Raw genomic sequence first — 54,655 nt, forward strand, 5'->3', positions numbered from 1 at the left:
GCAGGCAGCGCCACGCCGGTGTAGTTCTCTGGCTGGTCGGTAACGACCACCACTTTCTTCGCGCCTTCGCTTACCACCTGCTGCACGATCTGCGGCACGGACAGCGTGCCGTCCACCGGCTGGCCGCCTGTCATGGCCACCGCGTCGTTGTACAGGATCTTGTAGGTGATGTTGGTGCGCGCGGCGATCGCCTGGCGGATGGCCAGCGAGCCCGAATGGTAGTAGGTGCCGTCGCCCAGGTTCTGGAACACGTGCTTCTCGCCCACGAAGCGCGAGGAACCCACCCAGCTGATGCCCTCGCCGCCCATCTGGGCAAGGTAGTTGGTGTCGCGCTTCATCCACGTGGCCATGAAGTGGCATCCTATGCCGGCCATGGCGCGGCTGCCTTCCGGCACGCGGGTGGAGGTGTTGTGCGGGCAGCCGGAGCAGAAGTACGGCGTGCGCTTGATGCCGTCCGCGCTGTTGGACAGCAGCTCGGCGGCGCAGAAGTCGGGCAGCATGCGCTGCAGGTCCAGCGCCGGGAAGCGCGGCGCCAGCCACTGCACGATGGCGGGCGCGATGCGCGACGGGCGCAGCTCGCCCAGCGCGGACAGCAGCGCGTGGCCATGCTTGTCGGTCTTGCCGATAACGGCGGGCCGTTCGGACTGCGGCAGGTTGTAGAACAGGTTTTTCACCTGCTGCTCGATCACGGCGCCCTTCTCTTCCACCACCAGGATTTCCTGCAGCCCGTCCGCAAACGCGGCCAGGCGAGTGCGCTCCAGCGGGAAGGTCAGGCCCGGCTTGTACAGGCGCACGCCCAGTTCCTCCAGGCGGTCCAACGGCAGGCCCAGGCGCTCCAGCGCCTCCACCAGATCAAGATAAGCCTTGCCTGCGCTGATAATGCCGATGCTGGCGCGCGGCGCGGCCACCACCATGCGGTCGATCGAATTGGCGCGGGCGAAGGCTTGCACGGCTTCCAGCTTTTCCGCCGCGCGCACTTCCAGCGCCAGACCCGGCAAGTCGGGCCAGCGGTTATGCAGGCCGTCCGGCGGCGCGGTGTAGCCGGTGGGGGTAACGTACTTCGGCAGCGGCGGCAGTTCCACCACGGCGCCGCCTTCCACCGTTTCGGAGATGGCCTTGAAGCCGGACCACGCACCCGAGTAGCGCGACAGCGCCCAGCCATACAAGCCGAACTCCAGGTATTCCTGGATGTTGGCCGGATTAATCACGGGCATATTCCAGGCAATCAGCGCCTGCTCGCTCTGGTGCGGCATGGACGAGGACACGCAGCCGTGGTCATCGCCCAGGATCACCAGTACGCCGCCGCGCGGCGAGGAGCCGTACACGTGGCCGTGCTTGAGCGCGTCGCCCGCGCGGTCCACGCCCGGGCCCTTGCCGTACCACATGGCGAACACGCCATCGACCTTGCGGGTGGGGTCGGCTTCCACCTGCTGCGAACCCAGTACCGCCGTGGCGCCCAGTTCCTCGTTAATCGCAGGCAGGAACTCCACGTTGTGCTTGGCCAGCAGGGTGGACGCGCGCCACAGTTCCTGGTCCACCGCGCCCAGCGGCGAACCACGGTAGCCGCTCACGAAGCCGCCCGTGTTCAGGCCCTGCGCGTCGTCGCAGATCTTCTGCATGCACAGCAGGCGAACCAGCGCCTGGGTGCCGGTCAGGAAGACGCGGCCCTGGGTACGGGTGAGGTTGTCGGAGAGAGCGTAATCGGGGTCCGCAAGCGCGGGCTGGATGGAGGCCGGCAAGGTCATCGAATTCATTTTTCTTGTCTCGCATTAAGGACTTATAGTGCGAGAAATGATATGGCGCACAGACCGAAATATTACTCCTATTCTCACTCCCGGAAGCATTAGAATAGGTTTTTTCTTTCTTAAAACCACTGAAAAATGAAAAACGATTCCCTGGATGCGGCCTCGCTCAAGATCTTGTCTGAACTACAAAAGAACGCGCGGATCTCGTCCAATGAGCTGGCCGAGAAGATCGGCATGTCGGCGAGCCCGTGCTGGCGGCGCCAGAAGGAGCTGGAGGACAACGGCTACATCATCCGCTACACGGCGCTGGTGGACCGGCGCAAGCTGGGGCTCTCGGTGGTCTGCATGGCCAACATCACGCTGGCGCGCCACGAGGAAGGCGCGGTGAAAAACTTCGAGGAGGCGATGCGATTGCGGCCAGAGGTCGTGGAGTGCTACGAGACCACCGGCAATGCGGACTACCTGGTGAAGATCGTGGTGGCGGACATGGACGGCTACCACGACTTCCTGCACAACGTGCTGGTGAAGCTCAACGGCGTCTCGCAGGTGAACACCAGCGTGGCCCTGCGCGAAGTGAAGTACGAGACCGCATTACCGTTGTGAGCGAACGGCCGCTCACGTTCCGCGGTTGATCTTCCAGGGTACGCCAAACCTATCGATCACGATGGCATAGCGGGAAGACCAGAAAGTCTGCTGCGGCGCCAGGATCACCTGCCCATTGGTCTGTAGCGCACTGAAACAAGAATCGACCTTGTCTTCCGAATCGACACCGAGCAAGACATAGAAGCCCGTTGGTCTTTTGTAGTTGTGTGCTTCAACATCGGCACCGGCCAGCTCAACCCCATCGATGCAGATATTTGCATGAACAATGTGATGTCCCGGACGCGTTGCCGATGCCGGGATCGGTGAGTCTGCGATCTTGAGCATCGTACCAATCCTCCCTCCGAGGCACGCTGCATAGAAGTTGAATGCCTCTTCGCACTCGCCGTTGTAGTCAATGTGAAATGACAAGCTCATCGTCTAATGTGCTTTCGTTGTGGTCCTGCTGTGACTGGGCAAGCACAAGTCTCCACTTTTTTTAGGCGCCCTCAAGGACGCGTCCGGGCGCGCCGGCGCCGTAGCTTAGCATAGCAGCTCGCCCGCCGTGCACGGCAACCCGTGCGGCCGGGTTGGCAAATTTTCATCGTTCACGGCTTCAACTGGGACAATTTGTCCCGATGTATGGAAATTGCCTTGAGGTAGCATTCCTGCGACACCACATAGCCTGGAAATACTCAAAATGATGGATTGGATCCCTGTAGTCTTAGTTGCGTTCAAGGTTATCGTGCTCGGCACGGGCATGTTCTTCGCCATCAAGTGGCATTACGATCAAGGCAAGAAGGAAAAGGACAAGCAGAAGGAGATGCGCGCGGTGCTACGAGCAAGCGGCAAGGCGGTGGCAGTCTTTGTGCCATTGCTCCTGGGCCTGGGGCTCCTCACCTTCGTCCTTGGCAGGATGTTCGGCCTGGACTTGCCCCTCCCGTGAATTAAGGACTGCCGCCGCTTCGGGCGAGGCGAAAACCGAGATCGTCGATGGCGAAGGTAGGATGGCTGCGGCGCCGGTTAGCGGCCAGGCAGCCGCGCTCCAGGTCGGCCCAGCCGCCGCCGCGGAACACGCGGTAGTCGCCGTAGACTTCCGCGTCATACAGGTCCGTGCACCATTCCCACACACTACCCAGCATGTCGTGCAAGCCCCAGGCGTTGGGCTGCTTGGCGCCGACGTCGTGCGTGCCACCGCCGGAATTGGATGCGTACCAGGCAATGGCATCAAGTTCGCCATAGCGCGTGGCGCCGGTGTCGTCTGCGCTCAGCGCGTAGCAGGCGGTCAGTCCCTCGGCCTGCGAAAGCTGGTTACAGTAATGTACCGCGTCCAGCCATGTGACGCCGACCACGGGGTTCTGCCCGGCCCGCACCGGCGAAGGCCACGCGCCCGTCACGGCAGCGTATTGCGATTGGGTGACCGGGTAGCATGCAATTTGAAAGGATTCCAGCGTCACCGCCCAGGCACGGCATGTTCTGTCGTCGCGCATGGAAATTGCTCCCTGCTAGATGGCGATCAAGTCTTGTTCGGGCATGAATTCAGGAAGGTTACTGGAATTAGGATTATGGCACGGCTGCAGCGGAGAAGCGGCCGACGGGCCGCTGCAAGGCAGGTTTACACCTGCACTTAGGCAATATATAGTTTGGCAACAACCCAGCCGGACCCACCCAAGGAGCCCGAGTATGAACTTTGCCCCAGACCCGCCCGCCAAGCCCATCCTTCTGGTGGTGGACGACACTCCAGATAACCTGCTGCTAATGGCTAACCTGCTGAAGGATCTATACACAGTGAAGGCTGCCAACAACGGCGAGAAGGCAATCAGCATTGCCCGAACCGTGCCGCAGCCGGACCTGATCCTGCTCGACATCATGATGCCCGGCATGACAGGCCACGAGGTGGCGCGCATCCTGCAATCCGAACCCGGCACGCGCGACATCCCTATTATCTTCCTCACCGCCATGGCCTCCAGCGCGGACGAGACGGCCGGCCTGGAAATGGGCGCGGCCGACTACATCACCAAGCCGATCAGCCCGCCCGTGGTGCTGGCACGGGTGCGCACGCAACTCAAAGTCAAGGCGGCGGCCGAATTCCTGCGCGACAAGAACGACTACCTGGAGCAGGAAGTGCAGCGCCGCACCCGCGAGTTGGGCGCGATCCAGGACGTGACCATCCACGCCATGGCCTCGCTGGCCGAGACGCGCGACAACGAAACGGGCAACCATATCCGCCGCACGCAGCATTATGTGAAGGTGCTGGCCGAGCACTTGCGCGACCACCCGCGCTTCCGCCACTTCCTCGACGACGCCACCATCAAGCTCCTGTTCAAATCGGCGCCGCTGCACGACATCGGCAAGATCGGCATCCCGGACCGCATCCTGCTCAAGCCGGGCCGTTTCACGCCGGAAGAATTCGACATCATGAAGACCCACACCACGCTTGGCCGCGACGCCATCGCGCACGCCGAGCAACAGCTGGGCATGGACGTGGGATTCCTCAGCCTGGCCAAGGAAATCGCCTACAGCCACCAGGAAAAATGGGATGGCAGCGGCTACCCGCAGGGCTTGGCCGGCGACGCTATCCCGATCTCAGCGCGCTTGATGGCGGTGGCCGATGTGTATGATGCCTTAATCAGCCGCCGTGTCTACAAGGAAGGCATGCCGCATGAAAAGGCCGTCCAGATCATCGTGGAAGGCCGCGGCTCGCACTTCGATCCCGACGTCTGCGACGCCTTCCAGGCCTGCCTGCCGGTATTCCAGCAAATCGCCGCGCGCTTTGCAGATAGCGATGCGGACATGGCCAGGCAAGCGGAGGCCATCGCTCATGTGGCGCCGGATCTGGGCGCAGCGCCGTGAAGTCGCCCATCGCTTACCTGGAACAGTGGCCGCTGCGCCGCAAGCTGATACTCGGCTTCTGCTCGCTGCTGCTGCTGTCGCTCGCCCTTGGCGTCCAGAGCCTGAGCACGCAGGACCAGCTGGGCCGCGATATGCAGCGCATGCTGCGCGAAGGCCTGATCGGCATTGTGCAGGTCAAGGAGGCGCGCATCCAGCTGACCCGAATGGAACTGGCGCTGCACCGCATTGCCGGCGCGCGCGACCCCGCCGCGCGCGACCTGGCGCAGCAGGAACTGGAAGCAGCGCGAGAACACCTGCGCTTCGCCTCCGAAGAGGCGCGCACTACTCTGCTGCGTGCCGACAACCAGCAGCGCCTGGCCGCCTTCGAGGCACTGTTGGCTCGCATTGAACGCAGCAACGAGGACGCGCTCGACCTGGTCAAGCAAAACCGCCAGGCGGAAGCACGCGCCCTGCTGGACGATCCACGCTATGTGAAAGCCCTGCACGACGCCGACCACAACCTGGCCGAAATCGCCGCAATCAAGGACGCCAACGTGCGTTCCACCATTTACGACATCCGCCAATTCGCACTAACTAGCAGCACGCTGACATACACGCTGCTGGTGGGCGGCCTGGGGCTGGCCTTCCTGCTGGCATGGTCAATCAGTCTGTCGATCCGCCGCCCCATCAATCAGGTACGCCAGGCAGTCGACGAACTGGCCGCCGGCAAGCTCGACAGCGCCATTCCGCATACCGACTACCGCAACGAAACCGGCGACCTGGCGCGCGCCATCGTCAAGCTGCAGATTGAGGCGCGCCAGCTGGAAGCCCAGCGCTGGATCAAGGCGCAGGAGGCCGCCATCCAGGCCGAGCTGCAGCACGCCACCGCGCTGGACGAACTGGCGCAGCGCTTCCTGGCGCTGGTGGCGCCGCTGCTGCGGGTTGGGCGGGGCGTCCTGTACACCCCGGACGACAGCGGCCAGGTGCTGCGCCTGCGCGGTGGGTATGCGGTGGACGCGGCGCAGCCGCCGGCTGCCGAGCTGCCGTTCGGCAGCGGCCTGCTGGGCCAATGCGCGCAGGACCGCCAGCGGCGCCGCCTGGACGCGCTGCCGGAGCAATACACCCCCATCCAGTCGCAGCTGGGCCAAGCCCAGCCGCGCCACTTGCTGGTTCTGCCGCTGCTGCATGGGGACCGCCTGATGGGAGTGCTGGAGCTGGCCAGCTTCGAAGCGCCCGGTCCGGCCGAAGCCGAACTGCTGGACGGCTTGCTGCCGCAGCTGGCCATGGCCATAGAAATCAAGCTCCGCAACCAGGCGGTGCGCACGCTGCTTGAGCGCACCGAACGCCAGTCGGCCGAACTGGCACAGCAGCAGGTGGCGCTGAAGGCCACGGAAGCCTGGTACCGCGGCATCATCGAGGCCGCGCCGGACGGCATGCTGGTGGTGGACGCCGGCGGCAATATAGTCATGACCAACCCGCAGCTCGACAAGCTGTTCGGCTACGCCGCCGGCGAATTGCACGGCCTGCCGATCGAAACCCTGGTGCCGCAGACGGTGCGCGGCCGCCACGTGGGCGAACGGGACGGCTTTATCGGCCACGGCACGGCGCGCCAGATGGGCAATGCCGGCGCCGACCTGCACGGCTTGCGCAAGGACGGCAGCGAGTTCTCTGTGGAGATTGGCCTGTCGCGGCTGCCGGCGATCGCCGACCGCGGCGTGTGCGTATGCGCCTCGGTGCGCGATATCAGCGACCGCAAGCAGGCCGAGGCCGAGGTGGTGCGCGCCAAAGAGATCGCCGAGGACGCCACCCGCGCCAAGAGCGACTTCCTGGCCAATATGAGCCACGAAATCCGGACGCCGATGAACGCCATCATCGGCATGAGCCACCTGGCGCTGCGCACGCAGCTCGACAAGAAGCAGCGCAACTACATCGAGAAAGTGCACCGCTCGGCCGAAAACCTGCTGGGTATCATCAACGACATCCTCGATTTTTCCAAGATCGAAGCGGGCAAAATGGGCATCGAGGACATCCCGTTCCGGCTCGAGGACGTGCTGCAGAATTTCGCCAGCATGATAGGTTTGAAGGCCGAGGACAAGGGGCTGGAGCTGCTGTTCGCGCCCGCGCCCGGCCTGCCCACCGCGCTGGTGGGCGACCCGCTGCGGCTGGGGCAAATCCTGATCAACCTGGGCAACAACGCGGCCAAGTTTACCGAACAGGGCGAAATCGTCGTGGGCGCCGAGCTAGCGGACGAGGCGGACGGCCGGGTCGAGCTGCACTTCTGGGTCAGGGACAGCGGCATCGGCATGACGCAGGAACAGTGTGCGCGGCTGTTCCAGTCCTTCAGCCAGGCCGACAGCTCCATCACCCGCAAATACGGCGGCACCGGGCTGGGGCTGGCGATTTCGCGCAAGCTGGTGGAACTGATGGATGGCCGCATCTGGGCCGACAGCACCCCGGGCCAGGGCTCCACTTTCCACTTCCACGCCTGGTTCGGCCAGCATGTAGAAGGCCAGCCGCGCCGCATGTTCCACGCGGACGAGCTGCTCGGCCTGCGCGTGCTGGTGGTGGACGACAATGCCAGCGCGCGCGAAATCCTGTCCACCATGGCCCGCAGCTTCGGCCTGGAAGTGGACGTGGCGGACAACGGCCAGAGCGCACTGCGCGCGCTGGTGGAAGCCGAGAGCAAGTCCCTGCCCTACGACCTGGTGCTGATGGACTGGCGCATGCCGGTGATGGACGGCGTGGAGGCGCTGCGCCGCATGCAGGCCGGCGCGGTCGCCCAAGTGCCGTCGGTGATCATGGTCACGGCCTTCGGGCGCGACGAGGCACACGACGAAGCGGTGCGCCAGCAAGTGGCGCTGCCGGCGGTGCTGACCAAGCCGGTTACCCCGTCCACGCTGCTGGAGGCGATCGGCGAGGTGCTGGGCAAGGGCGTAGTGGCCGAGACCAGGCGCGCCGAGCGCGAAGACCGCAGCGCCGCCGACATGGCCGGCCTGGCCGGCGCGCGCCTGCTGCTGGCCGAGGACAACGACTTGAACCAAGAACTGGCGCGCGAGTTGCTCGAGAGCGCGGGCATCGACTTGACCATCGTCGGCGACGGCAAGCAAGCGCTGGACCGCCTGTCCGCCGATCCGGATTTCGACGGCGTGCTGATGGATTGCCAGATGCCCGTCGTAGACGGCTACAGCGCCGCCCGCTGCCTGCGCGAGCTGCCGCAGTTCGCGGCGCTGCCCATCATCGCCATGACCGCCAACGCGATGTCTGGCGACCGCGACCTGGCGCTGGAAGCCGGCATGAATGACCACATTTCCAAGCCGCTTAACGTCGCCGCCATGTTCGCCACCATGGCAAGGTGGATCAAACCGGCGCCGCACCGGCTGGCCACGCCGGTCCCTGCAGCGCCCGGCGGAGCTGCCGTGCCGCCCTTGTCCGGCCAGCTTCCCGGCATCGACGTGGACGCCGGTCTGGCGACCAGCATGGGACGGACGGCGCTGTACACGCGCATGCTGCGCCGCTTCCGCGAGAGCCACGGCCGGTTCCGGGCCGATTTCGACGCGGCGCTGCACGGCGGCGACGCCAGCGCACCGGCCCGCACTGCCCATACGCTGCGCGGCACCGCCGGCAATATCGGCGCCAGGGCGCTGGCCTCCGCCGCCGCGGCGCTGGAATCGGCCTGCAAAGCGGGGGCCGGCGCCGATGACATCGCGCCCCTGCTGGCAGTGGTGGAGCAGGAATTGACGACCGTGCTGGCAGGGCTTGCCAAGCTCGACGGCGCCGCAACGCAAGCCGTCGCGGAAGATGCGGCAGCGCAGGCGTCGGCGCCGTTGTCCCCGCAGGTGTCTGCCATGCTGGTGCGGCTACGCCTGCTGCTGGCCGACAGCGACACGGGCGCGATGGACCTGCTGGAGGCGCTGGAGACGCTGGCGGACGGCCAGCCGCTGGCACGCCAGCTGCGCAAAGTCAGCCAGCAACTCGAGCGTTTCGACTTCGACGCCGCACTGGCCGAGCTGGAGGGCCTCACGCTGCCGGCTTGAGCCGGGGGCTCGCGCCACAGCCGGCACCAGCGGCTTGGCCGGCACCGGCGGCTTGGCCGGCAGCGGTCAGCAGCGGTCAGCAGCGGTCGGCAGGGCGCTATGCCGGCAGCACCGGCGGCGCGGCCGGCAAAGTCACGATCAGCGTCGTCGTCTGGGCCTCGTCATCCACCGCAAAGGCCACGTCGCCGTGCTGCGCGCGCGCCAGCAAGCGCGCCGAATAGGTTCCCAGCCCGGTTCCCCCTGCCCTGCCGCCCGTGACGAACTTGTCGAAAAAGCGCGGCCGTATCTGCTCCGGGATCACGCTCTTGTTAATTATCTCGATGCGCAGCGGGCTGCCGGCGTACAGCGTGGCGCTGACCCGGCTGCGCTCAGGCGCGGCCTCGCAGGCATTCTTGATCAGGTTGTTGAGCAGCGAATACGTCAGCATGGCATCGCCCAGCCCCACCGGCGGATCGGTGCCGACATCGAAATCGGTGTCGACCGCGATCACCAGCTGCTTGCCGGCGTAGCTGGCGCGCGCCGTTTCAACGACCCGACGAAGCACGTCGCTGATCGGCAGCGGTTCCGGCCGCAGCAGGTATTTTCCGGTCTCGATCTTGTACAACTCGGTCGACAAGTTGACCATGTCCGTCACTTGCAGCATCGCCTGTTCTGCGAGGCGCAATTGCTCGCCCTGGCGGCGATCCAGGTCACCTGCGTCGATCAGCGCCTGCAGGATGCCAATGGCGCCGGCCAGCGGGCCTTTCAGGTCGTGGCGAGTCATGGCTTCCACGTCGTCGCGCAGGCGCGCCATGGCCAACATATTGTCGTAGTCGGCCTGCAATTGGCGACGCAGCTCAACGTAACGCATGAAATTGGCCACGCGTAGCTTGAGCTGGAAAGGGTCGATCGGCTTGGTAACGAAATCGACCGCGCCCAGCGTCATTCCCTCGGTGCGGGCGGCGTCGCTGGTCAGGGCCGTGACAAAGATGATAGGCACGTTCTCGGCATTCGGATGCTGGCGCATGCGGCGGGCCACCTCGAAGCCGTCCATATCGGGCATCATCACGTCCAGCAGCACCAGGTCGGGCGGCGTGTCGGAACAGCACAGCGCCAGCGCCTTTTCGCCGTTGTGCGCCGCCTTGATGCGGTAGACGCCTTTGAACACGTTTGCCAGCACATGCAGATTGTCGGCCGTGTCGTCAACCAGCAGCAGGGTCGGCGGCGGCGGCGCCAGCGGCGGCAGGTGGACCGGGCCGGCCGCCGCGGCATGCGGCGGCGCCGGCATCGCAGCGGACTGGGCGCCCGGCGCCGGTTCGGGAGCCCGGTGGGAGATGGCGCGCTGCACGCTGGTTGCCAGCCGCCCCGCCGTGTAAGGCTTCACCAGCAGGTCGCTAACGCCGCTGGCGATGGCCGCCTCGATGCGGGTGCGCTCCGCCTCGGCGGTGATCATGATGAACGGCGTGTGGATATGGCGCGGACTGGCGCGCATTTGCTGCAACAGCGCAATGCCGGTCATGGCGGGCATATTCCAGTCGGAGATCACGAGGTCGTAGCGCTTGCGCTCCAGCATGCGCCAGGCTTCGGCTCCGTCGCCGGCCATGTCGATCGGGCCGTAGCCCAACGACGCCAGCTGCCCCGCCGTCACCTTGCGCATCGTTTCAACGTCGTCCACCACCAGCACCTTCAACACCTGCGCCATACGCCCTCCGGGGTAAGCTCAACCGCTGCGTACGGCGGTCGCACACATTATCAGGCAAATTTTCTGTCCCCGCATCTATTTGTCGCTGGCGGCGGGACATTCAGCCCACGACGGCCTGCAGATAGATGGCGCTGAATTCGGGTGGGAGGCGGCGCGGGCGGCCGGCGCTGATGTCGACGCACACCAGTTCCCAGCGGCCGCGCAGCACAGTGGCCTGGTCACTGTTGCGGATCAGCTGGAAGCGGCGCTCCATGGTCATCTTGCCGTCGCTGGCGGTGAGCCAGGTGGCCAGCGTGAGCGGCTCGCCGAGGCGCGTGGCCAGCAGGTAGTCATAGGTGGCGCTGCGGATGGCCATGGCGCGGTCCAGGCGGTGGTAGTCGGCCAGCGCCAGCCCCAGTGCTTCGGAGTGGGACCAGCCTATCGCTTCGCACCAGCGCACGTAGACCGCGTTGTTGGTGTGCTGCAGGCCGTCGATGTCCTGTGCCTGCGGCTGCAGCGGCATGGTATAGGCTTGCGGGTAGTCCCAGGGCATGGCGTCTCAGTGTGGTCCGTGAGCCGCCATTATAGGGCAGCGCTCAGGCCAGCGCGGGCCGCGCGTAGACGTGCTGCGCCGCCGCCGTGACGACGCGGCCCAGCGGCACTTCCACCCAGCGGTGGAAGGCGGCACCGGCGGCCAGGCTGGCGCTCCAGGCGATCAGCATGCCCGCTGCCTGCCAGTACGGTTCGGCCGGCGCGTAGCGGGTGAAGGCTGCGTTCACGATCAGGCAGACCGGGAAGTGGATCAGGAAGACCGCGTAGGACGTGCGCGCCAGCGCATTGACGGCTTGCCAGGCGCACCCGGCGTCGGCGGCCAGCCTGGCGCGGCCGAAGGCGAACAGCATGCAGGCCACCGCCAGCGCCACGGCGATGCGGAGGCGGAACTCCAGCACCAGCGCGGCCAGCGTGGGCAGCACCAGCATTGCCAGCAGCAAGGCCACCGCGCCGGGCTTGCGCTTGGCGTCGCTGGCCCACCAGGCCAGCACGCCGAGGCCGTAGCTGCCGAAGAAGTATGGCGCCCAGTTGTCCCAGCCGCTGTCCAGGTTGAAGTACAGCAGGGAGCTGGCGACAGCGGCCAGCATCACGGCGGGCATCAGCCAGGTGCGCAGGCTGTCGCCGGCCAGGCGGCCGGAAAGCCACAGCAGCAGCACCATGGAGACGTAGAGCTGGAAGTCGATGGCCACGTACCAGGCGCCGGCCGACAGCGATTCGTAGCCCAGCACACTGTGCAGCAGCAGCGCGTGCGCACTGAGCTGGCCGAACGTGGCGGCGGCGGAGATGGAGTCGTGCGACATCCAGGCGCCGGCCAGGGCGTTGGCGCCCACCGCCAGCAGCGTGGCGGCCATGAAGGGCGGCGCCAGTTTGGCGTAGCGGCGCCAGATGGTGTGCAGCGGCGCGGCCACGCCGGGCCGGCCGGCGGGCGACAGGGACTTCGCGGCCAGGAAGCCGCCAGCGACGAGGAAGACCTGCACGGCGATGCGTGCATGGCCGGTGAGCCAGTCCATCAGCTCGGGCATCAGGGCGCGCACGTGGTCGGACATGGGACCATAGAAGGCCAGGTGGTGCAGCACGATCAGCTGTGCAGCACCCGCCTTCAACAGGTTGATCAAGCCAAATTGTGCCGGGGCGGCGGCCTGCCCCGTACGTGCTGCTACTGCGTTCATTCCCATCCCTTGCTTGCGTTTCCATTCTCCGACAATGCCTACGCGCAAGACTCGCTGGCTTTGATATTGCGGACCGGGCGGTATGATAGCCGAAGTTTACGGTTGGGGTCGCCCTGCAGGTGGGGCGCGGGGGCGCGCGCCCTCGGCGCGCGGCGCTTCCCGCGCAGCGGGAAGCAGATGGGCGATTCGGAGAGGGTTTGCGCGGCACGCGCAAACCCTTCGAATCCCACCGTTCCGTCCAGAGCAACGAAAAAAGCCTCCCGCAGGGGAGGCTTGGATTCGAACCCACGATACAGGTATAAGCCGTATGCATCCTTAGCAGGGATGTGCCTTCGGCCACTCGGCCACGTCTCCTAGCTGATTACTCAACTATGCCTTCCCCTTCACGTTGCCGTGCCGGAGTCGACGAGCGCTATAGTAATGGCAGCTTCCCGATTGGTCAAGGGACCGCGTTTTCCTTTAGTGCTTGCGCTGCTGCTTGGCGCCGCCGCCCTTGCCTTTGTCGCTGCCGGCCTTGGTGTGGCTGGCCGCGTCCTTGCCCGCTTTGGGCTCCTCCTGGACCGCCGACTGCTTGGATCCCGAACCGGCCGACGATTGCTTGCTGCCGCTGCCCGATTTTTGCTTCGCCATGACGCCCTCCCTTGGTTGATTGTGGCTGTGCCTAGCTTGCGCGCGCCCGCTCCACCGCTCTGTGCACCAGCTAACAATCAGGCCACTTTCCCGCACCGTCCTCTCCCTATGTGGGGAACATAACTGTCGAAAGCATGAGCTCAGCGTAGGCTGTGTGAAACAGAGGAGACGCCATGACCGCCAGCGAGAAGTTGCGCATTGAAGAAAGCGGCCCTGCTGCCAGTTCGCCCGCGTCAGGCGGCTGGTTCGGCAAGCTCGGACCCGGCCTGGTGGCCGGGGCGGCCGATGATGACCCCAGCGGCATCGCCACCTATTCCCAGGCCGGAGCCCATTTCGGCTACAACATGGCCTGGACCATGGTGCTGACGTTCCCGCTCATGGTGGGCATACAGTTGATCAGCGCGCAGATCGGCCGGGTCAGCGGCCATGGCCTGGCCACCAATATCCGCCGCCACTACCCGCCCTGGCTGCTGTACTCGATTGTGTTCCTGCTGCTGGTGGCTAATATCATCAATATCGCCGCCGACGTTGCCGCCATGGGCGACGCGGTGCGCCTGATCGCGGGCGGCCAGGCGCACTGGTACGCGGCAGGCGCCGGCCTGCTGTCGGTATTTTTACAGGTGACGATGCCCTACCAGCGCTATGTGAAAGTGCTGAAGTGGCTTACGCTGGCCTTGCTGGCCTACGTGGCGACTGCCCTGATGCTGAACCTTCCGTGGCTGCACATCGCCAAGGCTATGGCGATGCCGCAGCTAAGCTGGGACAAGTCCTACATCACCACCCTGGTGGCCATCTTCGGCACCACCATCAGCCCCTATCTGTTCTTCTGGCAGGCCTCGCAGGAGGTTGAGGATTTGCGCGCCGATCCGGAGGCGCAGGCGCTCAAGCACGCCCGCGCGCAGGCGCCGGAGCAGCTGCGCCGCATCCGCATCGACACCGTGGTGGGGATGGGCTTTTCCAATCTGGTGGCGTTGTTCATCATGCTCACCACAGCCGCCACGCTGGGTGCGCACGGCATCACGCACATTGAAACGTCGGCACAGGCGGCGTCCGCGCTGCGGCCGATAGCGGGCGAGTTCGCCTTCACCCTGTTTGCCGTCGGGATTATCGGCACCGGACTGCTGGCCGTGCCCGTGCTGGCGGGGTCCGCAGCCTATGCCATTGCCGGTGCCATGCAGTGGAAGAACAGTCTGGAGCTGCCCTACCCCGACGCAAAGAAGTTCTACGCGATTATCATCGCCGCCACCGTGGGCGGTACGGCGCTGTGCTTCACCAAGATCGATCCGATGCGGGCGCTGTACTGGAGCGCCGTCATCAACGGCGTGATCGCCGTGCCGGTGATGGCGGTGGTGATGCTGCTGGCCGGGCGCAAGGGCGTGATGGGGCCACTGGTCATTTCGCGCCGCCTGCGCTTCCTGGGCTGGACCTGCACCGCCGTCATGGCGGCGGCGGTGGCCGCCATGGCGCTCACTTCGCTCCGCTAGCGTCCATGACCTCCAGTGGCACGCCGCCGCGCGCGGTGCGCAGGTTCACCAGCCGGACCGGCTCCAGCGCGTTCTCCGCCTTGCCGTCGGTGGTCACCGCCAGCGCGATGGTGTTCTGGCCGTTCGGGTTCAGGATGCCCGGCGGGATGACGAAGGTGCGCTGCGGGCCGATGTTGGCGGCAAACTGGCCCATGTTCCAGCCGTTTACGAAAATCAGCGCGCGGTTGCTGCGCTCCGAGCGCGGCTTGCCCGTGTCGCCGAAGGCCAGGCCGAGCTGCACGTCGTGGCCCTTGGGCAGGTCCAGCGCAAAGCTGGTGCGCAGCCAGTAGGTGCCGGGCGCCGGCGGCGCGTCACCCGGTCCGGCGGCCTGCCAGCCGTCCTGCCGGCCCGGCAGGTGCCAGCCCTGGCGCTCGCCATTCAGGCCGCCGTTGTTCATCGGACCGCGCACCACGTCGGCTATCTGCTCGCCACCCTGGTTGCCCTGGATGCGCCATTCGATCGGCACAGCGAAACGGTTGCCGCCGCGCGAGGTGAGCGAGGCCGAGATCAGGCCGCGCGCTTCGCGGTGGTAGTCGTCCGCCATCAGGTTCCAGTTGTGCGAGTTGTTGCGCACCATGACGGAGATCAGGTGCTCGCCCGGCGCCAGATCGCCCAGCGCGAACTTCACGCTGTCGGTGGTTTCAGGGAACTGGCGGCCGGTGTCCATTTCATCCTGTCCCAGGAACTTCCCGTCCACCCACACCTGGATCATGCCGGCACCGCCTGCGCCGTAGAACAGCTCGAGCTGGTTGGCTTTCTGGCCGCCCACCGTGGCGCGGCCGCGATACCACACGTCGCCGTGGTGGAAGCCGTAGTCGCTCATGCTCAGCGTGGGCTGGCCGCGCTCGGGCGTGGTCCAGGTCTGCGCGGCGGAGGCGCGGCTGTCGGCTTTGACCCACTGGCTGTCATCGAAGGCGGGCTGCGCTTCCGGGCTGTCCATGCGGCGCGTCCATGGCTGCGCGGCGAGGTCCGGCAAGGCCACGGGCGCCGGCCCCTTGACGGTGCCGGTCTTGATGCTGCCGTCCGGCTGCACGCTCGCCGCCAGCGCCTCGCCGTTGAAGGTGACGGCCGACGCGGCCGGCGCCCCCCAGATTTCCAGCGCCGCATCCTGGCTGGTGTCGCCGGTGAGCGCCAGCTTGCCGCCTGCCAGTGTTGCGGAGCGCACCAGCGCCGGGGTCAGTTCCAGCATCGCGCCGCTGGCCGTGTCCTGGCGCCACATCTGGAAGCTGGTTTTTTCGTCGGCCAGCAACAGCAGCATGGGCGCGCGGCCGCCGCCGCTGATGCGCACGCGCGCCAGGCCGTCGTGCACGTAGCTCAGTTTCAGGTCGCCACGGGCGGCGTCGAAGCTGGAGGCCACCTTGCCGGACAGGACTTCCACCTTGGGTGCGGAAACGTAGCGCAGCACGGTCTCGCCCTCCTCCCTGTCGCGGCCATGCAGCAGCACGACGTCGCGCTCGCCGTTACGGAAATGGGTCTGGATCTCCGAACTGGAATACACCAGGTGCTGGCGTTCCATGGGGTAGGAGGCCAGCAGCAGCTTACCGTCCTGGCCGTTCACGCGCACCGGGATCTGGTACGTGCCGTCCCTGGTGGCCAGGGAAAAGGTGGCGCGGTCGTCGCTCAGCGCGTCGGACGGGTTATGCACCGCGAACAGGATGTGGGTGCCCAGCCTGGAATTGATGTTGTGGTAGACCTTGATCTTGCCGTTGCTGGGTTTGAGCTCGGGCCCCTTGTCCATCTCGGCCAGTGCCTGCTCCGCCGCCTGCACGAACATGCCTTGCTGCTTGAGCGCGTAGGCTTTGTCGCGCAAGCCCCGGTCTTCGGCAATGGCTGCGCCGTAGTCGTAGGAGGTGTACACCACCGGCCCGGCCAGCCAGCCCCACGAGGTGCCGCCGAAGGTCATGTAGATGTTGTGGATGGTGATGCGGTTGATCAGGTTGGTGCCGTAGAACACGCGCTGGTAACCCTTGCCCTGGCGCTGCGCGGTGCAGTTGTAGGTGCCGTTCGACCCCCAGTAGTCGAACCAGCCGCCGCCCAGTTCTGCGGCGAAGCCGGGCGTCTTGGGCGAGGTGAGGCCGCCGGATTTCGGCCCGGGCTGGCCGTGGATGCCCCAGTCGGGCGCCTTGTTGGGACCGGACGGATCGGCGAACACATTGCAGGTGCCGCCCGGGTAGCCGTCGAAGGCATACAGGTCGGTGGGGCCCTGGTTGGCCCAGGGGGCGGCGGAATGCTTCGGCGCCCAGTCGGGCAGGCGGCCGGCGGCGTTGTGGAAGAACGGCACCGTGATGCCGTCGGCGCGCGCCTTGGCCGCCAGGTGCTCCATGTGGCGCACGTGCTTGGGCTCTACCTTGCCCAGCTCATTTTCCAGCTGGTAGGCGATGACGTTGCCGCCGCCCGTGGTGGCCTGGTGGCGGGCGATGATGGCGTTAATCTGCGTCATCCACTCGTCGGTGGCGGCGGTGTAGACCGGGTCGTCGGTGCGCGCCTCGGCGCGGTTGCGGAACATCCAGCCGGGGTAGCCGCCGCCGGTCAGCTCGGCGTTCACGTAAGGGCCGGTGCGGGCGATGATGTACATGCCCTCTTCCTCGGCGATCTGCAGCGCGCGCTCCACGTTGCGCACGCCGGAGAAGTCGTACACGCCGGGGGCGGACGAGTGGTAGCCCCAGTCGAAGTAGAAGGCCACGCCGTTGAAGCCGGAAGCTTTCATCTTCTGGATGACGTCGCGCCACAGCGAAGGGTTGGGCAGGCGGAAGGGGTGCACCTCGCCGGACCAGACCACCACGCGCTTGCCGTCCACGGTCAGCGAGTGCTCGTCCCAGGCGATTCTTTTCGGCTGGCCTTTGGGCTTGATGGCTTCCGCATAGGCTTTGGCGTCTTCGGCCAGCACGGTGAAGTGGCGCGCCACGCCCGATACGCCGCCGACTTCCTTCTTCGGCGTCCACTGCTTGAAGCTGCTGTCGCCGTCCGAGTACCAGGCGCCCTTCCCTTGCGCGTCGCCAAAATAGATGCGCCAGCCGCCGTCCGGCAGCCTGACCAGCGCCTGGCCCTCGCGGCCCGCGCCCCAGCCGGCCCAGTCGCCCTTCTTCTCCACGGTCCATGGGCTGGACAGGGAAGCGGCGGTAGCCAGTTCAATGTAGCCGGTTTGCTGGTTCCTGACGAAGGCGGCGTAGCCCTTGCCTGCCGCGACCACGAATGTGTCCAGGTAGCCTTGCAGGCCGGCCAGCGGCTTGGGCGCGGACCATGTCGCGAAGCCGGCGTCCGGTTCGAGAATGTGGGGAGCGAAAGTGCCCTTGGCGCCGGTGCTGGACAGCGAGACCACCACTTTCAGGCTGCCGTCCTTGTCGCGCAGCCATTCGGGCGCGCGGGCGCCGGCCACGCCGGGCAGGCTGATAGCGGCTTCGGGCAGCGGTTGCCAGGTTTTCAGGTCTTTCGAGCGCGCGACGCCAAAGCTGGCGCCGTCTTCGCTGCTGGTGTGGACCACATAGTAATAGCCATCGCTGTGGCGGATGATGGACGGGTCACGCAGCAGGGGCTGCGGGGCGGTGTAGGTTTCCGACGCCAGCGTGGCGAAGTTGGCGCCGTCGGTGGAGGTGAACAGGCTGAGCGCGTTGGGTGCGCTGGCGGTGAAGCTGGACATCAGGTAGACCAGCTGGCCCGCAGCCTTGTTAGCGCCCACGCCGGCCTTGGCCTGGGGTGCCTGCCGCGCGCTGTCGGACGCTTGCGGGATGCCCAGTTCTTGCGCCAGCGCAGCGCCGGCCAAGGTGCCGCAGACGGCGGCAACGGCGGCAGCAGCCGCGAGGCGGCCAAGATACGGGGCATGCGGCTGGGCGGCACGGCGGCGGGTATGGTTCGTGAGGGCCAAGTTCTACTCCTACGCTTATTATGGGACGTTCGCCCGCCATCCTAATGCGAGCCGCCGCCACGCATTTGTCAAAACGGTGATTGTTTGCAAAATTCGCCACTTTCGCGCAGGATGAGGGCCTGTGCAACGACAACGAGTGGAATGCGCTTGAACAAAATCGACATCCCCGTTTTACCCCGTCAGCTGTTTTATCTGGCGGTCACGCTGATAGCCCCGCTGGTGCTGACGATCAGCCTGGTCATCCTGCCTCCACTGAAAGCCGGTCAAGGCACGGACAGCAGGTGGGTGGCGCTAGGCATAGCTGCGGCGATCCTGACCGCCCTGACAGGCGTGTTGTTCGCAAGCGCGAAGCGGCATGAAGTGGAATTGAGCGAACAGTTGCTGGTGATACGGCATAGCCTGTACACGCTGGTGGTGCAGCGCGGAGCCGTGAAGCTGGCGACGGTACGGCAGGTCACCAGCACGGACGCGCTGGAGCTCACAAGCCGCAAGAATGGCATTGCGCTGTTCGGCTACTTGTCCGGCTGGTTCTGGAGCAGCAACGGCGCCCTTACCTTCTGCGCGGTATCGGCCATGCCTGCTCATGTCATCACGTTCGAAGGGGACGCCAAGTGCCGAAAATTGATCCTCAGCGCCAGTCCTGAAACCGTCCAGGACATCCTGCGATGGTGCGCAGCGCGGCCCGAATAAGCCGCGCGCGCAAAAGACGCCGCCTTTACTCGACCTTGCCCGGCAAGGTCAGCTTGCCCGATGCGACCTTGAACACGTCCACCACGCACAGCAGCGGGCTGTGGACGCTGGCGTTCACGCGCAGCGCGGCGGTGACGCCGTCGAAGCCGGCGCCGGTGACCTGGCTGACGTCGTCGAACGGTACCCGCACTTCGAGCGATTCGCCTTTGAAGATAGGGCTCCAGCCGGGGCTGTCGATCAGCAGCGGCAGGCCGGGCCAGGTCTTCGGCAGCCTGGGCTTGGCGCCTTCGGGGATGTCGACCACCTTGAGCGCGCCCTTGCCGCAGGCGTCGTCCTGCTTCAGCACGACCCAGTGCGAGTGCCACAGGTCGCCGTCGTTTTTCAGGTCGCCGTCGCCGTTTTCGTCGTACAGCGGGGTGTCGTCGAAATCGGGGTGGGAGGTGACGGCGAAGGCCAGGATGCCGGCACCTTTGTCGAAGCCGACCACCGACGGGTCCATCGTGGTGGGCCAGACATAGGAGAATACATTGCTGCCGGCCAGCTTGCCGACCTTAGATGGGCGCGACTCGCCGGCCTTGCCCGACACGGCAATGTGGAACACGGCGGTATTGCCTTCCGTGGAGATCTTGGTGTGGACGATGTCGAACGGCGCGTTCACCCCTTTGCCGGGCGCGGTCTGGATGCCGCTGGCATGCGCGTTCGGCGCCTGGTGGCGCTCATGGGCTTGCGCGCCGAAGGCGGTCAGCAACACGGCTGCAGCAATGGCTTGCTTGGTGAATTTCATTTCTTCTTTTCCTTCCTGAGTGGGGCCGGGAATCGGCCGAAACTGAAATGCTGTTTACAGCGCCGCGAGCCAGTCGCGCATCAAGGCACGGCCGGCGCGGATGAGGCCGTCTCCGTGGCGGCGGGTGTCTTCGCGCAGGCGCGGGAAGTCGACGCCGGCGTGCTGAAGTTCGACGGCATGGCCGGTGAGCCACTCTTCCAGCGCGTCCGCATGGAATTCGGCGTGGAACTGCAGGCCCAGTGCGTGCTTGCCGACGGCGTATGCCTGGCACGGCGTGTGCGGCGTCGCGGCGGCGGCAAGCACGCCATCCGGCGGCACGATGTTGTCGCCGTGCCAGTGCAGCACCGGCACGCCGCGCAGGTGCTGCAGCGGGCCGGCGCTGCCGGCGGCATCGGCACCGCCGGCGCCATTGCCACCACCAGCCAGCCCCAGCACCGACCAGCCGATCTCGGCCTCGGGCGCGCCGCTGCTTCCTATGCGCCGCACGACCCGGCCACCGAGCGCCGCCGCCATAAGCTGCGCGCCGAGGCAGATACCCACAGTGGGCCGCTTGCGCGACAGGCGCTGCGCCAGGCCTTCCACTTCCGCCGCCAGCCATGGATACAGTTCAGTGTCCTTGACGCCGATCGGGCCGCCCAGCACCACGATCAGGCCGGTGTCGATCCACTCCCGCTCCGACAATGGCGCCGCACCGGCGTGCCGGTAGCTGATCTGATAGCCGGCGTCCGCCAGGGGTTGGGCGAAACTGCCCAAGTCTTCAAACCGCACGTGATGGATTGCAATACAGTTCATCTCAGCTCCAGTAGTTAGGATTCCTAATTGATAACGCATCATATGCCCACACACATTGCCAGTCAAGAGTCCTAACTAAATTTCAAGAGCCACTCCTACATGCTGCGTCACAGCATTCCTATACCGGCGGGTGCGCCGGGGGCGCATCATGAACCACCCACCCAATGAGGACCCGCGATGAAAAACACCAAACTGAAGTACGCGCTTGGCGCCACCGCCGTGCTGGCCGCATCCTGGCTGCTGGTGCGCAGCAAGACCCGCCAGGCGGAAAAAGACCATCCGCCGCGCGGAAATTTTCTAACCGTAGACGGGGTACGCCTGCACTATCTGGAACAGGGAACAGGCCCGACGCTGCTGCTCTTGCACGGCAACGGCGTGACGGCGGAAGACTTCCGCAACGCGGGCCTGCTGGACCGCCTGTCACAGGACTACCGCGTGATCGCCTTTGACCGCCCGGGCTTCGGCTACAGTGCGCGGCCCCGCTCCACCGTCTGGACGCCGGCGGCCCAGGCCCGCCTGCTGGCGCGCGCAATGGCGCAGCTAGGCGTGACGCGCACCCTGGTACTGGCGCATTCCTGGGGCACGATGGTGGCGCTGGCGATGGCGCACCAGGAACCGCGGCTGGTGGCCGGCATGGTGCTGGCGTCCGGCTACTACTACCCCAGCGTGCGCTTCGACGTGCTGACGACCACGCCCGCCATTCCCATCATCGGCGACCTGATGCGCTATACGATCTCGCCGCTGATCAGCAGGCTGGCCTGGCCGCTGGTGACGCGGCGGGCGTTCTCGCCGCAGGCGGTGCCGGAGACGTTCCGCCAGCATCCAAAATGGATGAGCCTGCGTCCCGGGCAGTTGCGCGCGGAAGCGGCCGAGATCGCCATGATGATACCGAGCGCCGCCGCGCTGAAGGCGTCCTATCCCGAGCTGCGCATGCCGGTGGAAATCCTGGCGGGCGATGGCGACAAGATCGTGGACACGGACCACAACTCGGCGCGCCTGCACGAGGACATGGCGCAGAGCGCACTGACCGTATTGCCCGGCGCTGGGCACATGATCCAGCACATCTCCCAGCAGACGCTGGCGCAGGCGGTGGAGCGCGTCGCGCACACGGCGGCCTTGCTTGAAAGTCCAGTCTTACAGCCGCCAGGGATGCGCGCCGATGGCCCGCTTAGTACGCGCAGCCATACTGTCAGTTTTTGAGAAAGGGGGAGCATCATGGCAACCTTAAAACCATTAGCCTCTCAAGTCATGGTCGTCACCGGCGCCACCAGCGGCATCGGCCTGACCACTGCCCGCATGGCCGCCAAGCGCGGCGCGCGGCTGGTGCTGGCGGCGCGCGACCGGGCGGCGCTAGAGACGCTGGCCGCCGAGCTTGGGGATAGCGGTGCGCAGGCGCTGGCCGTGCCGACCGATGTCGGCATCCGCGCGGAAGTGCATGCGCTGGGCGAAGCCGCCCTGCAGCGCTTCGGCCGCGTGGACACCTGGGTCAACAATGCCGGCGTTTCCATTTACGGCCGGCTTGAGGACGTGCCGCAGGCGGACCAGGAGCAACTGTTCCGCACCAACTTCTGGGGCGTGGTGCATGGATCGCTGGTGGCGCTCCAGCTGATGAAGCAGCACGGCGGCGCCATCATCAACCTGGGCAGCGAGCTGTCCGACCGCGCCGTGCCGCTGCAGGGCATGTATTCGGCGTCCAAGCATGCGGTGAAGGGTTTCACGGATGCGCTGCGCATGGAAATCGAGAAGGATGGCGTGCCGGTGTCGGTTACCCTGATCAGGCCGGCGGGCGTCGATACGCTGTTTACCGGACATGCGCGCAATTACCTGGAGCACGAGCCGGAGTTGCCGGCGCCGCTGTATGCGCCGGAGCTGGTGGCCGATGCCATTTTGTATTCGGCGCAGCATGCGCGGCGCGATGTGTACGTGGGCGGCGCGTCGCGCCTGATGTCGCTGGAGGCGGCGCACATGCCGCGCCTGCTGGACAAGTTCATGAACCTGGTGATGTTCAGGCAGCAGCAGTCGGCGCGGCCGGCCGCGGCCAACCGCAGCGATGCGCTGTACCAGCCCAACGGGGCGGCGCTGCAGCAGCGCCAGGGCGGACGCCGCAGCAGGGTACACGAATCGTCGCCGTACACCTTCTTGAGCATGCGCGGCAAGCCGCTGGGCATGGCTTTGCTGGTGGGCGGCGCGCTGTTTGCTGCCTGGAAGCTGCAGGGGAAAGGGCAAGAAAATGCCAGGGTGAGAACCCTGGCAAGGTGAGGTATTCGGCGGTGCGGGGCACCGCCGAAACGCTGGGATTAGCGGTCGTTTTTGTGGCTTTGACGGCCCGCTTCGGCATGCTGCTCGGGCGTGCCGCCGCGCATGCCGGAGCTGCCTTTGCTGCCGCCCTGGTTACCGCCCTGGTTGCCGCCGCCACCGCTGCCCGAGCCGCCGCTGCCGCTCTGCTGGTTGCCGTCGTTTTTGTGGCTCATGCTGCCGGCTTTGCGCGCCTCTTCCGAGGTGAACTCGTGCGCTGCGCCGGAGGCGTGTGCCGCACGGCCGCCTTCGGCCGCGATTTCACGCTGGCGCTCAGGGTCCATGGAGGCGAAGCCGCGGTTGCTGGTGTCGCCACCTTTGTTGCCGCCCTGGTTGCCTTGGTTGCCGGATTGTTTGTTGCCGCCTTGGTTACCGCCTTGGTTCGAGCTTGCCATGATGTTCTCCTTTAAGCAAAAGTTTGTGGAGCCGCCGTCGGCACTGTGGCACAGCACCGATGCGGGAGTCATCATGGTAGGCGGATGCGGGGATTTTGGCGTCGGCTACCGTAGGGTGCTTTTGTAGGATGTGGCTGGCTTTGATGGACCGGGATTCAAAACGCGATGGGGACTGAGATTACTGGTCCGTTTCGTTCATCTCTTTTTTAGATGACGCGGGCGTCGCGCGCCCTCGGCGCGCGGGGCTGCGCGCATCGCGCGCAGCAGATGGGCGATTCGGAGAGGGCTGGGCCGGTAGGCCCAGCCCTTCGAATCCCACCGGCTCCGTCCGAACAAATAAAAAAGGGCTCCCGCAGGGGAGCCCGTTTTTATTTGTTCTGGATTCGAACCCACGATACAGGTATAAGCCGTATGCATCCTTAGCAGGGATGTGCCTTCGGCCACTCGGCCACGTCTCCTAGCTGATTACTCAACTATTTGCCCTCTCTTCCACGTTGCCGCTTCAGATCAGACGAGCGCTATATTAATGGCCCGCCCCTTGTTTGGTCAAGGAAACGGACCATCTTTTTTACTCTTTTTCCAGTTCGAACGCTTTGTGCAGCGCGCGTACCGCCAGTTCCATGTACTTTTCGTCGATCAGGACCGAAATCTTGATCTCGGAGGTGGAAATCATCATGATGTTGATGTTTTCTTCGCTCAGAGTGCGGAACATTTGCGAGGCGACACCTACGTGGGAACGCATGCCGACGCCGACCACGGAGATCTTCGATACCTTGGCGTCGCCCACCAGGGTGCTGTAGCCGATTTCGGCTTTCTGGCCTTCCAGTACGTCGATGGCCTTCTGGTAGTCGTTGCGCGACACGGTGAAGGTGAAGTCGGTTTTACCGTCCACGGACTGATTCTGTATGATCATGTCCACTTCGATGTTGGCGTCGGCCACCGGGCCGAGGATGTGGTAGGCCACGCCCGGACGGTCCGGCACGCCCAGCACGGTGATTTTGGCTTCGTCGCGGTTGAAGGCGATGCCGGAGATGACTGCTTGTTCCATGTTGGTGTCTTCCTCAAACGAAATCAGGGTGCCGGAGTTGGCTTCGGTGGCGAGATCCATCAGCGGATCGGTCAGCGACGACAGGACGCGCGTCGGTACGCGGTAGTTGCCCGCGAATTCCACGGAGCGCGTCTGCAGCACTTTCGAGCCCAGCGAGGCCAGTTCCAGCATTTCTTCGAACGTGATCGCCTTCAGGCGGCGCGCTTCCGATACCACGCGCGGGTCGGTGGTGTAGACGCCGTCCACGTCGGTGTAAATCAGGCATTCGGCCGCCTTCAGCGCGGCGGCGATCGCCACGGCCGAGGTGTCCGAACCGCCGCGGCCCAGGGTGGCGATGTTGTCGTTGTCGTCCACGCCCTGGAAGCCGGTGATGATGACGATCTTGCCGGCGTCGAGGTCTTTGCGCACGCGCTCGTCGTCGATCGACTGGATGCGGGCTTTGGTGAAGGCGGAGTCGGTTTTAATCGCCACTTGCCAGCCGGCGTAGGAGACCGCAGCCTTGCCGATCGCTTGCAGCGCCATCGACAGCAGGCCCACGGAGACCTGCTCGCCGGTCGAGGCGATCATGTCCAGTTCACGCGGGTCGGGCGGGTTTTGAATTTCCTTTGCCAGCGCGATCAGCCGGTTGGTCTCGCCGGACATGGCCGACGGTACCACGACGATCTGGTGTCCTGCGTCGTGCCATTTGGCGACGCGGCGCGCGACGTTCTTGATGCGGTCGGTCGATCCCATCGACGTTCCGCCATATTTGTGAACGATTAAAGCCATAACAGTGATGTTTCCGCTCGAAGATTGAAAAAAGGGAGGCTTGTTACTCTACATGTTGCAGTGCGAAACGACAAGCCAAAAAAGTTATGACGTCATACAGTATTGGCATATGGACATACGAAATCGCCACAGTACCGACTTTTATTTGGCTTCCCACCGGAATACCACACGTTCGCCGCCGCCCTGCCCTATTTGCTGGCAGTCCATGCCGATCCCGGCGGCAAACAGCAATTGGGCCGGGGTTTTCACCACCGGCAGGCGGCCGCGCTCCCAGGCGGGGATGCCCAGGGTCTGGTAGTGGTACTTGAGGGCGCGCGTGGGACGGTTGCCGGCCGGTTTCAGGCGTTCGCCGCCGCGCCGGAACTCGATGGTGAGGTACTGGCCGCGCAGCCAGGCCGCGTCCAGGCCCTGTTCCGCCGCCTCGATGTGCAGCACGCCGCCGTAGTCGGGGAAGTCGATGGCGGCCTGGCCGTTCCAGCGGAAGTCCTGGCCGGGCGAGTCGTCGAACTGGTCTTCGCGGGTGCCGGCGATCTCGGGCAGCTTGGCAATCAGGTGCAGGCGGTCGCGGTGGCGGCGCACGTCCACTTCGGGGTGCACCACCAGCATTTGCGTGTCGTGCCGCGCTTCGAGCAGCTGCGCCAGCATTTCGGACAGCCAGGCGGTGGACGGCATGCTCAGGCCGCGCAGCGCGAACCAGTGGCGCAGCAGGTTGTAGGCGCGGTCGGTGCTCATCTCGCGCAGCCTGGCCACTTGCAGGCAGTCGCCGTCCAGGGTGGCGGCCAGGTCCTGTTCGGCCAGTTCGGTCAGCAGGCGCTGGGCGGACTGCGCGTGCTGGGCGCTGCGCGCGAAGCGCTCCTGGAAGCCGGGGAAGTACTGCGCCAGCGCGGGCATGACCGTGTGGCGCAGCGCGTTGCGGGCGTAGCGCGGGTCGTCATTGGATTCGTCTTCGATATGGGCGATGCCGTGCTGCGCCGCGTAGGCTTCGAGCTCTTTGCGCGAGGCGGACAGCAGGGGGCGCATCATCACCAGGTCCGGATTGGCGAGCAGTTCGGGGGCGGTGTTGGCGGCGTCCATGCCGGACAGGCCGGCGGTGCCGGAGCCGCGCAGCAGCTGCAGCAGCACGGTTTCGGCCTGGTCGTCCTGGTGGTGGGCGGTGAGCAGCAGGTTCACGCCGTGCTCCGCGCACAGGGCGCCCAGCGCGGCGTAGCGGGCCTTGCGGGCGGCCGCTTCGATGCCGCTCTTGCGGGCGTTTTCCAGCGTGATGCGGCGCGCCTCGAATGGGACGCCGAGGGCGGCGCATTGCTGCGCGCAGTGGGCCAGCCAGGCGTCGGCGTTGGGGCTGATGCCGTGGTGGACGTGGAAGGCGTACAGGGCGATGCCCTGCTCTTTGGCATGGGCGTGCGCCAGGTGCAGCAGCGCGGAGGAATCGAGGCCGCCGCTCAGGGCGATGGCGATGCGGCCGCCGTCCTGCGCGCTGTTGACCGCCTGGGCGTAGGTGCTGGCGAGGGTGGCGGTTTGCTGCTTTTTCATGGGGACTCCGGGGGTGCTGGCGGCGCCCGGCGGGTTACGGCTGCGCCTAACCCGCCCTACGTTCCGATAGCGGGGTCCGTAGGGCGGGTTAGCGCAGCGTAACTCGCCGACGCTGCGCCGCCAAATGCAAAAAACCGGAGCGGCTGGCGCCGGCTCCGGTCTGGTGTCAGCGGATGGCGCTGAATTACTCTTGCGGCGTGGTTTCCTTGAACTTGCCGTAGCTCATGAGCTTCTCATGGCGGGCATTGATCAGGTCCTTGGTTTTCATGCCGTGGAACTGGCGCAGCGAGTCGGCCAGCGCGCGCTTGAGCATGGTGGCCATGGCTTTCGGGTCGCGGTGCGCGCCGCCCAGCGGCTCGGACACGATCTTGTCGATCAGGCCGATGGCTTTCAGGCGGTGCGCGGTCAGGCCCAGCGCTTCGGCGGCGTCGGCCGCGCGTTCGCTGGTCTTCCACAGGATCGAGGCGCAGCCTTCCGGCGAGATCACCGAGTAAGTGGCGTATTGCAGCATCAGCACCTGGTCGCCCACGGCAATCGCCAGCGCGCCGCCGGAGCCGCCTTCGCCGATGATGGTGGCGATCAGCGGCACTTTCAATTCCGCCATCACGTACAGGTTGTGGCCGATGGCTTCGGACTGGCCGCGCTCTTCGGCATCGATGCCGGGGAAGGCACCTGGCGTATCGACGAAGGTGAAGATCGGCAGGTTGAATTTCTCGGCCAGCTTCATCAGGCGCATGGCCTTGCGGTAGCCTTCCGGCTTGGGCATGCCGAAGTTGCGCATGGCGCGCTCTTTGGTGTCGCGGCCCTTCTGGTGGCCGATGACCATGCAAGCCTGGCCGTTGAAACGCGCCAGGCCGCCGACGATGGACTGGTCGTCCGCGTAGCTGCGGTCGCCGTGCAGTTCATGGAAGTCGGTGAAGATTTCATTCACATAGTCCATGGTGTATGGACGCTGCGGGTGGCGCGCGATCTGCGCCACTTGCCAGGGGGTCAGCTTGGCGTAGATGTCTTTGGTCAGCTGCTGGCTCTTCTTGGCCAGGCGGTCGATCTCCTCGGAGATGTCGACGGCCGAGTCGTCCTGCACGAAACGCAGTTCTTCAATTTTGGAATCGAGTTCCGCAATCGGTTGCTCAAAATTGAGGAAAGTTGTCTTGGTCATTGTACCTCCGTGTTATGGCCCGGATGGCGGGCGGCCCTGGGGCCAGCCTCGCGCCGGGCGAATTTTTCGCTATTCTACCGGAACCGGGTCCAGACTACGCCATAAATACCAGGTGGCGACGGTCCGGTAGGGCTCCCAGTTGGCCGATACTTCGCGCGCATCGCTGCGGGAAACGGGCTCGCCGGAGAAATAGTTTTGGCTGATGCCCTGGATCAGACCGGGGTCGTCCAGCGGCAGAACATTGGGACGGAGCAGATTAAATATCAAAAACATCTCCGCTGTCCAGCGCGTGATACCACGTATCTGCACCAGTTCGGCGATGACGGCTTCGTCATCCATCTGGTCCCATTGGCTGGCGTGGACCTTCTTGGCCTTGAAGTTGTCGGCCAGGTCCAGGATGTATTCGGTCTTGCGCTTGGACAGGCCGCAGGCGGCCAGCTCCTCGGCGCCGGCCTTGAGCACGGTGGCCGGAGTGAATTTCGGGCAGGCCGCCAGCAGCTTCTGCCAGGCCGCAGCGGCGGCCTTGGGCGTGACCTGCTGCTTGACGATGGATCGGGCCAGGGTGGTGAACGGGTCGTCGTGGCCGACCAGGTGCAGGTCGCCAAATTGCGGGATGAGCTTTTTCATGATGCGGTCGCGCTTCATGAGCTCCTGCTTGGCTTCTTCCCAGTACGGCGGCACTGCTACCGCTGGGGACTGCGCCCCCATCATGTCCGTGGCCTTCACCATTATGCGCGGCGCCAGTTGGTGGTGCCGTCAGGCTTGTCTTCAAGGACAATGCCGGCCGCCAGCAGCTCGGCGCGGATCTTGTCCGACAGCGCGAAGTCGCGCGCCTTCTTGGCGGCGGCGCGCTCGGCGATCCGCTGCTCGATGGCGGCGGCGCCGTCACCCGACGCGCCCACGCCCGCTTGCAGGAATTCCTGCGGCGCGCGCTCCAGCAGGCCCAGTACGGCGGCCAGTTGTTTCAGCTGGCGCGCCACGGCGGGCGATTTGGATTTGTTCAGCTCCGTGGCCAGGTCGAACAGCACCGACACGGCCATCGGCGTGTTGAAGTCGTCGTCCATGGCTTCGGCGAAGCGCTGGGCGTTGGCATCGGTCCAGTCCAGCGGCTGGTCGTCCGGCTGGGCGCCATCCAGCGCCGTGTAGAGGCGCGTCAGGGCGCCTTTGGCGTCGTCCAGGTGGGCGTCCGAGTAGTTCAGCGGGCTGCGGTAATGGGCGCGCAGGATGAAGAAGCGCACCACTTCGGCGTCGTACTTTTTCAGCACGTCGCGGATGGTGAAGAAATTGCCCAGCGATTTGGACATCTTCTCGTTATCCACCCGCACGAAGCCGTTGTGGATCCAGTAGTTGGCCAGCGCATGGCCGGTCACGCCCTCGGACTGCGCGATCTCGTTCTCGTGGTGCGGGAACTGCAGGTCGGCGCCGCCGCCGTGGATGTCGAACTGGTCGCCCAGCAGCGCCGCGCACATGGCCGAGCACTCGATGTGCCAGCCCGGGCGGCCCTTGCCCCACTTGGAGTCCCACTTCACTTCTTCCGGCTCGGATTCCTTGGAGGCTTTCCACAGCACGAAGTCCAGCGGGTCGCGCTTGCCGGTGTTGACGTCCACGCGCTCGCCGGCGCGCAGGTCGTCCAGCGACTTGCCGGACAGCTTGCCGTAGCCTGCGAAATTGCGCACGGCGTAGTTCACGTCGCCGTCTTCGCCCTGGTAGGCCAGGTCCTTCGCTTCCAGCTTTTCGATCAGCGCCAGCATCTGCGGCACGTACTCGGTGGCGCGCGGCACCAGCGTCGGCGGCTGGATGCCCAGCGCGGCGGTGTCCTCGTCCATGTATTTGGTGAAGCGGGAGGTGAGCTGGCCGATGGTTTCGCCGTTTTCAACCGCGCGCTTGATGATCTTGTCGTCGATGTCCGTGATGTTGCGGGCGTAGGTCACCTCGTAGCCGGATGTCTTGAGCCAGCGGTAGACCACGTCGAACGCCATCATCATGCGGCCGTGGCCAATGTGGCAGTAATCGTAGATCGTCATGCCGCAGACATACATGCGGACCTTGCCCGCTTCCATCGGTACGAATGCTTGTTTCTCGCGCGCCAGCGTGTTGTAAATCTTTAAATTGCTCATCGGACTCTTGCGTTTTTGTTAAGTGCAAGCCAGCCAGACAATACGACAACCGGGCGCGGGCACTTCTGGTGCCGCACCGGGCTCTCAAGCATAGTCCGTGGAGACTGACAGACCCTCGGTATCTTGTTGTTCTAGTTTGCTAGAATGAAACGTCAACGCTTAGTATAGCATTGATAAAAACCGGACTGCCCCGATCTTGGTCTGGTTTTATCAGAACATACATAAAAAGGATGACCATATGCAAGACACCAAGACCCTGCTGGCAAAATTCATGAGCCTGTTCGCCGGCGTGGCCCTGTCCGGCGCCGTGGCTGCCGCCCCGGCCGCACCCAATATGACCCCGCAAGTGTCGCTGAAGACCACCGAAGGCGAGATCGTGCTGGAACTGAACCAGGAGAAGGCGCCGAAGTCGGTGGCCAACTTCCTGTCCTACGTGAAGAGCGGCCATTACAAGGGCACCATCTTCCACCGCGTGATCGACGGCTTCATGATCCAGGCCGGCGGCTACACCCAGGACCTGAAGAGCAAGCCGACCAAGCCGCCGGTGGCGAGCGAATCCCAGAACGGCCTGAAAAATGAAACCTACAGCGTGGCCATGGCGCGTACCGGCGACCCGAACTCGGCCACCGCCCAGTTCTTCATCAACGTGGTGGACAACACCGGCCTCGATTATCCGGGCCAGGACGGCTTCGGCTACACCGTGTTCGGCAAGGTGGTGAAGGGCCAGGAAGTGGTGGACAAGATCAAGGGCGTGCTGGTGGACGACAAGGGCATTTTCCAGAACATTCCGGTGAAACCCATCGTGATCACCTCCGCCACGGTACTGAAAACGCCGGTCGCCGTCACGCAGTAGAATAGCGCTTTGGCCGCCGCTGCTGTATAGTCGCGGCCCAGTACAGAACACAACAACCTCAAGGAATATCATGACCACTATCGTCATCACCACCAACATGGGCAAGATCACCGCTGAGCTGGACGCCGAGAAAGCGCCAAAAACGGTGGAGAACTTCCTGGCCTACATGAACGCCGGCCACTACAACAACACCATCTTCCACCGCGTGATCGACGGCTTCATGATCCAGGGCGGCGGCTTCGAGCCAGGCATGAAACAAAAGCCGGCCGACACCACCGTGGAAAACGAAGCCAAGAACGGCCTGAAAAACGAGCCCTACACCCTGGCCATGGCCCGCACCTCGGCGCCGCACTCGGCATCGGCCCAGTTCTTCATCAACGTGAAAAACAACTCCTTCCTGGACTACCCTGGCCAGGACGGCTGGGGCTACGCCGTATTCGGCAAAGTGACCGAAGGCCAGGAAGTGGTCGATGCGATGAAAAAAGTGAAGACCACCCGCAGCGGCATGTTCGCCGACGTACCGGTTGAAGACATCATCATCGAGAAAGTCGAAGCGGTTTAATTCCGTACCCGATGCAGGCCGACGGCACCAGGCGCCTCAGCGCGCTCTTCATCTCCGACCTGCATCTGCAGCCGGGCCAGCCCGCCATCACGGCGGCGTTCCATGCTTTCATGGAGCGGCAGGCGCCGGCTGCGTCATCCCTCTATCTGCTGGGCGACCTGTTCGAGTACTGGGCGGGCGACGACGACCTCGCCGAGCCATTCCACCAGGAGATTACCGCCGCTATCCGCCGCGTGAGCGATGCCGGCGTGGCGGTTTTCTGGATCGCCGGCAACCGCGATTTCCTGGCCCGCGACGGCTTTGCCGCCGCTTCCGGCGCCACCATCCTGCCCGAGACCTGGGTGGCCGGGATTGCAGGCCACCGCGTGGTGCTGCTGCACGGCGATGCGCAGTGCACGGACGACGTGAAGTACATGGAGTTCCGCGCCCAGGTGCGCCAGCCGGCCTGGCAGCAGCAATTCCTGGCCATGCCGCTGGCGCAGCGCAAGGCCATCATCGCCGGCCTGCGCGACAACAGCCGCAAGGCCCACACTGAAAAATCCTACGAGATCATGGACGTGACGCCGCAGGCGATCAGCGCCATCTTCGAGCAGACCGGCGCCGACGTCATGATTCATGGCCACACCCACCGCCCCGCCCTGCACGTGGTGGACGGCAAGCGCCGCTATGTGCTGCCGGACTGGGAGCCGGAAGCGGTGCCGCCGCGCGGCGGCTGGATCGCCATCGCACCCGACGGCGCCATCACGCGCCACCAGCTGGACGGCGCGGTCGTCGCCTGACGCGGCGCGGCGCCGCCGCACGCCCCCGGCATTTATTACAATCCTACATTTTTGTTACGTAGTTGTACATTGTCTTTGTAGAGTACTTCCGCCATCACCGCGTATAATTGTCTTATCAATTTGAAACATGCGTCTGATGAAATCCGGTTTATTCCTGGCCACGCCTCTGCTGCTGGCTGCGGCGCTTGCGTCCGCCGAGCCTGTCACCGTGTCCTGGCGCGACAAACCTCCCTATTACTATCTGGAAGATGGCATAGCGAAAGGATTCATGCTGGACTACGCGAAAGAGGTGTTCGCAACAGCAGGAATCGAGGCGCAATTTGTGCACGAGCCGCAAAAGCGCATCTGGGCCCGCTTCGCCGACGGCACCCGCAACTATTGTTCCCTGTCGTGGTACCGCATGCCGGAACGCGAAGCGCTGGCGCAATATTCGCTGCCGGTGTACACCGATCCGCCGCACACCGTCCTGGTGGCGCCCGCCGCGCTGGAGCGCGTGCGCGCCCACGCCACGCTGGCCTCCCTGATGGCCGATCCCGGCTTGACCCTGGCCGTGATCGACGGCGTTTCCTACGGCCCCGAGCTGGACGCCCGCATCCGGCAGAGCGCAAACCAGGTCATGCGCCGCACCGTGCCGACCACGAACATGATCCAGATGCTGGCCGCCGGCCGCGCCTCCTACATGCTGGCGGACCGCAACGACTGGAACCATCTGCGCACGCGCAGCAAGCAGGTGGCCAGCCTTGCTCAGTATGACGTCCCCGACCTGCCGCCCGGACTGAAACGCCACATCGTGTGCAGCCGCGACGTGCCCGGCGCCGTCATGGACCGCCTGAACCAGGCCATCCGCATCACCGCCAAACCCGGCACGTACGACAAATGAACCCCCGCCCCCGCACCGCGCTGCCCCTGACCCTGACCCTGGCCCTGCCCCTGACCTTGGCGCTCGCCGCGCCTGCGGCCGCCGGCGCCCCCGCTGCCGCGGCGGGGGCCAGCGCCATCACCGTGGCCTGGACCGACAAGCCGCCTTATTACTACACCGAAGATGGGCTGGACAAAGGTTTCCTGCTCGCCTACGGCAAAACCCTGTTCGCCGCCGCCGGCATCGAGGCCGCCTTCGTCCGCGAGCCGCAAAAGCGCATCTGGTCGCGCTTTCGCACCGGCATGCGCAACTACTGTTCCCTAGGCTGGTATCACCTGCCCGAGCGCACTGCCGTTGCGCAGTACTCGCTGCCGATCTACACCGACCCCGCCCAGATGGTGCTGATTGCGCCGAAGTCGGTGGAAAAAGTGCAGGCCCACGCCAGGCTGGCGTCGATGCTGGCCGACCCCGCGCTGACACTGGGCCTGGTGGACGGCTCGTCGTACGGGGCGGAACTGGACGGACGCATCCGGCGCAGCGCGAACCGCAAGATGCTGAGCAATGTGAACAGCGTGGGCATGATGCAGATGGTGGCGGCCGACCGCGTGTCCTACATGCTGTCCGACCGCGACGACTGGAACTACACGCGGGTGCGCAACCGTTCGCTGGACAATGTGGTGCCGTATGAGGTGCCGGACGTGCCGCCCGGCCTGAAGCGCCATATCGTGTGCAGCCGGGATATCCCGGCCGACACCATGGAAAAACTGAACCGGGCCATCCGCGCAACGCCGAGGCCCGCACCGGCCGAGAAATAAATCAGCGCACGAAGCTCGGGCGCTTGTTGTCGAACTTCCAGCCGGGGAAGAAGAACTGCATCGCCACCGCGTCGTCGCGCGCGCCCAGGCCCATGCCCAGGTAGACCTGGTGCGCGGCCTCAATGGCGCCCATGTCCACCTCCACGCCCAGGCCGGCCTTGGCCGGCACGCTGATCTGGCCGCCCTCGATTTGCAGCGGTGCCTTGGTCAGGCGCTGGCCGTCCTGCCAGATCCAGTGCGTGTCGATGGCGGTGATGTTGCCCGGCGCGGCGGCGGCCACGTGGGTGAACATGGCCAGCGAAATGTCGAAGTGGTTGTTCGAGTGCGAACCCCAGGTCAGGCCCCACTCGTTGCACATCTGCGCCACGCGCACCGAGCCCTGCATGGTCCAGAAATGCGGGTCGGCCAGCGGGATGTCCACCGATTGCAGCTGGATCGAATGGCCCATTTCGCGCCAGTCGGTGGCGATCATATTGGTGGCGGTGCGCAGGCCGGTGGCGCGGCGGAACTCGGCCATCACCTCACGGCCGGAGTAGCCGTTCTCGGCGCCGCACGGGTCTTCCGCGTAGGCCAGCACGTGGTGCTGGTCGCGGCACAGGCGGATCGCGTCCTTCAGCGGCCAGGCGCCGTTCGGATCGAGCGTGATGCGCGCATCCGGGAAGCGCTCTGCCAGCGCCGTCACTGCTTCGATTTCCTCTTCGCCGCGCAGCACGCCGCCTTTCAGCTTGAAGTCCTTGAAGCCATAGCGTTCATACGCCGCTTCGGCCAGGCGCACCACCGCTTCCGGCGTCATGGCCTTTTCGTGGCGCAGGCGCGACCAGGCGTCCGGCGCATCGGGCTCGCTGTTGTACGGCAGGTCGGTGGCGCTGCGGTCGCCCACATAGAACAGATAGCCCAGCACCGGCACAGCGCTGCGCTGCTGGCCATCGCCCAGCAAGGCGCACACCGGCACGTTGAGGAACTGCCCCAGCAGGTCGAGCAGCGCGGCTTCCAGCGCGGTGACGGCGTGGATGGCAATGCGCAGGTCGAAGGTCTGCAGGCCGCGGCCGCCCGCGTCGCGCTCGGCGAAGGCGGTGCGCGCGGCGTTCAGGATGGCCTTGTAGTTGCCGACCGATTGGCCCACCACCATCGGCCGTGCGTCTTCCAGCGTCTTGCGGATCGCCTCGCCGCCCGGCACTTCGCCCACGCCGGTATTGCCGGCGCTGTCCGTGATGAGCACGATGTTGCGCGTGAAGTAAGGGCCGTGCGCGCCGCTCAGGTTCAGCAGCATGCTGTCGCGGCCGGCGACGGGGATGACGCGCAGCGCGGTGACCACAGGCGTGGAATTGTGCATTCTAGTCTCCTAAATGATTAAAAATGATAGATCAGATGAGTTTTTGGTCCTAAAACATCAAAAACAATCACAGTCATCGTACGACTTTTGCAGATCTGGTGCAAGAGTTTCTCAAGCATCACGGGAACAAGCGGTCTGCCGCGCACACTTGAGATTTTAGTTGTACGATGACTTTGATGTACGCTATCATCATTTCATCAAGCCGCCGCAAGTGCGCGCAACACCCATGCCACCTTATGGAGACCTCATGAATCCGCAGCCTTCCCCTTCTTTCCCGCAGGCCTCGCCGCCTGCCACCCGCGTGCGCTGGACCATCCTGGCCATGCTGTTTATGATCACCACCATCAACTACGCGGACCGCGCCACGATTTCCATCGCCGGCCCCGAGCTGAAAAAAATGCTCGGCTTGTCGCCGGTGGAGATGGGCTATGTATTTTCCGCCTTCGCCTGGTCCTACGTTGTTGCGCAGCTGCCCGGCGGCTGGCTGCTGGACCGCTTCGGTTCCAAGATTACCTACTTTTTCAGCATCTTCTTCTGGTCGCTGTTTACCGTCATGATGGGCTGGGTGGGCTTCCTCACCGGCGCCAGCGCCGTGGCGGCCCTGTTCTGCCTGCGCCTGCTGGTGGGGGCGGCCGAAGCGCCCTCCTTCCCCGGCAACAGCCGCATCACGTCGGCCTGGTTCCCCACTGCGGAACGGGGCACGGCGGCGGCCATCTTCAATTCCGCACAGTATTTCGCCACGGTGCTGTTCGCGCCGCTGATGGGCTGGCTGGTGCACAGCTTCGGCTGGCAGAGCGTGTTCTACGTGATGGGCGGCCTGGGCATCGTGATGGCCTTCGTGTGGCGCAAAACCATCTACGGTCCGCGCAACCATCCGCGCATCAACGCCGCCGAACTGGCCTACATCGAGGCGGGCGGCGCCCTGGTGGACATTGAAGGCGGCAGCAAGGGCCGCGCGCCGCGCCAGGTCGACACCTGGGCCAACATCAAGCAGCTGCTGGGCAACCGCATGCTGCTGGGCGTGTACATCGGCCAGTACTGTATCACCACGCTGACCTACTTCTTCCTGACATGGTTCCCGGTCTACCTGGTGCAGGAACGCCACATGACCATCCTGAAGGCCGGCTTCGTGGCCGCGCTGCCCGCCATTGCAGGCTTTTTCGGCGGCGTGCTGGGCGGCTTCGTCTCGGACCGCATGATCAAATCCGGCCATTCGCTGTCGGCGGCGCGCAAGACGCCCATCGTGTGCGGCATGCTGCTGTCGATGAGCCTCATCATCTGCAACTACGTGGAAACCGACTGGGTGGTAGTGGCGCTGATGGCCGTGGCCTTCTTCGGCAAGGGCGTGGGCGCGCTGGGATGGGCGGTGGTGGCGGACACCTCGCCCAAGGAAGCGGGCGGCCTGAGCGGCGGCCTGTTCAACACCTTCGGCAACACGGCCGGCATCACCACGCCCATCGTGATCGGCTACATCCTGCAGGCCACCGGTTCGTTCGCCGGCGCGCTGGTGTTCGTGGGCGCCAATGCGGCCATGGCCGTCTTCTGCTACCTGGTGCTGGTGGGCGAGATCAAGCGCTTCGAGTTTAGCCGCCTGAGCTCCCCCAAATAGCAGGGATTGCCGTAGAATCCCCGGCATCTCAACCGAACCATGCAGGACGATTCATGGAAAGCAAACGGCCCGACCTGCGCATCCTGACCACGCCGACGGCGCAGGTGCAGGTCAGCGGCGCCACCCTGGTGGACGTGGCCAGGGTGGCCGGCGTGTCGCCCATCACGGTGTCGCGCGCGCTGAACCATCCGCACCTGGTGCGCCCGAACACGCTGGCCAAGGTGCAGGCGGCGGTGCAGGAAACCGGCTACGTGAAGAACATGCTGGCCGGGGGCCTGGTGTCCAGCCGTACCAAGCTGGTGGCGCTGATGCTGCCGACCATCTCGAACCAGATTTTCGCCGACATGATCCAGGGCACCAGCGACACGCTCACCGAAGCCGGCTACCAGCTGCTGCTGGGCTTTTCCGGCTACGAGGAGTGGCGCGAGGAGATCCTGGTGGAGACCATCCTGAGCCGCCGCCCGGACGGCATCATCCTGACCGGCACCCTGCATACCGATAACACGCGGCGGCGCCTGAAGCTGGCCAACACGCCGGTGGTGGAAACCTGGGACATGACGACCACGCCGATCGACATGGTGATCGGCTTTTCGCACGAGGAAGTGGGCCACGCGACGGCCGCGCATCTGCTGCAGCGGGGCTGCCGCCGCTTCGCCATCCTCACCGCCAGCGACCCGCGTGCGGCGCGCCGCAACCAGGGCTTGCAGGTCGCGCTGGCCAAGCAGGGCGTGAGCGTGCTGGCCACCCACGTGGCGCCGGTGCCGGGCACGCTGCCGCTTGGGCGCGAAGGCATGGCCCAGCTGCTGCAGGCGCATCCCGCACTGGACGCGGTGGTGTGCAGCTCGGACACGCTGGCGCATGGCGCGCTGATCGAAGCGGCCAGCCGGGGCGTGAGGGTGCCGGAGCAGCTCAAGGTGGTCGGCTTCGGCGACTTGAACTTCTCCAGCCATACCGTGCCGCCACTGACCACCGTGCGCGTGGATGGCGCGCGGATCGGCACCCTGGCCGCGCAAGCCATTCTGGAGCGCCTGGAGCACACCGCCGGGCAGCAGCCGGCGCGCGCCATCAACACCGGCTTCGAGCTGGTGCCGCGCGGCAGCAGCTGAGCTGCTCCCTCCCCTGGTCCGGGCGCCTAGTCCGGGAGCCTGGCGATCACCTTGATCTCGAACTGGAAGCCGTACAGCCACGTCACGCCGACGGCGGTGACGGTGGGATGCGGCGCAGCGCCCCAGAATTCCTGCACCACGCCCCAGATCCGTTCGAACCTCGATTCCGGATCGACGATGAAGACCGTCACGTCCTGCACGTCGCCGAAGGTGCAGCCGGCCGCTTCCAGGATGGCGTTAAGGTTCTTGAACGCGAGCCTGACCTGTGCTTCCAGTTCCGGCTCCGGCGACCCATCTTCGCGGCTGCCGACCTGGCCCGACACAAACAGCAGGCCGCCGGCGCGGACCGCGGGCGAATAGCGGTTCTGCTCATAGAGCGCCTGGCGCCCGGGCGGAAAAACGACGTCTCGTACTGTCATTGGAACTCTCCATAAAAAGTGTAGATCAACTTTACCTGTACGCGCATCGCGGATAAACACGCAACTTGCGCCATCACTGTTTGTATAATCCAAACAATTGATAAGCGGAGGCGGCATGGACAGCTTGGACGCGATGAAGGCATTCGTGCGCGTGGTGGAGGCAGGCAGCTTCACCAAGGCGGCGCAAACCTTGCACATGAGCCGCACCACGGTGACCCAGCTGGTGCAGCAGCTGGAGGCGCGGCTGCGGCTGAAGCTGCTCAACCGCACCACCCGCCAGGTCAACGTCACCGAAGACGGCGCGGTGTACTACCAGCGCATCGTACGCGTGCTGGCCGAGCTGGAGGATGTGGAAAGCAGCCTGCCGGGCGCCTCGGCCGCGCCGCACGGCGTGCTGCGGGTGGACGTGCCCAGCCCCCTGGCCACGCTGATCCTGATACCGGCCCTGCCGCAGTTCCACGCGAAGTTCCCGGAGATTCAGTTCGACATGGGCGCCAGCGACCGCAAGGTGGACCTGATCGGCGACAACGTGGACTGCGTGGTGCGCGGCGGCGCCGTCACCGACCAGTCGCTGGTGGCGCGCCACGTGGGCGACCTGGCGCTGGGCGTGTACGCGGCCCCGGCCTACCTGGCGCGCGCCGGGACGCCGCACCACCCGGCCGAGCTGCAGGAGGACGGCCACCGCATCGTGAAGTACCGCTGGAGCGGCAGCGGCGACGGCTTCCCCTACGCCATGCGCAAAGGCGGCGAGAGCGTGAAAATGCAGGGCCGCCATATCCTCACCATCGACGACGGCAACGCCTACCTGGCGGCCGGCCTGGCGGGCCTGGGCGCGCTATGGCTGCCGGCCTATATGGCGAAGGCGCACGCGGCCAGGGGCGAGCTGTTGCCGCTGTTCGCGGATTGGCGCGCCGACCCCATGCCGCTGTACGTGGCCTATCCGCCCCATCGCCACGTGAGCAGGAAGCTGCGCGTCTTCATCGACTGGGTGGCCGAACTGATGGCGCAGCACGCGCCGGTGGTGCCTTACGGCGCGGCGGCGCGCTGAGAGCCGGCGCGCCAGTCCGCCAGCTGCGCTTCGAAGGCGCGCTGGTAGGCGGGCCGCGCTTCGCCCCGGGCGACATAGGCGGCGAGCACGGGATGGCCGTCCAGCATGCCCGACGGTTTCAGGCGCTGCAGCACCGACACCATCATCAGGTCGGCCGCGCTGAAGGGGCCGTCCAGCCATTCGGTGTCGCCCAGGTAGCCGGCGAGCTGCCGCATGCGCGCATGCACGCGCTCCTCGACCATCGGCATGCGCTCCGCAGCCCACGGCTTGTCGCGCTCCAGTATCCTGGCGTTGGCGAATTCCAGGATGGGCGGCTCGACCGTGTTGAGCGCGGCGAACAGCCAGGTGACCGCACGCGTACGGGCATGCGCCTCTTCCGGCAGCAGGCCCGCGTGGTGCTGGGCCAGGTGGAATACGATGGCGCCGGTTTCGAAGATGGTTGTATCGCCGTCCTCGTAGGTGGGGATCTGGCCGAAGGGATGCAGCGCCAGGTGCGCGGGCTGCTTCATGGTCTCGAACGTAAGATGGCGCACCTGGTAAGGCAGGCCCACTTCCTCCAGCGCCCAGCGCACGCGCGTATCGCGCGCCAGGCCGAGGCCACGGTCCGGGGAACATTCAAAGGCGGTGATGGTGACGGTCATTGCAGAACTCCTTCCGGGGATCAGCCCCATATCAGTTTTTCGGTCCAACCCAGTTCCTTGAAATCCTGCGCGCGCAGGTCCGCCTCGCCGGCGCTGAAGAATTCGTCCAGCTGGGGCGGCGCCACGCCGGTTCCCGACAGCATGGCGTGCACCTGGCCACGATGGTGGATCTGGTGCCCGAACAGGTGCGCCAGCAGGCGATGGCGCTTGTCGCGCTGCACCGAGCCGGTACGCAGGATGGTCACCACGCGGCCCAGTTCATCGTCCTTCAGCTGCTGGCAGTATTCGATCAGGCGCCGGTCCGCGTCCTTCTGCGCGGCGCGCAGTTCGGCCACGGTGGCACAGGGCTCGTCGCGCTCGAAAAAGCTCAGGTAGTTGGGGTGCGGCTCGGCGTTGCGCAACTCGCGTTCCAGCGCGTCGATGTAGAACCAGTCCACCGTGAGGATGTGATTCAGCGTGGCCTTGATGGTGGGAAAAAAGCTGGTACGGCGCGCCTCGAATTCCTCCTGGCTCAGTTGCGCGCAGGCTTTGAGCAGGCGGTGGTTGGCCCAGGCGTTGTTGTACGCCTCGGTCAGCAGGTGGTGCGAAAGTGTCGTCATAGGGTCTCCTTGTCCAGGGCGCGCTGCCACTTGTCCGACCACTGCAACAGCGGCCCCATGGACTCCAGCAATCCCGCGCCCAGAGCGCTCAGCGCATAGCCGCCCTCGCCGGCCTGGCCGATGATAGCGGCCTCGCGCAAATCGTGTAGCCGCTGATTGAGCACCGTGGGCGACATATCGTCGCAGCGCGCGCGCAGTTCGCGGAACGTCAGCGGCTCCGCGCGCAGCTCCCAGATAATCCGCATCACCCAGCGCCTGCCCAGCAGGTCCAGCAAGGCCATGATGGGCCGTCCGCTGCGCGAGCCCCGCACCGGCATGCCTGGTTTTGGCGTCGCCATGATTTTCTCCTTGAGCCAAGTTGCATTTGTCTGCTACATTATCCGTAGCACCCAGTGTAGCACCCAACCAGGAGACTGTCATGCACGCACCGAGAATCGAGCCGCTGGGCGCGCCATATGCGCCCGCCATCCAGCAAGCATTCGACCGCATCATGCCGCCGGGGATGGCGCCGCTGGGCTTGTTCCGCACGCTGGCGCACAGTCCGCGCGTGCTGCAGCGCCTGTTCGCCGGCAACCTGCTCGACGCGGGCGCCATCACGCTGCGCGAGCGCGAGCTGCTCATCCTGCGCACCTGCGCGCGCTGCGGCTGCGCTTATGAATGGGGCGTGCATCACGCCCTGTTCGCGCGCGCCGCCGGCCTGAGCGCCGCCGACATCGCCGCCACGCAGGCCCACGACAGCACGGACCTGCTCCTGCGTGCGGCCGACGAGCTGCACGACAGCGCCAGCATCTCGGACGCGACGTGGCAGCAACTGGCAGCGGCCTACCGGCCCGCCCAGATCCTGGAAATCATCGCCTTGTGCGGCTACTACCACACCATCGCCTTCATCGCGAACGCCTGCCGGGTGGCGCCGGAGCACTTCAGCCAAGCATTGCCCGCTGATGCCTGAGAACCGCCACATCCAAAAGGATAACGGGGCGCCGTAATAGGCGGCCCACCGCCAGTTCGAACTGTACCCAGGGAGACTGGTGAACCAAAGGAGAAACAATCAACACGACGGCCCCGCTGCGGAGGAGCGCCCACAGCACCGCGAGCTGTTGATACCTGAGGCGGGGCGCCTCAAGGACGTGGATAAACGGACTACAGACTTCGGCCAAATGACGGTGCAGCCCTTCCAGCAAGTCAGCAGTTACCTGGCCGTCCCGCAACGTATAACTGACAAAAATCTTCATGTCGCGTACCCCAAGCGAAATGCATTCCAAACGACAAGGTCGGCACCAACCAACAACACATATAACCACATGGAGTGATTCAGCGCGGCATTGGCAACTCTACGTGCAAGCGCCCCCGCAACACGCTGCTGCGAAATGACCAGCGCCCCCACCCCGTCAACTAAGTGCCTCCTGTTGCGCTCCCTGACGCGCTCATATGCATCGTCCATCGCGCCACGCAACTTTACCTGATAAAAATAGGCCACTGCATCCAGGAACCAAAAGCATAGAGGGATTGCCACCCCCGCAATGAAAAATGCGCGATCCAGTGTCCCGTGGGTTATTTTGGCCAACAACGCCAGAATGACAAATTCAGTTGTAACGCAAAATTTTTTTGTTTCGAAACAGAACCCGCTAAGTTGCGTCACAACGCCATACAGTTGATCCAGGCGTTTCCAGTCCAGTTCGTCGTCCAGCGATCTCGTGTATGGCCTGAACTCGTCCATTGCATCGGCAATCGCGACATATCGGTTCAGCCATTTTAAAGTTCGACGCCATGCCGCACATTGAGCAATTCGTCATGTCCGCAGCATGCGCCAAGTTGCGGCTATGCGCAAATTCATGGAGACGAAACGGGACATGGTCAAGCGGCGTAAGCGGCATTCAGGCGGCGGACCAGGTCGGCGTTGAGGCCGCGGTTGTGGCGGGTCCAGCGCTGCATCACGCGCTCCAGTTCGGGGCGCTGCGCGGCGGCCAGCTGGGTGTCGCCGACGGAGGCGGCCCAGATGGCGAATTCGGCGCGCACGGTAAAGCTGCCGAAGCGGGCCAGCGCGTCTTCGAAAGCTGCGCGCGCTTCGTCCTTGCGGCCGCTGGCGCCCAGCACCTGCGCGCGCAGCAGGGCGATTTCTTCGGCGCGAAACTGCGGGTCGGACTGGATGATGAAGTCGAGATGGGCGATGGCCGCCGCCACCCGGCCGCAGGCCAGGTTGGCGCGCGCGGCACCGCGCCGGATTTCCAGGTCGCTGCCGAACACGCCGTTCAGGCAGGCGTCGTAGGTGGCGGCGGCGTCCGCTGCTGCGCCCGCTTCGAGCTGGGCTTGCGCCAGGGGCATCTGGTTCTGCGCGGTGGGCGTGTAGTCGAAGGCGGCACGCGCTTCGCGCAGCTCGCGGCCAGGGTCCAGCGAGCGCGCCGCAGCCGCGACCGCCTTGCGCGCACCATGCTCCAGCCGCGAGTCCGGCAGGAAGATCGCCAGGAAGTAGACGATGCTGCCCAGCAGAGGGAAGGAGAACAGGATGAACAGCCAGTAGGTCTGCTGCCGCGAGCGCACGGCGTGCACGGCGAAAAACAGGGCGATGGCTATATGGAGTCCGGCACCAATGTACGGCATAACAACCTCAGTCAGCGAAAACTGAGATTATCGCCGCTGGCGCCCCTTAAAATATACGCGCATTGTCACGGTTCTCCTGCGCTTACCTCTGCACTTACCGCTGCAACTACCGCTGCAACTACCGCTGCGCGGTTTGGGTGGCCGGCTCCAGCATGATCACCAGCGCGCTGGGCGTGGTGCGGATGCCGGTGGGGACGAACTGCACGCCCGCATAGCGCAAGTCTTCCGGCTTGAAGCTGTACAGCGGCACGTCGCGTATCAGCTTGTCCGCCAACAGGTTGGCGGCACCGGCGATCTGGTGCTGCTGCGACTCCCCCATGCCGTCGATGGCGAAGCGGTCCACTTGCGCGTCGGCGAGGAAGACCGCGTTGCGCACGTTGTCCACCACCAGCCGCCCGGACAGCGCCAGGCTGCCGCGCCACGACTGCCGCATCAGCATGGGCGACACGGTCAGCTCGGCCGACAGCGCCACGCGGTCGTTCTGCCCTACCGTGCTCACTTGCGGGTTGCTCAGCTGGACGTCGAACACGCCCAGCACGCGGTGGTTGACGGGGAAGCGCTGTCCCAGGTTTTTCTGCAGCCGCTCCAGCGGCACCTCGAACTGGCGCGGCCCGATCAAGCCGGCGCAGGAGGCCAGCAGGCCGGCAGCTGCAACGGCAGCGGCGGCGGCCGCGATGCCGAGCATGCGGCGGCGGTAAGTTGTGTACGTCATCTTTATTCCTGTAAAGCGGGCGCCAGACAGCGCCAGGGTGCCGTAGAGTGTCTTATCTTACACGGAGGCGCCATGGCGGTAGCGAGAATCGGGTGTGCGGGGTGGTCCATCCCCAGGGCCGTCAGCGCGGACTTTCCTGGCGAGGGCAGCCACCTGCAACGCTACGCCGACGTACTCAACGCCGCCGAAATCAATTCCTCTTTTTATCGTCCACACCAGCCGCAGACCTACGAGCGCTGGGCCGCCGCCGTTCCAGAAGCATTCCGCTTCGCCGTCAAGGCGCCCAAGACCATGACGCACGAGCTGCGCCTGGCCGGCTGCGGGGAAGCCATGCAGCGCTTCGCCGGCGAGGTGGCGGGACTGGGCGCCAAGCTGGGCTGCGTGCTGGTGCAGCTGCCACCCAGCCTGCAGTTCGACCCGGTCACCGCCGGCACGTTCTTCGCCCTGGTGCGGCAGCGCTTTGCCTGCATGATCGCCTGCGAAGCACGCCATCCCAGCTGGTTCGGCGATGCCGCCACCACGCTGCTGAGCGGCGCTGCCGTCACGCGCGTGATTGCCGATCCGCCCAAGGGCCAGCCCGGACCGCACGTGGCTACCACCGCCACCACCTATGCGCGCCTGCACGGCAGCCCGCGCATCTATTTCTCCTCCTACGAGGACGACTACCTGGGCCAGGCCGCCACCAGCCTGGCCGGCCGGGTCGGCGACGGCCATGATGCCTGGTGTATCTTCGACAACACCGCCTCCGGCGCCGCCGCCGCCAACGCTGTCTCTCTGCTGCGCCGCCTTTCCTGACACCCCGTGCAAAAAAAACACTTGCAGCGCTCAATTCTAGTGTTATAGTTCACTACAACACCACTTCATCACATCACCAGGAGGACGCATGTATGTGGAATGACAACACGCCGATTTATCGCCAGCTCAAGGAGCGGGTGCTCGGCATGATGCTGGACGGCTTGCTCAAGCCGGGCGACGCCCTGCCCTCGGTGCGGCAAGTCGCCGCCGATTACCAATTGAATCCGATTACCGTGTCCAAGGCCTACCAGGAACTGGTGGACGAAAGCCTGGTTGAAAAACGAAGGGGGTTAGGCATGTACGTTACCGAAGGCGCACACGAAAAACTGCTGGCCAGCGAACGCGAACGCTTTGTGCGCGAGGAATGGCCCGCCATGGTGGAACGCATCCGCCGCCTGGGGCTGGACCTGGAACAGCTGCTGCGCGCGGCCCAGGATGGCGGCGCGCCGGGAGCGCCGGCATGAGCGCCCTGATCACCGCACGCAACCTGAGCAAGCGCTATGGCAAGAAGCTGGCGCTGGACCAGGCCAGTTTCGAGATCCAGCCCGGCCGCATCGTCGGCCTGATCGGCCCCAACGGCTCCGGCAAGACCACCACGCTCAAGGCCATCCTGGGCCTGACGCAGTTCGAAGGCGAGCTGTCGGTGCTGGGCATGGACCCGAGCAAGCAGCGCGACGCGCTGATGAATGAGGTGTGCTTCATCGCCGACGTGGCCATCCTGCCGCGCTGGCTGAAGGTGAAGGATGCGATCGACTTCGTGGAAGGCGTGCACCCGCGCTTCAACCGCGAGAAGGCGGAGCGCTACCTGAAACACACCAAGCTGGAGCCGTCCATGAAGGTCAAGGCCATGTCCAAGGGCATGATCGTGCAGCTGCACCTGGCGCTGGTGATGGCCATCGACGCCAAGCTGCTGGTGCTGGACGAACCCACGCTGGGCCTGGACATCCTGTACCGCAAGCAGTTCTACCAGAACCTGCTGGAGGACTACTTCGACGAGAACAAGACCATCATCATCACCACCCACCAGATCGAGGAAGTGGAAAACCTGCTGACGGACCTGATGTTCATCCGCGACGGCAAGATCACGCTGGCGGCCTCGATGGAGGAAATCGGCGACCGCTACACGGAGGTGATGGTGGAGCCGCAGTTCATCAACGCCGCCAGCGCGCTGGCGCCGATGACGCAGCGCAGCGTGTTCGGCAAGGCAGTGATGCTGTTCGACGGCGCCTCGCGCGCCCAGCTTGAAAAATTCGGCGAGATCCGCACCCCGAGCGTCGCGGACCTGTTTGTCGCCACCATGAAAGGGAGCTACGAATAATGAAAACGATGAAATGGCTGATCAAGCGCGAGTTCTGGGAGCACAAGGGCATGGTGCTGTGGGCGCCTGCCGTGGTGGCGGGGCTGATCGCCCTGCTGACCCTGAGCGGCCTGCTGTTGGGCCGCGACATGGCCTTCGAGGGTGGCGCCAGCAAGATCAGCGTGGAACTGGGCGGCGCGGCGCGCGACACCACCATCGCCATGCTGGCCGACGTCTACATGGCCTTCTCGGTGCCCATCCTGCTGATACTCGGCTTCCTGGTGTTCTTCTATTGCCTGGGCGCGCTGCACGACGACCGCCGCGACCGCAGCCTGCTGTTCTGGAAGTCGCTGCCCGTGTCGGACCGGATGACCGTGCTGTCCAAGGTGGTGCTGGCCCTGGTGGCGATACCACTGGTCAGTGTGCTGATCGGCATTGCGCTGTCGCTGGTGATTGCGGTGCTGCTGGGTATCAGCATGGCGATGCACGGCGTGAACCTGCTGGGCCCCGTGCTGTCGTCGCCTGCCTTCTACCTGTCGCCGCTGCGCCTGATCGGGCTGATCCCGGTGTACATGCTGTGGGCGCTGCCCACCGTGGGCTGGCTGCTGCTGGTGTCGAGCTGGGCGCGTTCCAAGGTGTTCCTGTGGGCCGTGGGCGCGCCGCTGGTGACGGCAGTGCTGGTCGCCTGGGCCAACAAGATCTTCGGGCTGGGCATGCCGCAGGGCTGGTTCATGGAAAACGTCGTCAGCCGCCTGTTGTTGGGCGTCGCTCCCGGCAACTGGTTCCTGCACAGCCGGATCAACCCGCAGGCCCTGGTGCAGGAAGGCGCCGAGCACGTGCGCAATGCGGACTTGTTCGGGGCATCCTGGAGCACGCTGGGCAATCCAGTGCTGTGGGTAGGCGTGGCGGCTGGTGTGGCCATGATCGCCGGCGCAGTGTGGCTGCGCCGCTGGCGCGAAGAGGGCTGACGGTGTGGCGGGTTACGGCTGGCGCCTAAACCGCCCTACGATGCAACGCGGGGTGGCTGACGGCATGCGGCGGGTTACGGCTGGCGCCTAACCCGCCCTACGATGCAACGCGGGGTGGCTGACGGTATGCGGCGGGTTACGGCTGGCGCCTAACCCGCCCTACGAAGCAGCGCTTGGGTTTGCGTAGGGCGGGTTAGCGCAGCGTAACCCGCCGGTACTGCGTCGGCGTCACCCCCACCGTGGCGCGGAACTGGCGGGTAAAAGCGCTATGGTCGCCATAACCGCAAGCCAGGGCGATGTCCGCCACGCTGGCCTCCCCCGCCAGCATCCGCGAAGCCGCATCCAGCCGGGTCTTGATGATGACCTGGCGCGGCGTAAGCTGGTAAATGCGCAGGAAATAGCGCTCCAGCTGCGCCACCGACATATTGGCCGTGCGCGCCAGCTCCGGCAGCGGCAAGGGCTGGTCGTAGCGCTCCTGTATCAGCCGGGCCGCCGCCGCCACCTTGTGGTAGGCCGAATTCTTCCTGTCCTCCATGGCCAGGTCACGCGAGATGCCGGTCAGGCCCACGATGGCGCCGGAGGCATCGCGCAAGGCGGTCTTGCGGGTCAGGCACCAGCCCGGATCGCGGTTCGGATACAGGTGCAGCTCCAGCTGGTCCGCTATCTCGGCGCCGCCAGCCAGCACGGCCTCGTCCTGCGCCAGGTAGCTCTGGCCGAAGGGGCGCGCAAACACTTCCGCCGACGTGCGGCCCAGCAGCGCATCCTTGTGCTTCAAGCCGCACCGTTTCACCAGCGTCTGGTTCACAACCACATAGCGGCCCTGCGCGTCCTTCACGAAAAACACCACGTCCGGCAGCGCGTCGAACAGCGGTTCGGCGAAGAACACGTCCGCGATGTGCGCGCCCAGTGCCAGGCGGGCGCCTCCCCTTTTTGCGGTATCCATGCGCGCATTTTCGCACGGGGCGGCTGCGGCGCGCAGCCATTGTGCCGATTTCGTCATCTTTGATGCGCAGCGGCCGCAAGACGGCGTACGCTGGAAGGCATATGATTTCAGCATGAAAAATATCTCCATCATCGATTCCCACACTGGCGGCGAACCCACCCGCCTGGTCACCGCCGGCGGCCCGGAACTCGGCAGCGGGCCGTTGCATGAGCGCCTGGCACAGCTGCGCCGCGAGCATGACAATTTCCGTTCCGCCGTGGTGTGCGAGCCGCGCGGATCGGACGTGCTGGTGGGCGCGCTGCTGTGCCAGCCGCACGCGGCCGATTGTGCAGCAGGCGTCATCTTCTTCAACAACGTCGGCTACCTCGGCATGTGCGGCCACGGCACCATCGGCCTGGTGGCGTCGCTGGCCTATATGGGCCGCATCGGCGCGGGCCGGCACCGCATCGATACGCCGGTGGGCGTGGTGGAAGCCGAACTGCACGCGGACGGCAGCGTGACCGTGGAAAACGTGGCGGCTTACCGCGCGCAGCATGCGGTGACGGTGCACGTGCCTGGGCATGGCGACGTGACGGGCGATGTGGCCTGGGGCGGCAACTGGTTTTTCCTGGTGGCGGACCACGGGCTGGAGCTGCACGTGTCGAACGCGGCGGCGCTGACGGCGTTCACGGCGGCGGTGCGCAAGGCGCTGGCGGCGGCCGGGATCGCGGGCGAGGACGGGGCGGAGATCGACCATATCGAGCTGTTTGCGCCGTCGCGCAACGGGGCGGACAGCCAGAACTTCGTGCTCTGCCCCGGCAACGCATATGACCGCTCGCCGTGCGGCACCGGCACCAGCGCCAAGCTGGCCTGCCTGGCTGCCGATGGCAAGCTGGCCGAAGGGGCGGTCTGGCGGCAGGAGAGCATTGTCGGCAGCGTGTTCGAGGGCTCCTACCGCTACCACGGCGGCAAGCTGATCCCCAGCATACGCGGGCAGGCCTGGGTGAACTCGCAGGCCACACTGATACTCGATCCGTCCGATCCGCTGGTGTGGGGCATACGGTGAGCATGGCCGGCCATGACGCCAGCGCCGGCGCCCGGAGCGGCAGCGCTGCGATACACGGCGCGGGCAGCGCGGCGGACGTGCTGATCGTCGGCGCGGGCATCATCGGTGCCGCGTGCGCGGACGCGCTGTCGGCGCGCGGCTTGCAGGTGACCGTGGTGGAGCAGGAAGTGGTTGGCTCTGGCGCAACGGCGGCGGGCATGGGCCACCTGGTGGTGATGGACGACAGTCCGGCCGAGCTGGCGCTGTCGGCATGGTCGCTGGAGCTGTGGCGCGGTTTTGTGGGCGAGCAGCCGGGGCGGCACGAATACAGCCGCTGCGGCACGATCTGGGTGGCTGCGGACGACGAGGAACTGGCTGCGGCGCGCGTCAAGGCGCAAACCATGGACGCGCATGGCCTGCCCTGCCGCATGCTGGACGCGCAGGAATTGTATGACCGCGAGCCGCAACTGCGGCGCGGCCTGGCCGGCGGCCTGCTGGTCGATGGCGACGGGTTGGTCTACCCGCCCAAGAGTGCCCGGATCCTGATGAACCGCGCCCTGGCGCGCGGCGCGCGGCTGCTTGGCGGCACGGTGCAGCGGATTGAAGGCTGCGATGGCAAGGACGGCGGCTTGGGCCGGCCGCCGGCCGGCGGCGGGGCCCGCACCGGAGGCTCTGCTCAGGGCGAGAGCCTGCGCGGGGGCGGCAATTGCGTCGTCCTCGCGGACGGCACGCGCCTGCACGCGCAACGCATCGTGCTGGCTGCCGGTTCGCGCTCGACGGCGTTGCTGGCCGAGCTGCCGGTGCAACCGAAGAAAGGTCACGTCGCCATCACCGACCGCTACCCCGGCTTCATCCGCCACCAGCTGGTGGAACTGGGATACATCAAGAGCGCCCACGCGGCCAGCGGCGATTCGGTGGCCTTCAACCTGCAGCCCCGCCCCACCGGGCAGATCCTGATCGGTTCCTCGCGCCAGTTCGGCACCACCGACCTCGCCGTGGATCACGCCATGATGGCCCGCATGCTGCGCCATGCCGCCGCCTTCACGCCCGCGCTGGCCGGCATGAACGTGCTGCGCTGCTGGACCGGCCTGCGCGCCGCCAGCCCGGACGGCCTGCCCATCATCGGCCCCCACCCCGCCCGCCCCGGCCTGTGGCTGGCCACCGGCCACGAGGGCCTTGGCATCACCACCTCGCTCGCCACCGCGCAACTGCTGGCGGCGCAAATGCTGGACGAAACAGCAGCCATCCCGGCGCTGCCCTACCTGCCTGCCCGCTTCCCGCAAATGAGGAGCGCGCATGCCTGACCTGATCAGCCTGTCCATCGACGGCCAGACAGTGACAGTGCCGGCTGGCACAACCGTGGTTGCAGCCATCGCCTGCGTGGCCGCGGCTGCAGCCCCTGCGGCGGGAGCTCCCACCGCCGCTGCCCCCAGCACAGGCGCAGGTGCCGGCTGGAGCGCGACGACAAGCGCGACGGGACCGGCGGTCACCCGGCGCTCGGTCAGCGGCGCGCTGCGTGGCCCTTTGTGCGGCATGGGCGTGTGCCACGAATGCCGCGTGACGATAGACGGCCGTGCCCATCAACTGGCATGCCAGGCGCTCTGCACACCGGGCATGCAGGTGCGGACCGCCCTGGCGGAGAACGCGGCATGACGCAGCTGTTCGACATCCTCATCATCGGGGCAGGCCCGGCCGGGCTGGCGGCGGCGCATGCGGCGGCGGTGGCCGCGCCGGGCGCGCGCGTCGGCGTGGTGGACGACAATCCGATGTCGGGCGGCCAGATCTGGCGCGGCGGCGCGGACAAACAACCGGACCGGCGCGCAAGTGAACTGTGGAGCGCCTTGCAGGCGGCGCCCAACGTCAGCTTCATGCACCAGCACCGCGTGCTGTACGCGCCGGCCGCCGGCCAGCTGCTGGTACAGTCGCCGGCCGCTGCCGCCGTGTTGAACTACCAGCGCCTGATCATCGCCACCGGCGCGCGCGAACTGCTGCTGCCCTTCCCCGGCTGGACGCTTCCCGGGGTGTGCGGCGCCGGCGGCCTGCAGGCGCTGGCTAAGGGCGGTTACCCGGTTGCGGGCAAGCGCGTGGTGGTCGCCGGTTCCGGCCCGCTGCTGCTCGCCGTCGCCGCCACGCTCACCGAACGCGGCGCACAAGTTGTCGCCATCGCCGAGCAGGCGGCCACGCCGCAGTTGGCGCGCTTCGCATTGGGCCTGCTCGCCACGCCGTCCAAGATCAAACAGGGACTGCAACTCTGGACCGCGCTGCGTGGCATCCCTTACTACCGGGATAGCTACGTGACGGCGGCCAGCAGCGGCACCGCGATGCACGGAGCGGCGCACGCGGCGCCTGCAGGCAGCGTCAGCGGCAGCATTGCAGGCATGGATTGCCTGCGCAGCGTCACACTCCGGCGCCATGGCGCCGGCACGCAAATCATCGCTTGCGACTACCTGGCCTGCGGCTACGGCCTGGTGCCCAATCCCGAGCTGGCGATGTCGCTCGGCTGCGCCGTCACGCCGGCCACGCAGGCGGTGCAGACCGACACCTGGCAGCAGACCACCGTCCCCGGCATCTACTGCGCCGGCGAAGGCACCGGCGTGGGCGGCGTGGACAAGGCGCTGGCCGAAGGCCGCATCGCCGGCCTGGCCGCGGCCGGGCGCCAGGATCTCGCCCTGCCCCACATCAGCACCCGCAGCCGCTGGCAGGGATTCGCGCGCCGTCTCGCGCGCGCCTTCACCCTGCGCGCCGAAATCCGCGCACTGGCAAACGACGGCTCCGTCGTCTGCCGCTGCGAAGACGTTTGCCATGGCGAGCTGCGCCAGCACGACAGCTGGCGCAGTGCCAAGCTACACACGCGCTGCGGCATGGGCCCTTGCCAGGGCCGCATCTGCGGCAGCGCCACCGCCACGCTTTACGGCTGGCGGCCCGAATCGGTACGCGTTCCGATCACACCGGCACGCGTCGATAGCATCATCCACAGCGATCCAACATAACCACCAGGAGAACAGCATGAGCGCAGCAAAATGGCAGGGCATATTCCCGGCAGTGACCACCAAGTTCCACCCCAACGAGGAACTCGACCACGCCGAAATGGAAAGGCATTTCGACTTCCAGATCCAGAACGGCGTGCATGGCCTGGTCACCTGCGGCTCGCTGGGCGAAGCCAGCACTTTGTCCTTCGACGAGAAACTGGCGGTCACCAAGACCGCGATCAAGGTGGCCAGCGGCCGCGTGCCGGTGCTGGCCAACGTGAGTGAAACCCGCACCGCCAACGCCATCCGCTTCGTGGAGCAGGCACGCGAACTGGGCGTGGACGGCTTCATGGTGATGCCGTCCGTGCTGTACGCTGCGGATGCGCGCGAAGCCAAGGACAACCTGCGCACCATCGCGGCCGCCGCCAAGCTGCCCATCATGGTGTACAACAACCCGGTCACCTACAAGGTGGACCTGACGCCGGAAGACTTCCAGGAGCTGGCGGACTGCGAGCACATTGTGGCGATCAAGGAATCGACCGACAACATCCGCCGCATCACCGACCTGCGCAACGCCGTGGGCACGCGCTACCAGCTGTTCATGGGCGTGGACGACCTGTCCTTCGAAGGCCTGGCGGTGGGCGCGGACGGCCTGCTGGCCGGCCTGGTGGTGGCCTTCCCCGCGGAGACGGTGGCGCTGTACAAGCTGATGAAGGCCAAGCGCTACGACGAGGCGCTGAAGCTGTACCAGTGGTTCATGCCGCTGCTGCACCTGGACGTGTCGACCAAGCTGGTTCAGAACCTGAAGCTGGTGGAAGCGCTGGCCGGCGTGGGCAATGAGAACGTGCGCCGTCCGCGCCAGCCACTGCAAGGCGCCGAGCGTGAAAAAGTGACCGCTATCGTCAAGCAGGCGCTGGCCACCCGTCCGGACCTGAGCAAGCTGTTCTAAAATCTTCGCGGCAAATTCTGTCAACTTCAGTTGACATTCCCACATGCGTCAACTAAAGTTGACGCATGCCTGATCTTCATACACTCAAACTTCCTGAAGAACCATCCGATGCGCTGGCCGCAGTGGTTGCCCTGCGCGCGATGGCCGATCAACTTGAGCGCAAGGCGGTCAGGCAAGCCATGGCCGATGGCTGGACATGGGCACAGGTTGCGGAGGCGCTCGGCGTCACCAGGCAGGCGGCGCACAAGAAGCACGCGGCCAGCCTGGCGCGGGATTGACTGACTTAGGAGGCTACTGATGTTTTCAAGGTTTAAGCAGCATCTGCAGGATATGCAGACGATCAAGGCGCTGTGCGAAGGCGCGGAAGAACAGGCGCGCAAGGCGGGCCAGGAGCAGCCGGGCGCGGAGCATTACGTGCTGTCGGCGCTGGCGTTGGAGGATGGGTCGGCGCGGCGGGTGTTCGGGCGGCTGGGCAAGGATGCGGAGGCGTACCGCGCAGCGCTGGCGCGGCAGCATTCCGAGGCGTTGCGGAAGCTGGGCATCGATGCCGGCGGCGCCGGCGAGCCGTTGCCGGTTGCGGGCGAGGCTTCTGGGCTGTTCGATTCGCAGCCGTCGGGACAGGCACTGATGCAGGCGCTGCCGGAGCTGGCGAAGCAATCGCAGGCGCCGCTGCGCGGGGCGCATGTGCTGCTGGCGGCGGCAGGTATGCAGCATAGTCTGGCGGCACGCGCACTGCGGGCGATGGATGTGGAGCTGGAGGCGCTGGTGCAGGCGGCTGATGAGGAACTCGGCAAGGTGCATGCCTGAGGCGGAGCTGGCGGGTTACGGCCAGGGCGCCGCCCTGGCCTAACCCGCCCTACGCGCAACGCCCAACGCGTATCGCCCCACGCATACCGCCCTGCGGCAATACCGCATTACGGCATGGCGGCATTACGGCATGGCGGCATTGCGGCATTACGGCATGGCGGCATGGCGGCGGCGGCTTTAGCGCAACGCGAGGGCGGTGCCGGGGCTGGTGCTGCTGCCGCTGCGGGCGGCGCCGGCTTCGTCGAGCTTGAAGATGCCGACCACCTGATCCAGCCGCGCGGCTTGCTCTTGCAGGGAGTGCGCGGCGGCGGCGGCTTGTTCCACCAGCGCGGCGTTCTGCTGGGTGGCGTCGTCCATCTGGATGATGGACTGGTTGACCTGGCCAATGCCGTCGCTCTGCTCGTGGCTGGCCGAGGTGATCTCCGCCATCAGCGTGGCCACGTGCTGCACCGATGCCACGATCTCGGACATGGCCACGCCCGCCGTATCGGCCAGCTTGCCGCCGGCTTCCACCTTGCCCACCGAGTCCACGATCAGTTCCTTGATCTCCTTGGCTGCCGCAGCCGAACGCTGCGCCAGGTTGCGCACTTCGGACGCCACCACAGCAAAACCGCGCCCCTGCTCGCCCGCGCGCGCCGCTTCCACGGCCGCATTGAGCGCCAGGATATTGGTCTGGAAGGCGATCCCGTCGATGACGCCGATAATGTCGGACATCTTGCGCGAGCTGTCGGTGATCTCGCCCATCATGTCCACCACCTGCGTCACCACGGTGCCTCCCTTCACCGCGGCGGACGTGGTGGCCGCCA

55 protein-coding genes and 1 tRNA gene (2 of these 56 running past the window's edge) are annotated in these 54,655 nt (G+C 65.7%); 28 read left to right on the forward strand and 28 right to left on the reverse strand.

What is annotated here, in order from left to right; all coding sequences use genetic code 11:
* On the reverse strand, positions 1-1,754 hold the start of the coding sequence (locus ASC94_RS28725; RefSeq protein ID WP_056404474.1) for an indolepyruvate ferredoxin oxidoreductase family protein. Its footprint begins 1,786 nt before the window's first position; only the first 1,754 of its 3,540 coding nucleotides appear in the window; its start codon is at positions 1,752-1,754; the stop codon falls past the left edge of the window.
* A gap of 126 nt (positions 1,755-1,880) precedes the next feature.
* Here ASC94_RS28725 and ASC94_RS28730 point away from each other — a divergent pair, with 126 nt between their 5' ends.
* Positions 1,881-2,348, forward strand: coding sequence for an Lrp/AsnC family transcriptional regulator (locus ASC94_RS28730; RefSeq protein WP_056404476.1), 468 nt, complete (start codon positions 1,881-1,883; stop codon positions 2,346-2,348).
* A gap of 12 nt (positions 2,349-2,360) precedes the next feature.
* On the opposite strand, the gene ASC94_RS28735 is transcribed toward ASC94_RS28730, so the two are convergent.
* The gene (locus ASC94_RS28735) at positions 2,361-2,762 is read right to left on the reverse strand and encodes a VOC family protein (protein ID WP_056404479.1); all 402 of its coding nucleotides are present in this window, start codon (positions 2,760-2,762) and stop codon (positions 2,361-2,363) included.
* A 262-nt stretch (positions 2,763-3,024) separates the two neighbouring features.
* On the opposite strand from ASC94_RS28735, the gene ASC94_RS28740 reads away from it, so the two are divergent.
* Positions 3,025-3,270 carry a hypothetical protein gene (locus ASC94_RS28740; protein WP_056404481.1) on the forward strand — a complete coding sequence of 82 codons (246 nt, stop codon included), beginning with the start codon at positions 3,025-3,027 and terminating at the stop codon, positions 3,268-3,270.
* Between the two features lies 1 nt (position 3,271).
* On the opposite strand, the gene ASC94_RS28745 is transcribed toward ASC94_RS28740, so the two are convergent.
* Positions 3,272-3,814 (reverse strand): formylglycine-generating enzyme family protein, encoded by a 543-nt coding sequence (locus ASC94_RS28745; RefSeq protein WP_157201635.1) that lies wholly within the window; start codon positions 3,812-3,814, stop codon positions 3,272-3,274.
* A gap of 193 nt (positions 3,815-4,007) precedes the next feature.
* Between ASC94_RS28745 and ASC94_RS28750 the strand changes: the two genes are divergently transcribed.
* Positions 4,008-5,177: an HD-GYP domain-containing protein gene (locus ASC94_RS28750; protein ID WP_056404482.1), complete on the forward strand. Its 1,170-nt coding sequence runs from the start codon at positions 4,008-4,010 to the stop codon at positions 5,175-5,177.
* Positions 5,174-9,190 carry a response regulator gene (locus tag ASC94_RS28755; protein ID WP_056404485.1) on the forward strand — a complete coding sequence of 1,339 codons (4,017 nt, stop codon included), beginning with the start codon at positions 5,174-5,176 and terminating at the stop codon, positions 9,188-9,190. The genes ASC94_RS28750 and ASC94_RS28755 overlap by 4 nt, the downstream gene beginning before the upstream one ends.
* Before the next feature lie 97 nt (positions 9,191-9,287).
* Here the strand turns inward: ASC94_RS28755 and ASC94_RS28760 are convergent, their stop codons facing one another.
* The 4 genes from ASC94_RS28760 to ASC94_RS32860 form a co-directional block, all read right to left on the reverse strand.
* Positions 9,288-10,871 carry a response regulator gene (locus tag ASC94_RS28760; protein WP_056404487.1) on the reverse strand — a complete coding sequence of 528 codons (1,584 nt, stop codon included), beginning with the start codon at positions 10,869-10,871 and terminating at the stop codon, positions 9,288-9,290.
* Positions 10,872-10,971: 100 nt separating this feature from the next.
* Complete coding sequence (locus tag ASC94_RS28765) at positions 10,972-11,403, reverse strand: thioesterase family protein (RefSeq protein WP_056404489.1); 432 nt, start codon at positions 11,401-11,403, stop codon at positions 10,972-10,974.
* Between the two features lie 43 nt (positions 11,404-11,446).
* Positions 11,447-12,571 carry an acyltransferase gene (locus ASC94_RS28770; protein WP_056404495.1) on the reverse strand — a complete coding sequence of 375 codons (1,125 nt, stop codon included), beginning with the start codon at positions 12,569-12,571 and terminating at the stop codon, positions 11,447-11,449.
* 459 nt (positions 12,572-13,030) lie between these two features.
* Positions 13,031-13,201, reverse strand: a complete 171-nt coding sequence (locus ASC94_RS32860) for a hypothetical protein (RefSeq protein WP_157201636.1) — start codon at positions 13,199-13,201, stop codon at positions 13,031-13,033.
* Positions 13,202-13,374: 173 nt separating this feature from the next.
* Here ASC94_RS32860 and ASC94_RS28780 point away from each other — a divergent pair, with 173 nt between their 5' ends.
* Positions 13,375-14,685, forward strand: coding sequence for an NRAMP family divalent metal transporter (locus ASC94_RS28780; RefSeq protein ID WP_082616915.1), 1,311 nt, complete (start codon positions 13,375-13,377; stop codon positions 14,683-14,685).
* Here the strand turns inward: ASC94_RS28780 and ASC94_RS28785 are convergent.
* Positions 14,669-18,586: a beta-galactosidase gene (locus ASC94_RS28785; protein ID WP_082616916.1), complete on the reverse strand. Its 3,918-nt coding sequence runs from the start codon at positions 18,584-18,586 to the stop codon at positions 14,669-14,671. The genes ASC94_RS28780 and ASC94_RS28785 overlap by 17 nt on opposite strands.
* A 147-nt stretch (positions 18,587-18,733) precedes the next feature.
* Here ASC94_RS28785 and ASC94_RS28790 point away from each other — a divergent pair, with 147 nt between their 5' ends.
* A complete protein-coding gene (locus tag ASC94_RS28790; protein WP_157201637.1) occupies positions 18,734-19,276 on the forward strand; it encodes a hypothetical protein in 543 nt (180 codons plus the stop codon).
* A 25-nt stretch (positions 19,277-19,301) separates the two neighbouring features.
* Here ASC94_RS28790 and ASC94_RS28795 read toward each other — a convergent pair whose 3' ends face one another.
* Both ASC94_RS28795 and ASC94_RS28800 read right to left on the reverse strand, forming a co-directional pair.
* Positions 19,302-20,060 (reverse strand): hypothetical protein, encoded by a 759-nt coding sequence (locus ASC94_RS28795; protein ID WP_056404499.1) that lies wholly within the window; start codon positions 20,058-20,060, stop codon positions 19,302-19,304.
* Between the two features lie 54 nt (positions 20,061-20,114).
* The gene (locus ASC94_RS28800; protein ID WP_082616917.1) at positions 20,115-20,852 is read right to left on the reverse strand and encodes a gamma-glutamyl-gamma-aminobutyrate hydrolase family protein; all 738 of its coding nucleotides are present in this window, start codon (positions 20,850-20,852) and stop codon (positions 20,115-20,117) included.
* A 177-nt stretch (positions 20,853-21,029) separates the two neighbouring features.
* Between ASC94_RS28800 and ASC94_RS28805 the strand changes: the two genes are divergently transcribed.
* Both ASC94_RS28805 and ASC94_RS28810 read left to right on the forward strand, forming a co-directional pair.
* Positions 21,030-22,052, forward strand: coding sequence for an alpha/beta fold hydrolase (locus tag ASC94_RS28805; RefSeq protein WP_056404508.1), 1,023 nt, complete (start codon positions 21,030-21,032; stop codon positions 22,050-22,052).
* A 15-nt stretch (positions 22,053-22,067) separates the two neighbouring features.
* Positions 22,068-23,111, forward strand: coding sequence for an SDR family oxidoreductase (locus ASC94_RS28810; protein ID WP_056404510.1), 1,044 nt, complete (start codon positions 22,068-22,070; stop codon positions 23,109-23,111).
* 38 nt (positions 23,112-23,149) lie between these two features.
* On the opposite strand, the gene ASC94_RS28815 is transcribed toward ASC94_RS28810, so the two are convergent.
* The 7 genes from ASC94_RS28815 to cysS form a co-directional block, all read right to left on the reverse strand.
* Positions 23,150-23,542 carry a KGG domain-containing protein gene (locus ASC94_RS28815; protein ID WP_056404512.1) on the reverse strand — a complete coding sequence of 131 codons (393 nt, stop codon included), beginning with the start codon at positions 23,540-23,542 and terminating at the stop codon, positions 23,150-23,152.
* A gap of 373 nt (positions 23,543-23,915) precedes the next feature.
* A tRNA-Ser gene (locus ASC94_RS32865) sits at positions 23,916-23,992 on the reverse strand.
* A 118-nt stretch (positions 23,993-24,110) separates the two neighbouring features.
* Positions 24,111-25,358 (reverse strand): aspartate kinase, encoded by a 1,248-nt coding sequence (locus tag ASC94_RS28820; RefSeq protein ID WP_056404513.1) that lies wholly within the window; start codon positions 25,356-25,358, stop codon positions 24,111-24,113.
* 141 nt (positions 25,359-25,499) lie between these two features.
* On the reverse strand, positions 25,500-26,888 hold the full coding sequence (gene tilS, locus ASC94_RS28825; protein ID WP_056404514.1) for a tRNA lysidine(34) synthetase TilS: 1,389 nt from the start codon (positions 26,886-26,888) through the stop codon (positions 25,500-25,502).
* 184 nt (positions 26,889-27,072) lie between these two features.
* Positions 27,073-28,047 carry an acetyl-CoA carboxylase carboxyltransferase subunit alpha gene (locus tag ASC94_RS28830; protein WP_056404518.1) on the reverse strand — a complete coding sequence of 325 codons (975 nt, stop codon included), beginning with the start codon at positions 28,045-28,047 and terminating at the stop codon, positions 27,073-27,075.
* A gap of 69 nt (positions 28,048-28,116) precedes the next feature.
* The gene (locus ASC94_RS28835) at positions 28,117-28,776 is read right to left on the reverse strand and encodes a DNA-3-methyladenine glycosylase (RefSeq protein WP_056404520.1); all 660 of its coding nucleotides are present in this window, start codon (positions 28,774-28,776) and stop codon (positions 28,117-28,119) included.
* The gene (gene cysS, locus ASC94_RS28840) at positions 28,776-30,164 is read right to left on the reverse strand and encodes a cysteine--tRNA ligase (protein WP_056404521.1); all 1,389 of its coding nucleotides are present in this window, start codon (positions 30,162-30,164) and stop codon (positions 28,776-28,778) included. The genes ASC94_RS28835 and cysS overlap by 1 nt, the downstream gene beginning before the upstream one ends.
* A gap of 238 nt (positions 30,165-30,402) precedes the next feature.
* Here cysS and ASC94_RS28845 point away from each other — a divergent pair, with 238 nt between their 5' ends.
* The 5 genes from ASC94_RS28845 to ASC94_RS28865 all read left to right on the forward strand — a co-directional run bounded on the left by ASC94_RS28845 (position 30,403) and on the right by ASC94_RS28865 (position 34,032).
* Positions 30,403-31,017, forward strand: a complete 615-nt coding sequence (locus ASC94_RS28845; protein ID WP_200955850.1) for a peptidylprolyl isomerase — start codon at positions 30,403-30,405, stop codon at positions 31,015-31,017.
* A gap of 70 nt (positions 31,018-31,087) precedes the next feature.
* A complete protein-coding gene (locus tag ASC94_RS28850) occupies positions 31,088-31,579 on the forward strand; it encodes a peptidylprolyl isomerase (protein ID WP_056404524.1) in 492 nt (163 codons plus the stop codon).
* A gap of 11 nt (positions 31,580-31,590) precedes the next feature.
* Positions 31,591-32,358: a UDP-2,3-diacylglucosamine diphosphatase gene (locus ASC94_RS28855; RefSeq protein ID WP_056404526.1), complete on the forward strand. Its 768-nt coding sequence runs from the start codon at positions 31,591-31,593 to the stop codon at positions 32,356-32,358.
* A gap of 136 nt (positions 32,359-32,494) precedes the next feature.
* Positions 32,495-33,238, forward strand: a complete 744-nt coding sequence (locus ASC94_RS28860) for an ABC transporter substrate-binding protein (RefSeq protein WP_056404528.1) — start codon at positions 32,495-32,497, stop codon at positions 33,236-33,238.
* Positions 33,235-34,032, forward strand: coding sequence for an ABC transporter substrate-binding protein (locus tag ASC94_RS28865; protein ID WP_157201638.1), 798 nt, complete (start codon positions 33,235-33,237; stop codon positions 34,030-34,032). The genes ASC94_RS28860 and ASC94_RS28865 overlap by 4 nt, the downstream gene beginning before the upstream one ends.
* Position 34,033: 1 nt before the next feature.
* Here the strand turns inward: ASC94_RS28865 and gudD are convergent, their stop codons facing one another.
* Positions 34,034-35,365 carry a glucarate dehydratase gene (gene gudD, locus ASC94_RS28870; protein ID WP_056404529.1) on the reverse strand — a complete coding sequence of 444 codons (1,332 nt, stop codon included), beginning with the start codon at positions 35,363-35,365 and terminating at the stop codon, positions 34,034-34,036.
* Positions 35,366-35,612: 247 nt separating this feature from the next.
* Here gudD and ASC94_RS28875 point away from each other — a divergent pair, with 247 nt between their 5' ends.
* Both ASC94_RS28875 and ASC94_RS28880 read left to right on the forward strand, forming a co-directional pair.
* The gene (locus ASC94_RS28875) at positions 35,613-36,974 is read left to right on the forward strand and encodes an MFS transporter (RefSeq protein WP_056404532.1); all 1,362 of its coding nucleotides are present in this window, start codon (positions 35,613-35,615) and stop codon (positions 36,972-36,974) included.
* 53 nt (positions 36,975-37,027) lie between these two features.
* Complete coding sequence (locus ASC94_RS28880) at positions 37,028-38,080, forward strand: LacI family DNA-binding transcriptional regulator (RefSeq protein WP_056404533.1); 1,053 nt, start codon at positions 37,028-37,030, stop codon at positions 38,078-38,080.
* A 26-nt stretch (positions 38,081-38,106) separates the two neighbouring features.
* Here the strand turns inward: ASC94_RS28880 and ASC94_RS28885 are convergent, their stop codons facing one another.
* On the reverse strand, positions 38,107-38,499 hold the full coding sequence (locus tag ASC94_RS28885; protein WP_056404534.1) for a RidA family protein: 393 nt from the start codon (positions 38,497-38,499) through the stop codon (positions 38,107-38,109).
* A gap of 115 nt (positions 38,500-38,614) precedes the next feature.
* Between ASC94_RS28885 and ASC94_RS28890 the strand changes: the two genes are divergently transcribed.
* Positions 38,615-39,547 carry a LysR family transcriptional regulator gene (locus ASC94_RS28890; RefSeq protein ID WP_056404535.1) on the forward strand — a complete coding sequence of 311 codons (933 nt, stop codon included), beginning with the start codon at positions 38,615-38,617 and terminating at the stop codon, positions 39,545-39,547.
* On the opposite strand, the gene ASC94_RS28895 is transcribed toward ASC94_RS28890, so the two are convergent.
* From ASC94_RS28895 to ASC94_RS28905, 3 genes are read right to left on the reverse strand one after another with little or no spacing between them, the layout of a single operon-like run.
* Positions 39,526-40,188 (reverse strand): glutathione S-transferase family protein, encoded by a 663-nt coding sequence (locus ASC94_RS28895; RefSeq protein ID WP_056404536.1) that lies wholly within the window; start codon positions 40,186-40,188, stop codon positions 39,526-39,528. The genes ASC94_RS28890 and ASC94_RS28895 overlap by 22 nt on opposite strands.
* 20 nt (positions 40,189-40,208) lie before the next feature.
* Positions 40,209-40,787, reverse strand: coding sequence for a DinB family protein (locus ASC94_RS28900; protein ID WP_056404537.1), 579 nt, complete (start codon positions 40,785-40,787; stop codon positions 40,209-40,211).
* Entirely contained in the window at positions 40,784-41,125 is a 342-nt protein-coding gene (locus ASC94_RS28905; protein ID WP_056404538.1) for a helix-turn-helix domain-containing protein, read from the reverse strand. The genes ASC94_RS28900 and ASC94_RS28905 overlap by 4 nt, the downstream gene beginning before the upstream one ends.
* An 80-nt stretch (positions 41,126-41,205) precedes the next feature.
* Between ASC94_RS28905 and ASC94_RS28910 the strand changes: the two genes are divergently transcribed.
* The gene (locus tag ASC94_RS28910; protein WP_056404539.1) at positions 41,206-41,736 is read left to right on the forward strand and encodes a carboxymuconolactone decarboxylase family protein; all 531 of its coding nucleotides are present in this window, start codon (positions 41,206-41,208) and stop codon (positions 41,734-41,736) included.
* On the opposite strand, the gene ASC94_RS28915 is transcribed toward ASC94_RS28910, so the two are convergent.
* From ASC94_RS28915 to ASC94_RS28930, 4 genes are all read right to left on the reverse strand, one after another.
* Positions 41,708-42,019 carry a hypothetical protein gene (locus tag ASC94_RS28915; protein ID WP_056404540.1) on the reverse strand — a complete coding sequence of 104 codons (312 nt, stop codon included), beginning with the start codon at positions 42,017-42,019 and terminating at the stop codon, positions 41,708-41,710. The genes ASC94_RS28910 and ASC94_RS28915 overlap by 29 nt on opposite strands.
* On the reverse strand, positions 42,016-42,504 hold the full coding sequence (locus ASC94_RS28920; RefSeq protein ID WP_056404542.1) for a hypothetical protein: 489 nt from the start codon (positions 42,502-42,504) through the stop codon (positions 42,016-42,018). The genes ASC94_RS28915 and ASC94_RS28920 overlap by 4 nt, the downstream gene beginning before the upstream one ends.
* Before the next feature lie 137 nt (positions 42,505-42,641).
* The gene (locus ASC94_RS28925; protein WP_056404544.1) at positions 42,642-43,385 is read right to left on the reverse strand and encodes a hypothetical protein; all 744 of its coding nucleotides are present in this window, start codon (positions 43,383-43,385) and stop codon (positions 42,642-42,644) included.
* A 118-nt stretch (positions 43,386-43,503) separates the two neighbouring features.
* On the reverse strand, positions 43,504-44,097 hold the full coding sequence (locus ASC94_RS28930) for a DUF1439 domain-containing protein (RefSeq protein WP_082616918.1): 594 nt from the start codon (positions 44,095-44,097) through the stop codon (positions 43,504-43,506).
* 72 nt (positions 44,098-44,169) lie between these two features.
* On the opposite strand from ASC94_RS28930, the gene ASC94_RS28935 reads away from it, so the two are divergent.
* The 4 genes from ASC94_RS28935 to ASC94_RS28950 all read left to right on the forward strand — a co-directional run bounded on the left by ASC94_RS28935 (position 44,170) and on the right by ASC94_RS28950 (position 47,157).
* Positions 44,170-44,892 carry a DUF72 domain-containing protein gene (locus ASC94_RS28935; RefSeq protein ID WP_056404549.1) on the forward strand — a complete coding sequence of 241 codons (723 nt, stop codon included), beginning with the start codon at positions 44,170-44,172 and terminating at the stop codon, positions 44,890-44,892.
* A gap of 92 nt (positions 44,893-44,984) precedes the next feature.
* A complete protein-coding gene (locus tag ASC94_RS28940) occupies positions 44,985-45,356 on the forward strand; it encodes a GntR family transcriptional regulator (RefSeq protein WP_056404551.1) in 372 nt (123 codons plus the stop codon).
* Positions 45,353-46,210 (forward strand): ABC transporter ATP-binding protein, encoded by an 858-nt coding sequence (locus ASC94_RS28945; RefSeq protein ID WP_056404553.1) that lies wholly within the window; start codon positions 45,353-45,355, stop codon positions 46,208-46,210. The genes ASC94_RS28940 and ASC94_RS28945 overlap by 4 nt, the downstream gene beginning before the upstream one ends.
* Entirely contained in the window at positions 46,210-47,157 is a 948-nt protein-coding gene (locus ASC94_RS28950) for a hypothetical protein (protein WP_056404555.1), read from the forward strand. Before ASC94_RS28945 ends, ASC94_RS28950 begins: the two co-directional genes overlap by 1 nt.
* A 193-nt stretch (positions 47,158-47,350) precedes the next feature.
* Here the strand turns inward: ASC94_RS28950 and ASC94_RS28955 are convergent, their stop codons facing one another.
* Positions 47,351-48,100 (reverse strand): AraC family transcriptional regulator, encoded by a 750-nt coding sequence (locus ASC94_RS28955; RefSeq protein ID WP_056404561.1) that lies wholly within the window; start codon positions 48,098-48,100, stop codon positions 47,351-47,353.
* A 112-nt stretch (positions 48,101-48,212) separates the two neighbouring features.
* On the opposite strand from ASC94_RS28955, the gene ASC94_RS28960 reads away from it, so the two are divergent.
* The 7 genes from ASC94_RS28960 (at position 48,213) to ASC94_RS28990 (ending at position 53,849) form a co-directional block, all read left to right on the forward strand.
* Complete coding sequence (locus tag ASC94_RS28960; RefSeq protein ID WP_056405398.1) at positions 48,213-49,145, forward strand: 4-hydroxyproline epimerase; 933 nt, start codon at positions 48,213-48,215, stop codon at positions 49,143-49,145.
* 2 nt (positions 49,146-49,147) lie between these two features.
* Positions 49,148-50,428 (forward strand): FAD-binding oxidoreductase, encoded by a 1,281-nt coding sequence (locus tag ASC94_RS28965; protein WP_082616919.1) that lies wholly within the window; start codon positions 49,148-49,150, stop codon positions 50,426-50,428.
* Positions 50,421-50,777, forward strand: coding sequence for a 2Fe-2S iron-sulfur cluster-binding protein (locus ASC94_RS28970; RefSeq protein ID WP_056404562.1), 357 nt, complete (start codon positions 50,421-50,423; stop codon positions 50,775-50,777). Before ASC94_RS28965 ends, ASC94_RS28970 begins: the two co-directional genes overlap by 8 nt.
* Positions 50,774-52,114, forward strand: a complete 1,341-nt coding sequence (locus tag ASC94_RS28975; RefSeq protein ID WP_056404564.1) for an FAD/NAD(P)-binding oxidoreductase — start codon at positions 50,774-50,776, stop codon at positions 52,112-52,114. The genes ASC94_RS28970 and ASC94_RS28975 overlap by 4 nt, the downstream gene beginning before the upstream one ends.
* Before the next feature lie 16 nt (positions 52,115-52,130).
* Positions 52,131-53,042: a dihydrodipicolinate synthase family protein gene (locus ASC94_RS28980; protein ID WP_056404566.1), complete on the forward strand. Its 912-nt coding sequence runs from the start codon at positions 52,131-52,133 to the stop codon at positions 53,040-53,042.
* Between the two features lie 65 nt (positions 53,043-53,107).
* Positions 53,108-53,320, forward strand: coding sequence for a hypothetical protein (locus tag ASC94_RS28985; RefSeq protein ID WP_056404568.1), 213 nt, complete (start codon positions 53,108-53,110; stop codon positions 53,318-53,320).
* Between the two features lie 19 nt (positions 53,321-53,339).
* Positions 53,340-53,849, forward strand: a complete 510-nt coding sequence (locus tag ASC94_RS28990; protein WP_082616920.1) for a Clp protease N-terminal domain-containing protein — start codon at positions 53,340-53,342, stop codon at positions 53,847-53,849.
* A 177-nt stretch (positions 53,850-54,026) separates the two neighbouring features.
* Here ASC94_RS28990 and ASC94_RS28995 read toward each other — a convergent pair whose 3' ends face one another.
* Positions 54,027-54,655: the 3' end of a methyl-accepting chemotaxis protein gene (locus tag ASC94_RS28995; protein ID WP_056404572.1), read on the reverse strand. It continues 1,300 nt past the right edge of the window; the window shows 629 of its 1,929 coding nt (coding positions 1,301-1,929); its start codon lies beyond the right edge, outside the window; the stop codon is at positions 54,027-54,029.

Origin of the sequence: Massilia sp. Root418, assembly GCF_001425265.1 — a bacterium.
In the GTDB taxonomy this organism is placed as follows: Bacteria; Pseudomonadota; Gammaproteobacteria; order Burkholderiales; family Burkholderiaceae_D; genus Rugamonas.

Excerpts from the sequence above, each read along its gene's own strand:
- ASC94_RS28945 (WP_056404553.1), top strand. The coding sequence starts at position 45,353 with ATGAGCGCCCTGATCACCGCACGCAACCTGAGCAAGCGCTATGGCAAG.
- ASC94_RS28760 (WP_056404487.1), bottom strand. The coding sequence starts at position 10,871 with ATGGCGCAGGTGTTGAAGGTGCTGGTGGTGGACGACGTTGAAACGATG.
- ASC94_RS28770 (WP_056404495.1), bottom strand. The coding sequence starts at position 12,571 with ATGAACGCAGTAGCAGCACGTACGGGGCAGGCCGCCGCCCCGGCACAA.
- ASC94_RS28815 (WP_056404512.1), bottom strand. The coding sequence starts at position 23,542 with ATGGCAAGCTCGAACCAAGGCGGTAACCAAGGCGGCAACAAACAATCC.
- ASC94_RS28975 (WP_056404564.1), top strand. The coding sequence starts at position 50,774 with ATGACGCAGCTGTTCGACATCCTCATCATCGGGGCAGGCCCGGCCGGG.
- ASC94_RS28895 (WP_056404536.1), bottom strand. The coding sequence starts at position 40,188 with ATGACCGTCACCATCACCGCCTTTGAATGTTCCCCGGACCGTGGCCTC.
- ASC94_RS28865 (WP_157201638.1), top strand. The coding sequence starts at position 33,235 with ATGAACCCCCGCCCCCGCACCGCGCTGCCCCTGACCCTGACCCTGGCC.
- ASC94_RS28750 (WP_056404482.1), top strand. The coding sequence starts at position 4,008 with ATGAACTTTGCCCCAGACCCGCCCGCCAAGCCCATCCTTCTGGTGGTG.
- ASC94_RS28745 (WP_157201635.1), bottom strand. The coding sequence starts at position 3,814 with ATGCGCGACGACAGAACATGCCGTGCCTGGGCGGTGACGCTGGAATCC.
- ASC94_RS28880 (WP_056404533.1), top strand. The coding sequence starts at position 37,028 with ATGGAAAGCAAACGGCCCGACCTGCGCATCCTGACCACGCCGACGGCG.
- ASC94_RS28855 (WP_056404526.1), top strand. The coding sequence starts at position 31,591 with ATGCAGGCCGACGGCACCAGGCGCCTCAGCGCGCTCTTCATCTCCGAC.
- ASC94_RS28810 (WP_056404510.1), top strand. The coding sequence starts at position 22,068 with ATGGCAACCTTAAAACCATTAGCCTCTCAAGTCATGGTCGTCACCGGC.
- ASC94_RS28970 (WP_056404562.1), top strand. The coding sequence starts at position 50,421 with ATGCCTGACCTGATCAGCCTGTCCATCGACGGCCAGACAGTGACAGTG.
- ASC94_RS28875 (WP_056404532.1), top strand. The coding sequence starts at position 35,613 with ATGAATCCGCAGCCTTCCCCTTCTTTCCCGCAGGCCTCGCCGCCTGCC.
- ASC94_RS28950 (WP_056404555.1), top strand. The coding sequence starts at position 46,210 with ATGAAAACGATGAAATGGCTGATCAAGCGCGAGTTCTGGGAGCACAAG.
- ASC94_RS32860 (WP_157201636.1), bottom strand. The coding sequence starts at position 13,201 with ATGGCGAAGCAAAAATCGGGCAGCGGCAGCAAGCAATCGTCGGCCGGT.
- ASC94_RS28920 (WP_056404542.1), bottom strand. The coding sequence starts at position 42,504 with ATGGACGAGTTCAGGCCATACACGAGATCGCTGGACGACGAACTGGAC.
- ASC94_RS28910 (WP_056404539.1), top strand. The coding sequence starts at position 41,206 with ATGCACGCACCGAGAATCGAGCCGCTGGGCGCGCCATATGCGCCCGCC.
- ASC94_RS28800 (WP_082616917.1), bottom strand. The coding sequence starts at position 20,852 with ATGAACTGTATTGCAATCCATCACGTGCGGTTTGAAGACTTGGGCAGT.
- ASC94_RS28965 (WP_082616919.1), top strand. The coding sequence starts at position 49,148 with ATGGCCGGCCATGACGCCAGCGCCGGCGCCCGGAGCGGCAGCGCTGCG.
- ASC94_RS28885 (WP_056404534.1), bottom strand. The coding sequence starts at position 38,499 with ATGACAGTACGAGACGTCGTTTTTCCGCCCGGGCGCCAGGCGCTCTAT.
- ASC94_RS28905 (WP_056404538.1), bottom strand. The coding sequence starts at position 41,125 with ATGGCGACGCCAAAACCAGGCATGCCGGTGCGGGGCTCGCGCAGCGGA.
- ASC94_RS28795 (WP_056404499.1), bottom strand. The coding sequence starts at position 20,060 with ATGAAATTCACCAAGCAAGCCATTGCTGCAGCCGTGTTGCTGACCGCC.
- ASC94_RS28990 (WP_082616920.1), top strand. The coding sequence starts at position 53,340 with ATGTTTTCAAGGTTTAAGCAGCATCTGCAGGATATGCAGACGATCAAG.
- ASC94_RS28845 (WP_200955850.1), top strand. The coding sequence starts at position 30,403 with ATGCAAGACACCAAGACCCTGCTGGCAAAATTCATGAGCCTGTTCGCC.
- ASC94_RS28985 (WP_056404568.1), top strand. The coding sequence starts at position 53,108 with ATGCCTGATCTTCATACACTCAAACTTCCTGAAGAACCATCCGATGCG.
- ASC94_RS28900 (WP_056404537.1), bottom strand. The coding sequence starts at position 40,787 with ATGACGACACTTTCGCACCACCTGCTGACCGAGGCGTACAACAACGCC.
- tilS (WP_056404514.1), bottom strand. The coding sequence starts at position 26,888 with ATGAAAAAGCAGCAAACCGCCACCCTCGCCAGCACCTACGCCCAGGCG.
- ASC94_RS28935 (WP_056404549.1), top strand. The coding sequence starts at position 44,170 with ATGGCGGTAGCGAGAATCGGGTGTGCGGGGTGGTCCATCCCCAGGGCC.
- ASC94_RS28980 (WP_056404566.1), top strand. The coding sequence starts at position 52,131 with ATGAGCGCAGCAAAATGGCAGGGCATATTCCCGGCAGTGACCACCAAG.
- ASC94_RS28730 (WP_056404476.1), top strand. The coding sequence starts at position 1,881 with ATGAAAAACGATTCCCTGGATGCGGCCTCGCTCAAGATCTTGTCTGAA.
- ASC94_RS28930 (WP_082616918.1), bottom strand. The coding sequence starts at position 44,097 with ATGACGTACACAACTTACCGCCGCCGCATGCTCGGCATCGCGGCCGCC.
- gudD (WP_056404529.1), bottom strand. The coding sequence starts at position 35,365 with ATGCACAATTCCACGCCTGTGGTCACCGCGCTGCGCGTCATCCCCGTC.
- ASC94_RS28955 (WP_056404561.1), bottom strand. The coding sequence starts at position 48,100 with ATGGATACCGCAAAAAGGGGAGGCGCCCGCCTGGCACTGGGCGCGCAC.
- ASC94_RS28925 (WP_056404544.1), bottom strand. The coding sequence starts at position 43,385 with ATGCCGTACATTGGTGCCGGACTCCATATAGCCATCGCCCTGTTTTTC.
- cysS (WP_056404521.1), bottom strand. The coding sequence starts at position 30,164 with ATGAGCAATTTAAAGATTTACAACACGCTGGCGCGCGAGAAACAAGCA.
- ASC94_RS28940 (WP_056404551.1), top strand. The coding sequence starts at position 44,985 with ATGTGGAATGACAACACGCCGATTTATCGCCAGCTCAAGGAGCGGGTG.
- ASC94_RS28860 (WP_056404528.1), top strand. The coding sequence starts at position 32,495 with ATGAAATCCGGTTTATTCCTGGCCACGCCTCTGCTGCTGGCTGCGGCG.
- ASC94_RS28805 (WP_056404508.1), top strand. The coding sequence starts at position 21,030 with ATGAAAAACACCAAACTGAAGTACGCGCTTGGCGCCACCGCCGTGCTG.
- ASC94_RS28850 (WP_056404524.1), top strand. The coding sequence starts at position 31,088 with ATGACCACTATCGTCATCACCACCAACATGGGCAAGATCACCGCTGAG.
- ASC94_RS28820 (WP_056404513.1), bottom strand. The coding sequence starts at position 25,358 with ATGGCTTTAATCGTTCACAAATATGGCGGAACGTCGATGGGATCGACC.
- ASC94_RS28835 (WP_056404520.1), bottom strand. The coding sequence starts at position 28,776 with ATGGTGAAGGCCACGGACATGATGGGGGCGCAGTCCCCAGCGGTAGCA.
- ASC94_RS28765 (WP_056404489.1), bottom strand. The coding sequence starts at position 11,403 with ATGCCCTGGGACTACCCGCAAGCCTATACCATGCCGCTGCAGCCGCAG.
- ASC94_RS28915 (WP_056404540.1), bottom strand. The coding sequence starts at position 42,019 with ATGAAGATTTTTGTCAGTTATACGTTGCGGGACGGCCAGGTAACTGCT.
- ASC94_RS28740 (WP_056404481.1), top strand. The coding sequence starts at position 3,025 with ATGATGGATTGGATCCCTGTAGTCTTAGTTGCGTTCAAGGTTATCGTG.
- ASC94_RS28890 (WP_056404535.1), top strand. The coding sequence starts at position 38,615 with ATGGACAGCTTGGACGCGATGAAGGCATTCGTGCGCGTGGTGGAGGCA.
- ASC94_RS28780 (WP_082616915.1), top strand. The coding sequence starts at position 13,375 with ATGACCGCCAGCGAGAAGTTGCGCATTGAAGAAAGCGGCCCTGCTGCC.
- ASC94_RS28735 (WP_056404479.1), bottom strand. The coding sequence starts at position 2,762 with ATGAGCTTGTCATTTCACATTGACTACAACGGCGAGTGCGAAGAGGCA.
- ASC94_RS28830 (WP_056404518.1), bottom strand. The coding sequence starts at position 28,047 with ATGACCAAGACAACTTTCCTCAATTTTGAGCAACCGATTGCGGAACTC.
- ASC94_RS28960 (WP_056405398.1), top strand. The coding sequence starts at position 48,213 with ATGAAAAATATCTCCATCATCGATTCCCACACTGGCGGCGAACCCACC.